Below are 40,434 nucleotides of genomic sequence, written 5' to 3' on the forward strand. Positions count from 1 at the left end.
CGTGTAAGAAATCTGCTTTAACCTTTTCTAAAATATCATCAGCAGAGAGTGTTTGATTTTTTTTATACCAATATGAAAGGGCAGCACCTGTGATAGCACCAACAGTTAATCCAATACCAATTCCAGTTGTTAAGCCATTTTGATAAAACTCTTTATTATTATTTTTTTTATTTTTAAGCATTATAATACCTCCCATAGTGAGTTTGTTGCTTATATTGTAGCACATATGAAACAAAAGGAAAAAATAAAAAGAAAAAAGTAAGAAGATTTTTCTCGTGTTATCCAAATATGTTATAATTAAGTGTAGATAGAAAGAGAGGTGGCTCTACTTTAACAGTAGATAACTTATGGATGATAAATTATTTAATCGAATCAAAGAACTAACAGAAATTCAAAGTACAAGTGGCTTTGAGGGGAATATGCGAGAAGTCATGACAAAAGAAATGACACCACTAGTAGATAAAATCGAATATGACGGTTTAGGTGGCGTATTTGGAATTAAAAAAAGTAAAGCTGAAAATGCACCTCGTATTATGTTAGCTTCACATATGGATGAAGTTGGGTTTATGTTAGCTCAAATTTTAGATAGTGGACTATTTCGTGTAGTACCATTAGGTGGATGGAATCCTTACGTGGTTTCAGCACAACGTTTTACCTTACAGACTAAAAAAGGTAACTATCCTGTGATTTCATCATCGGTTCCCCCACATTTATTACGTGGTACGGACGGTCAAAAATCAGTGGATGTTGCAGATATATTATTTGATGCTGGTTTTACTTCAAAAGAAGAGGCAGAAGAATTTGGCGTGAGACCGGGAGATTCGATTGTACCAGATGCTGAGACAATTAAGACAGCTAACGGTAAGCGAGTGATTGCTAAAGCATGGGATAATCGTTATGGTTGTACCTTAGTTTTAGATGTTCTTGAAGAACTAAAAGACAAAGAATTACCTAATACGTTGATTGCTGGAGCTAACGTTCAAGAAGAAGTTGGTTTACGTGGAGCAAAAGTTTCAACTAACAAATTCAAACCAGATTTATTCTTTGCAGTGGATTGTTCACCAGCAAATGATTTAGATGGTAAAAAGGATGCTAACGGTCGTTTAGATGGCGGATTTTTACTACGTATTTTTGATCCAGGAATGATTATGCTACCTCGTTTAAGAGAATATATTGTGGAAACAGCAGATGCTAAAGAAATACCGTATCAAAACTTTGTCTCAAAAGGTGGGACAGATGCTGGTGCGGCTCACTTAGCGAATGACGGTGTACCAAGTGCGGTTATCGGTGTTCCTGGTCGTTATATTCATACACATCAAACGATGTTTAGTATTAAAGATTATGAAGCAGCTAAAGCGATGGTTATGGAATTATTAACTTCTTTAGATCGTGACACTGTGGATACTATTATTTACGGAAAGTAGGTCTAGTTAATGATAATACCAACATCTTTAGAAGAAATTGCAGATTATATCGAAACAAAAAAAACAGTTCTTTTTTTCACAGCTGATTGGTGTGGCGATTGTGTTTTTATCAAACCACATATGCCGGAGATTGAAGCAACTTTCCCAGAATTAAATTTTGTTCAAATCGATCGAGATGATTATATTGAGTTGTGTCAAAAATGGGATGTCTTTGGAATTCCTAGTTTCATCGCTGTTGAAAATGGTAAAGAATTAGGTCGTTTTGTTAGCAAAGACCGTAAAACAAAAGAAGAGATTATTAACTTTTTAAAAACATTATAGAAAGAGGATGAGCGTATGTTAGAATCACAAGAGTACGATTCTATATTAGTCGGAACAGATGGTAGTGATCAAGCGAAATTGGCTTTTGAAAAAGCAATAGCAGTAGCAAAAAGAAATAATTCAAAAGTTGTTGTAGCTCACATCATTGAAAACAAACTTTACGGTGGCACCATGTCATTTTCAACGTTCACACCTGATTTAGTTCAAGCTGAATCAGATGAATCAAGACGTTTACTTGATAGTTATGTTGAAGAAGCTAAAAAATTAGGTTATGACAATGTTGAAACAGTTTTAGAGTTCGGATCACCAAAAATTATGATGTCTCGAGAGCTTCCTGAAAAATTTAATACTGATTTAATCATGGTGGGGCAATCAGGGCTTAATGCAGTGGAACGACTAGTGATGGGTAGTGTGAGTGATCATATCATTCGAACAGCTCCCTGTGATGTTTTAATTGTTAGACCGGAATAAAAAGCTATGGAGAGTAAGTGCTTTAGACGTGCTTACTTTCTTTCGTTAAAATAGAAAGGAATTCATCGAATGATAGCAAGTTATAATTTAAAAGGTGTTGGCGATACGTTAATCCTTATTTTAAGTAATTCAGAAGGTCAAGAAGTAGAGGCAATTAGAAAAGGTGATGTGGCTTGCGTCACACTCAAAGAAACTGGTGAAGTCGTAGGCTGGAATATTTTTTCTGCTTCTCACAAACTAACTAACTTACAAGGTGACGGTCAAGTTCAGTTGTCACCTTCTCAAATTACTGAATTAAATTTAGCCGTTAAAGAAGCTGGATTTGATGTAACATTTGAATGTGACAATTCTCCAAAATTTGTGGTTGGTTTTGTAAAAGAATGTGAAAAACACCAAGATTCAGATCACTTAAATATTACTAAAATTGAAGTGGATAATGGTGAAGAATTACAAATCGTCTGTGGCGCTTCTAACATGGTGCAAGGGTTGAAAGTTGTTGTAGCAAAAGTTGGTGCTATGATGCCTGACGGAATGATCATTTGGCCAGGTGAATTACGTGGTGTTAAGAGTGACGGGATGGTTTGTTCAGCTCGTGAATTACAGTTGGAAAATGCCCCAGATAAAAAAGGGATTCTAGAATTACCAGAATCATCTGTTGTCGGGTCAGCATTTAATTTTAATATAGCGATTAACGAATAAATATTTAACAAAGTATAATCTAAAATGATTGTAGTTTACTGAGCTTTCTTGTAAACTAAGGTTAAATATAAATGAGTGGGAGGTAAAAAAGATGAGTTTTACAGATGAAACGATGAGCTTTGATTTTAGCGAAAATAATAAAAAAGAAGTTAGTGAAACATTATCAATTGTTTACAAAGCATTAGAAGAAAAAGGTTATAACCCAATTAACCAAATTGTGGGATATTTATTATCAGGAGACCCTGCATACATTCCACGTTATCAAGATGCACGTAACTTAATTAGACGCCATGAACGTGACGAAATTATGGAAGAGTTAGTGAAAGACTATCTTTCTCACTATGGAATTGACGCTAGATGAGAACAATGGGCTTAGATGTAGGATCTAAAACAGTCGGTGTAGCAGTAAGTGATCCTTTAGGATGGACAGCACAAGGAATTGAAATTATAAGGATTGATGAAGCGAACGAAGTATTCGGAATTGAGCGCGTCGCTGAGTTGGTCAAAGAGTATAAAGTCACTCAATTTGTTGTAGGACTTCCTAAAAACATGAATAATACCATAGGACCAAGGGCAGAAGCTTCAATGGCATATGGTGAATTATTAAAAGTTGAATTTGATTTACCGATTATCTATCAAGATGAACGTTTAACGACAGTTCAAGCAGAGAGAATGCTAATTGAGCAAGCAAACACATCAAGAGCAAAGAGAAAAAAAGTAATTGATAAAGTTGCTGCGGTCATGATCTTACAAAATTATTTAGATTCAAAGAGTTAAGAGATAAAAAAAGACTGACATTTGTCAGTCTTTTTTTATCTCTTAGTCTTCTAATTCTTCAGCTTCGAAAGTATTGAAAACTTCTTCAATCATTTCCCATTCAGCTTCAGTTTCGATTTCTGTTAAACGGCCTTCAGTTTCGCCATCTTTTTGTTCATAAGCATAAGCTAATAATTCAACTTCTTCATTTTCAGGAGTACTTGCGTCATATAATAAAACATAATCTTTACCATATTCTTCTTGTCCATCAATTGTTAAATGAATACGGAATAAAACTTCATTTCCCTCATCATCAATTAAAGTAATTAAGTCTTCTGCATCATGAATATGATCATGGTCGTGGTTGCAATTTTCGTCATGTACGTGTTTATCTGTCATTTTCCATTCCTCGTTTCTTCAGTTTGAATTCACTTCACATTATACCGAAAAAAGATGAAAAAGGCTATCAAATAGATAATTTATGAGAGTTCCATTGATTTAGTTATCTAAAAGCTATTTTTTTTGCCTTTTCAGTGTTAGCAAAGTGAAGTTTAGCGTAGTCATTAAGTAAGGTGATACCGCCTTTTTTTAGAATTTTAGCAGCAGTTTGATCAGATTTGATACCGGCACCAGAAGGAACAAGAAAACCAAGTTCTTTACTTGCTTTATCTAGTTCATCTAGAAAAGTTGCGCGACAAATAATAGAGGCAGCGGCAACTGATAAGTGATATTGTTCGCCTTTTGTTTTGAAATATAAGTTATTAGTGACTGGATTAGGCTCTCTTTTGAGATAGTTACGGTAACTTTTTTCAGTTGTAAATTGATCAATCAAGATGCCTTCAGGCTTTTCAGGTGAAATATCTTGTAAGAGAAGGTGAAGTGCTTGATTGTGTAGCGCAACTTTCATTCGATTGACATTATAGTCTGGCTGAATGGCGTTGTATTTGTTGGGTGTCACAATTAATTGACGGAAAGGCACAACATGAACCAGATCTTTAGCGATTTTTCTAATCATTGGATCAGTTAACATCTTAGAATCTTTAACCCCTAATTCTTTTAAAAGGGGTAGGGTTTCAGTTTTAGCGTAAGTCGCACAAACAACGACTGGTCCTAAATAACTACCATTTCCCACTTCATCACTGCCAACAACTGACCAATTAGCAAAATTTTCAGGTAAATCACTTGTAGTGCCACTAGATTTTTTTTTTTGAGTAGGTTCTCCTTGCCAATTACGGGATTCATGTTCAGCTGTAACCCCTTGGAATAAAACTTTTCCAGATTGATAGGCGGTGATTGTTACTTTAGGTAATTTAGCAGAAAAAATTGCATAGGGCGGTGTTTTTATTAAATTATCTTGATAAGTAGCTTTCATTTTTTGAATGACTGCTAGGCTACATTTTATAGTAATTGATTGAGTCATATTCTTACCATCCATTCTTATTACGTCCATCAACCAGTATAACAATTTTTAAGAAATAAAGGAATGAATAATAAACTTAAAAGAAAGGTCGGATAAAATTGTTATTTGTGCCAAAATTCTATATAATTAACCTATGATAAGATAGGTGGTTCCTATAGAGATGAGGAGGATAAGTTGTGGCGCAAGATGAAAAGAAAAGATATAAGGCTAAAATTGCAGGAGATACTTACACTATCATTGGTAATGAAAGCCATTACCACATGGATATTGTTAATGACTTAGCGAATGAACAACTAGAGCTTATCATGGGACACTCCCCAAGCTTAAGTAGAGAACAAGCGGCTATTCTTTTAGCAATCAATACATTATCTATCCAAGTGAAACAACAAGAAGTTATTTTGGATCAGAGAAATGAAATTAATCTTTTAGAACAAGAAGTATATAAGGTAGTTGAACTAGAAGAACGACTTGATAAGATTGCTGAGCGTGAAAAAGAAGCCAGACAAGCAGTGATTAATGAAAATAGACAACTAACTGAGGATGAGATGCTGAATCACATAGAAGTTCAAAAAGTTCTTAATCAACAAGTAAAAGAAAAAATACAACGGAATAATCATCAAAAGAAAAGTGAAGAAACAAAATAATCAATGAGTAAGGTTTGAAATTATGTTAACCATTTTAATTATATTTTTCTTAGTAACAAGTTTTTATGCAGGATACCGTCGTGGATTCCTTTTACAAATTGTTTATGGGGCAGGATATACAGTTTCATTTATTGTTGCCAAAAATATCTATAAATCATTAGGTAAAAAATTAGAGTTATTAATTCCATATCCAGCACCAACATCAAAAACAACGTTAGTATTATTTGATAAGAGCTTAATTTTTGATTTAGACAAAGCGTTCTATGCCGGTTTTGCTTTTGTATTGGTTCTTTTTATTGGTTGGTTATTAACGCGTTTTGTCGGGATGGTTGCCTATAGATTAACTTTTATTCCTGTTATTAAACAAGGTAATGACTTAGCAGGTGGTTTATTGAATGCTTTATTAACATTAATTGGTTTAACGATCTTTCTAACATTGCTTGCAATGATCCCAATAGATTTTATCCAAAATTTATTTAAAAAAAGTTCGTTTGCTCGTATTCTCGTAGAATCTACACCTGTTATTTCTAGTTGGCTAAAAGATTGGTGGATTACTAAGATTATTTTATAGAGATTATTTGTATGACAAAAAAAAAGATTTAAACTGTCATTTTAGAAAAATCGAGCAATCTAAACTTGGATTGTTCTTTTTTACTTATAGTAGAGATGACAAAAAGTAAGGAGTTCAAAATGAATAAAAAAATAATGCAAACATTAGAGTTTGACAAAGTAAAGCAAATGCTAACTCAGCATATTGTAACCAAGCTTGGAGAGGAACACATTTTACAATTAACCCCTCTAAATGACTTTGAAAAAATAGAAGAACATTTAATTGAAACAAGGGACGCTTTTCACGTTTTAAGACTACGTGGAGGCATTCCGATTCCAGTTTTGGAAAATATAAAACCACACATGAAACGGATTGAGATTGGTGCGACTTTAAATGGTGTTGAACTAGCACAAGTGGGTCGTGTTCTTAGAACGGTGACAGAATTACAGCGATTCTTTGAGGAATTAAGAGAAATTGATATTGAGTTAGAGCGTCTGTATGATTGGAATGACAAGATGATTGCTTTGCCAGAATTGTCAAAAGAAATTAGAATTGCTATTGATGAAGATGGGCGTGTAACTGATGAAGCTTCTCCCGCGTTAAAAGGTGTTCGTCAAAGTATTAAACGTAGCGAACAAGGGATTAAAGAACAATTGGATAATATTTTACGTGGCGGTAGTAGTAAGTATTTAAGTGACACCATTGTAACGATGAGAAATGATCGTTATGTTATTCCCGTTAAGAGTGAATATCGTGGTCAATTTGGTGGCGTGGTTCATGATCAAAGTGCATCAGGACAGACCGTTTTTGTTGAACCGAGACAAGTTGTTGAATTGAATAATAAATTAAGACAGCATCAAATAGCAGAACGTCAAGAAATTGAACGTATCTTAGCGGTTCTTTCTAATGAATTAGATCCTTTCCGTCAAGAAATTTTACAAAATGCTTTTGTTCTTGGTAAATTAGATTTTATTAATGCTAAAGCATTATTCGGTAAAACGATTAAAGGAATTGTTCCAGCATTAAGTCAGGATAAGGAAGTTTGTTTAAAACAAGCAAGACATCCACTGATTGCCCCTGAAAAAGTTGTGGCTAATGATATTATTATTGGTAAGGATTATCAGGCGATTGTGATTACAGGGCCAAATACAGGTGGTAAAACCATTACATTGAAAACATTGGGGTTACTACAATTAATGGGGCAAGCAGGATTGCCTATCCCCGCGCATGAAGATAGTATGATTGGAGTCTTTTCAGAAGTTTACGCTGATATTGGAGACGAGCAATCGATTGAGCAAAATTTAAGTACTTTCTCTTCTCATATGACGAATATTGTGGATATTTTAAAACATCTTGATGAAAACAGCTTGGTTCTTTTTGATGAGTTAGGCGCAGGTACCGATCCGCAAGAAGGTGCTGCTTTAGCTATCTCTATCTTAGATCAAGTGGGACAAACAGGATCATACGTTATGGCAACAACCCACTATCCTGAATTAAAAGTCTATGGTTATAATCGAGCGGGCACGATTAATGCAAGTATGGAATTTGATGTGGATACATTAAGTCCTACTTACCGCCTACTGATAGGGATTCCAGGGCGAAGCAATGCTTTTGAGATATCTAAGAGATTAGGATTATCACAAGAAATTATTGAACAGTCTAAGCAAATTATTGATGGTGAAAGTCAGGATTTAAATGAGATGATTTCCGATTTAGAAAACCAACGCAAGATGACAGAAACAGAATATCTAGAAATGCGTCACCATGTAGACGAATCGGAAAGTTTACATCAAGACTTAAAAGAAGCCTATGAAGTCTTTTTTGAAGAACGTGAAAAAGAATTAAATAAAGCTAAAATAAAAGCAAATGAGATTATTGAAGAGGCAGAAAAAAAGGCTGAAGATTTAATTAAAGATATCAGACAAATGCAGTTAAGAAGCAATACTTCAAGCAATGTAAAAGAACATGAGTTAATTGATGTGAAATCACAATTATCTGGATTGAAACATGATGAACAACATCTCACTAAAAATAAAGTCTTGCAAAAAGCAAAAGATAAAAAGACTTTTAAAGTAGGGGACGATGTACTAGTTGAAACATTTGGTCAAAGAGGTACGCTAATTAGTAAGACAGGTAATAAAGAATGGCAAGTTCAGCTAGGGATCTTAAAGATGAAAGTATCTGAAGATAATATGACTCTTTTAGCACCTGAAAAAGAACCAACAATGCGTATGACGATTAAGAGTGATGGTGGCGGTAGTCGTCAGTCAGTTAAAACACAATTAGATTTACGTGGTAAGCGATACGAAGAAGCAGTAGCTGAAGTAGATCAATATATCGATGCAGCATTACTAGCTGGTTATCCTCAAGTCACGATTGTTCACGGTCGAGGAACAGGTGCTATTAAAAATGGTGTTCATGACTACTTAAAAAATAATTCACGAGTAAAAAAATATGAGTACGCACCAGCAAATCAGGGTGGAGACGGTGCTACGATCGTTAGCTTCTAATCACAAGCAAATAATTAGAAGTAAATTACCCCCTTTGGTATAATTTGGTTGTATTCAAGTAGAGAAGGAGAGTGTCGTAAATATGTTATTACCAATTACAGATCAAGAATTTACAGAAGAAACAGCTGAAGGTTTAGTCATGGCTCAATTTTGGGCACCTTGGTGTGGACCTTGTCGCATGCAAAGTCCAATCTTAGAACAAATATCAGAAGGTTATGTTGACCAAATTAAATTTGTAAAAATTAATGTGGATGAAAATCCAGAAACAAGCCAAAGATACGGTATTATGAGTATACCTAACATGATTCTTTTAAAAGACGGCGAAGTCGTTGAAAATATCGTTGGACTTCATCAAAAAGAACAATTAAAAATAATTTTAGATAAATATTTGTAGGAGAAACAGAGTGATGAAAAAGGCGCTTAGCTCCAAGTAATTGGAGGAAATTAAAAATAATTCACGGGTTTGGAATTAATTTTAATTTTTGAAATTGCCGCAGGAGCTGCCGTTTTCACCACTCTTATCTAGCATTCAGTAGTTCAAGTAACTACTGAATGCTTTTTTTTTATTGACTTGGTATACTAGTAATTGGTAAAACAAAGAGGAGTGACGAGATGAATGAACAAATAAAAAATAAATTAGCTCTTTTACCAGATCAACCTGGTTGTTACTTGATGAAAGACAAAAATAGAACGATTATTTATGTTGGAAAGGCTAAAATTTTAAAAAATCGAGTTCGTTCTTATTTTACAGGAAGTCACGATACCAAAACTGAACGACTGGTTAGCGAGATTGTCGATTTTGAATACATTGTAACAGAATCAAATACAGAAGCACTTTTATTAGAGATTAATCTGATTCAAAAAAATATGCCAAAATATAATATCATGCTAAAAGATGATAAATCTTATCCATTTATAAAAATTACTAATGAAAAGGCGCCGAGATTATTAATTACTCGGAAAGTTCTTAAGGATAATGCGATTTATTTTGGTCCTTATCCTGATGTACGAGCGGCGAATGAAACCAAAAGAATGCTAGATAGAATGTACCCATTAAGAAAGTGTAAAAACTTACCTAATGAAGTTTGTTTGTATTATCATATGGGACAATGTTTAGGTCCTTGTATTAATGAGATTGTTGAAGAAAAATACAAAGAGATGGTTGAGGAAATTAAGCATTTTTTAAATGGTGGTGGCTATGTTGCTGTTCAAAAAGAATTAGAAGTAAAAATGGAGCAAGCAGCAGTGAATATGGAATTTGAAAAAGCGGGAGAATATCGTGATCAGATTCAAGCCATTCAGGCGATCATGACAAAACAAAAAATGACGAATGCCGATTTTATTGATCGTGATATTTTTGGTTATGCTGTAGATAAGGGATGGATGGTTGTTCAGGTGTTTTTCGTAAGACAAGGAAAACTTATCGAAAGACGTGTCTTTGATTTCCCATTCTATAATGAAGCTGAAGAAGATTTCCTTACGTTTATCGGTCAATTTTATCAAGAAAATCAGCATTTTATTCCTAAAGAAATCTTCATCCCGCAAGATATCTCCAAGGAAGATGTAGAAGCAATAGTTGAAACAAAGGTTTTTCAACCGATGCGTGGGGAAAAGAAAAAACTAGTGGCATTGGCAAGTAAAAACGCTAAAATATATTTAACCGAACAATTCAGTTTAATTGAGAGAAAAGAAGAGCGAACTATAGGGGCTACGGAAAAATTAAGTGATGCTCTGGGAATACCATCAGCAGGCCGCATTGAAGCTTTTGATAATTCTAATATTATGGGAACTGATCCTGTATCTGCAATGGTCGTCTATGTAGATGGAAAACCGTCTAAAAAAGATTACCGCAAATTTAAAATCAAAACAGTAAATGGTCCCGATGACTACGCATCAATGAAAGAGGTTATTTATAGGCGTTATTCACGAGTGTTAAAAGAAGATTTACCTTTACCCGATTTAATTTTAATTGATGGTGGAAAAGGACAAGTCCATGCTGCCCAAGAAGTTCTAGATAATCAATTGGGCTTAGATATTCCAATTGCAGGCCTTGCGAAAAATGATAAACATAAAACCAGTGAATTATTATTTGGTTCCGATTTAGAAGTTGTTCCTTTAAAACGGAATTCACCCGAATTTTTCTTACTTCAACGAATTCAAGATGAAGTCCATAGGTTTGCTATTACATTCCATCGAACAACTAGAAGTAAAAATAGTTTTTCTTCAAAATTGGATAGTATTGAAGGACTAGGTCCAAAACGTAAAAAAGAACTATTAAAAGAATTTAAGTCGGTTAAAAATATTCAAGAAGCTAGTTTAGATGATCTTATAGAAAAAGGCATGCCAAAAAATGTGGCACAAAATATCTATAACTACTTTCAAAAAACGTAATATTAGAAATTACGTTTAAAAAATGGTATAATTGAAAGGATTTTTTTATACTTAACCATTAAAGGAGAAATATCGTGTCATTAATAATTAATATTTCATCAATCATCATTATTTTCGCATCAATGTTCTTTTACTATCGAAAAGTGATCCTATCTAAAAACTCGGTTGTCGTTCAAAAAGCTTTATCTAATACAAGTCAATTAACAATGAGTGCTTATCTTTTAGGTCTTGCGATCATCTTAATCGAACTAAACGCTTTTGGTCTATCAAGAAGCAAATTTGTGACTCACTTATTAATGTATGGCGCATTTGTAAGTTTAGTAAACAGTTTGAGTTTATGGTATTTTTCACGAACTTTAAAAGCGGATTAACCTGTACTAAGTCAAAAAAACAACTGTCATAGTCTCAATCAATTGACTTTTATGTGAAAAAATCCTATAGTGGGTTAGAAGTAAACCTTGGAGGGATTTGTAGAAATGAGTAAACCTAAAATAGTTGTACTAGGAGCCGGTTATGCTGGCCTTAAAACGGTGAAACAATTACAAAAGAAAAACATCAACGCTGAGATTATCTTAGTGAATAAAAATGACTATCATTATGAATCAACACAATTACATGAAGTAGCAGCTGGAACAGAACCAGCAAGTAAAATTTCATTTGCTATTACAAGTGTATTAGATAGTAGAAAAGTGACTTTTATTCAAGATACAGTCACTTTAATCAAAAAAGACGACAAGAAAGTTATTCTTGAAAAACAAGGTGAATTAAATTACGACTATCTTGTTATCGCGTTAGGCTTTGAATCTGAAACGTTTGGAATTCCAGGTGTGAATGAATTTTCAAAACCGTTAGTTAATATCGTAACAGCAGAAGCATGCCGTAACTACTTGGATCAAAATTTAGCTAACTACGCTAAGTCTAAAGATGAAGCTGACTTGTCAATCGTAGTGTGTGGAGCCGGTTTTACTAGTATTGAATATTTAGGTGAACTTACAAACCGCTTACCAAAATTAGCAGATAAGTTAAACTTTCCAAAAGACAAAGTAAAAATTACATGTATTGAAGCGATGCCAACATTACTACCAATGTTCTCTGAAAAATTAGGAACATACGGAGTGGATGTTCTAAAAAAACGTGGCGTTGAATTTAAAGTAGGCACACCAATCAAAGAATTAAAAGAAAACACTGTTTGCTACGAAGAAGACGGTGAATTAAAAGAAATTAAAGCTAATACAATCATCTGGACAACTGGCGTTAAAGGCAGTTCAATCGTTGGTCAATCAGGATTTGCAGAACGTCGTGGACGTGTTATGGTAGAACCAGATTTAACAGTAGCAGATTACCCAGAAATTTTTATGATTGGGGACGTTAGTGCAGTTATGGACACAGAATCAAATCGTCCATTCCCAACAACTGCTCAAATTGCTTTAAAACAAGGTGAATCGGTAGCTGATAACTTAGCAGCTAAAATTAATAACCAAGCAACAACAACATTTACATATAAACCATTAGGAACAGTTGCTTCTATTGGTAACAATGTTGGAATTGGTAATGTCATGGGTAAAGAAGTTAAAGGTTATATTGGCTCAATCATGAAGAAAAATATTATTAATAAATCATTACTTGAAGTAGGTAGTACTAAAACGTTACTTAAAAAAGGACGCTTTGATTATTATCGTTAAGATTTAAACTTAATTATAGACAGCTTAATATATTATAAAAATACAACAAACTCTTTTGGATATTTTGTCGAAAAGAGTTTGTTGTATTTTTTGTGAAATAAACTAAAATATATTATCAGCGACTGTTCATTAAAAATATGTTTAACGTAATAAATTAAATGATAAAATAATGTACAAAAACAGCAGGAAAACACCGTTTTTGTGAATCAGAGAAAATCAATAGGTGCAGAAGTTGTGTAATTAACGTTTTTTAATCACAAACAAACTAACTTTATCTTAATTATAACATTTTTTGTTGTTAAAATAGTTTGCTTATAAAACTTTAGTAAAAGGTTGTGTTGAATTAAACTTAATAATTGTATATGATATTAATGTAACAAAGATTATTTTATTATGAGAATGATGTTAAACATACATAGTTATTTTATATAAAAAGCCTTTTTAAGGTGTTTTTATAAATAATATATATTTGAGGAAAGGAGGGAAATAATGAAAAGACGTAATATATTAACTATATTAGGAGCATTTTTTTTACTATATAGTACTTTGTTTGTCGGAATGAAAGATGTTGAAGCTAAATTAATACCATATCCTAACAATGTCCGCTCGATTATAGACTATCCAAATGTTAGATTGGTAAATCCTTCTACAAAAATAGCAGACGGAGGATATGAAATAACTGAAGAGTATGCAACGCTTATACGTCCAAGTTCTAAGTTAACCTTCACTTCAAAAGGAGCACGAAAAGATGTCACTAATATTAAATTAGGAACTTCGGGATCAGTAAATTTTTACGGAACAGATATTGCATCTTCACCTAATTCTCCACATTATATCCAGTTAAATAAAGCTGGAATATATCAGGGAGACTATATGGATGTAAGAATACATTTTAAAAGAATAGAAAGCCCCAAAAATGAAAAAAATAGACGTATTGAATTTAGTACAACAAATGCTGATCCTTCCAAAATTAGTGGTGGATTTTTACAAATGGATTTTGGAGGAAGTCCAAATAATGGACAAGCGTATATCGTTGTTGAATTTTTACAATCAGGAACGAATATTCCCCTTGATTATAAAGGGACTTGGAATTATAAAAGGTTAAATGATTATAAATCTGTATCGATAAATACGGGTAATCAAAAAACTCAAGATGTTTTCGCGTATAAATATGAAAGACCAGACTTATATTCTGATAAACGTGATTACTTAAATACTTCTAAACATTATATGTATTATGAGCCAAGAAATCAGTTTGCCGGTAATTTGTTGAACCCACTTCCAATATTAAACGAATTTATCTCAGACGGGGAGAAGTTTTATCAATTTTATGGTAGAGGTTATAAAAGTAATGACTTAAGAGAAAATCTATCAGTATCTTTTAATGCAGATGATGGAACATTTCCATTTGTTTTTTCATTAATTAATGAAAAAGGAACTGGATGGTTGAAGTACGAATCTGAACCCATTACAAAAATGCAATTACCAACACCTCAAGTTGTTGGTTTGGAATCAGAAAAAAGAATTTATAATTTCGAAATTAGTCAAGATATGCCTAAACAAATATCTGATAATTTTTATCCTTTTGATTATAAATTAGAATTAGAATTTGATACTCAAATTGAACTTGATTCATCCCGTGATTATTCAATAACAAATATGGATGGGGTAGATGTAAAGGATAAATTTTTTGAGAAACCATATGTTTCAGAAAATGGTAGGGAAATTATCTTTAAATTAAAAAATCCAGGAGCTACATTGAAATCTAATGACTTTGTGGATAATGCTTATAATATAAATATGAGTGTTAAAATGAAGAGTGACAAGGATATTAACGGAAAATCATATAAAGAATACTTTGAACTCTATGATTTTTCTAATGAAGAGACTGGTCAAAAAGAAACTAAAGGTTATTATCGATTACCGATGAGAGTTCAGTATGAAACATCTGAATATACAGGGAATCGAAAAAGTAAAATATCAGAAACAAAAAGTAAAATGATTGCTAAACCTACTGTTGAATCAAGTAAAAAAATTCAAGTAGAAGAAGGGTCATCAACAGCTGATTGGAAGGAAAAGTTTAAACCAGAAGATTTGTACAATGGTATAGATCCGATTTTTGATAATGAAAAAATGGTGTTTAGTAGTATAGAGAATAAAACTTTTACAACTAAAGGTGAAACAAAGGTTAAGGTAGTCCTCAAAGGCGAAAGATCACAACTTGAACATGTAGATAATACTCAAATGGTTGATGTTGAAGTCTTAGCTGCAAGAAAAGCTAACATTCATCACGTGGATACAAATGGGAAAGAATTGGCACCAAAGACATCTAAAATAGGTTTTGAAGGGCAAAATTATGATTTTTCTAATGAATCGAAAGATATACCAAACTATAGATTTGTTAAAATTGATGAATCAAAAGGTGATCAGGCAATAGGCAAGTATCCAAGGGAAGACAAAGATATTAATATTTACTATATTTATGAATTAAATGAACAGACAGTCACAACAAACTATGTTGATGAAGAAGGTAAACCGATCGAGAAACCGGTAAAAAAAGATTATGTACCTAATAGTGAGCAAACTCTTTCTTCAGTAACAGTTCCTGGTTACGAAGCATCATCAGTCAAGGTAGATAATGTTGAAAAAACGTTAACTCCTGATGGAAAAGTTAAAGTTTCTGTGACGAATAAGCCGATGTCAGTAACTTTTGTTTACAAATCAATTCACTATTCTTTAAAGATGAATGTAAGTAAACAAAGTGTGTCCCAGATGGATGAACTTACTTACACATTAAATGTTAAAAGTGGAATGGTTTATCCAGAAAATAAAGTTCCAGAAGATTATACAAATTTAAGTATCACTATTCCAATTGATCCTAACTTGACTATTTCATCAGATGACATCAAAGTTCTTAATAGTAAAGATCAAATAATTGGTGTTGGACAGTATGATCAAGATAGTAAAGAGTTGAAATTAACGTTAAGTGAATCAGTTAAAAATACTGAGGACATTAAAGTAATTTACAAAGCTTTAGTTAAAGAAACAGCAGCGACTGATACTATCATTGAAACTCAAGCATCGATGAAAGCAAGTTATCAAGTAAACGGCCAAACGGTAGAAATTAACAAAAAATCTAATGTTGCTCGTTCAACTATTGCTGGAGGATTAAGACTAGTTTCAGCTCCAGATACGATTGATTTTGGTAAAATGACATATATGGCTAAAGCAACAAGTATTGATAATCCTTCGATTGATGATCGCCTAGTTGTTTCTGATACCAGATCAAACTCTGAAGATGGTTGGCAATTAAATGTTGCGCTAGTTGTTCCACTAACTAAAGCAACAGGAGAAGTGTTAGATGGAGAAGTGATTTATAAAAATGGGAAAGATGAGCATGAATTAACTTCTGCGGAATACCCAATTTATACTAAAAAAGCGACGGACCAAGCTAACGTTGATGTGACGGACTCTTGGGGTACAACAGCTAAAAGTGATGGTATCAAACTTAAATTTAAAGCAACAGATGCACCAAAAACTGGTTCTTATACAGGTAAGATAAGATGGACACTTATGGCTGGTCAGCCGTAAAGATACTAGGAGGGTTAATCAGTGAAAAATAAAAAAAAATATTTCCTACTGAGTGTACTAGTTCTTTCTTGTCTTGTCCTATTCTTAGGAGGACAAACTTTTGCAACAGATGCAGAAGGAGGTCAAGTATCGGTTCCAGGAAAAATAACTTTTGAATCTGAAGAAGAAGACAAAGTCGAAGAAAAAACAAAAGAAGAAATAAAAAAAGATAATAAACTAACAGCAGATACTACAGGCAAAAAGTTTTATAGTGCATTACCAAAAACAGGTGAAGCTTCATCAATGAGTGCACTAATTGGACTAAGTATGATTGTTCTTACAGTAGGAATTTACTACAAAAAGAGAGTTGGTGATCAGAAATGAAAAAGTTAAGTATTTATTTTCTGATGACTAGCGCAACCTTACTTCTTGCTACCACAACTTTTCAGGAGAGTTTTGCGGAAGGAAATGCAAAAGAACTTCAGCAAAAAGGTTCGGTCACAGTTAAGGATTCAGGCAAGACTGAGATTGTTGATCCAGAAGATCCAGAGGTGATTGTTGATCCTGGTACTGGACCATCAACTAGTGGTTCTTTAAGAATTGATTATGTCTCTCCTCTTGATTTTGGTAAGGTAAAATTAACCAAATCTAATCGTAACTATCATGCTTTAGCGAGTAAAATTGGTAAAACTGATAATTATAGAGGAAGTTTTATTCAAATCAGTGATTTTAGGGAAAAAAGTTCTGGTTGGTCTTTACAGGTTAAACAAGATCAGCAATTTAAAACAAATGATTATGATGAATTGAAAGGTGCAGTCTTATCCTTAGATAAGGGATGGGCTAATTCATCAAGTACCAAAGACGCCCCGACAGTTACTAGAGATACTTTAGAAATAAACAACATTGGTGAAGTTTATGATGTAGCTAGAGCAACAAAAGGTGGTGGTGGCGGTGTTTGGTCAATTAACTTTGGCGCGTCAAAGGACAATGACGATAATCAACCTTCAACAATTACTGAAAGTAAAAAATCTGACAGTAAAGAAAAAGTAGAATCTGTTATAAAAAATAGTGCAGTTTCATTAAGCATACCAGATTCAACAAAAGTATTACCTAAAGAGTATCAAACTAAAATCACTTGGATTTTAGCTGAAACTCCGTAAAATAGTTTTCAAATTTCCAATCCCTTAGGAAATTTAAAAAATAAAATCAGATAAAAAATAGGAGGAAACAATAATGAAATTTACAACAAAAGGTGCATCAGTTTTATTAGCAATTTTAGTATCATCAACAATCGGTGGAGCAGTAGTATCAGCAGCTGATCCAGTAACACCAGAAGAAATGGCGAAAGCTAGAGAATTAACTTCAAAAGGTACAGTAACAATTAAAGATGCTGAAGATACTGGTGGACCAGATACAGACGGTAAAGTACCTGACCCTGAAAAACCAGGAAAAGTTGATCCAGTAGATCCAAGTATCGTTGATCCTAATGATAACAAAGGTCCAATCAAAGTTGAAAGCATCTCACAATTACAATTTGGTGAAATCCAAGGGGCAGCTAAAGAAATCAAACGTATGGCAGCACCTTTAAGCGTAAAAGATGCAGCTGGCGCTGAAACTACACGTGGTAACATCGTAATATTTGCAGATGTTCGTTCAGATGTTTATGGTTATGACTTACAAGCAAAAATGTCAGAACAATTCACATCAGGTGACAACGTATTAGCAGGTTCTACAATTGGTTTCAAAAACATCATCATGACTCCTGAAAGTGGTAATGAAAATACAGCTGGTTCAATTGTTAAACCAACATTTGATTTAGGTGAAGGAACAGACGCACAAACAATCGTTCGTGCTGATAAAGATACTAAACAAGGTAAAGGTCGTTATGTTTTAGAATTCGGTCAAAAAACAGATGCTGCTGAAGCAAAAGGCGTTGTAGGAACTCCAGTTGCTGATACAGATGATAAATCAGTTGAATTAACTATTCCTAACAAAACAGCTTCAAACATGGCTAAAGGTAATTACGAAGCAAAAATTACTTGGTCATTAGTAGACGGACCTAAATAAACGGTTCACTTAGAAATAAATAAAAAACCAGGAAGGTAAATCTTTCCTGGTTTTTTAACTACCTACAGATTTTTATATTTTTAAAGCATAGTATTTGAACGGTTTTTTGTGAAATAAGTTAATAAATATCTTTATTTATGATATAATATAAGAAAATGTGTAAAGAGGTTAAGCTATGACAAAGAATAAAAAATATTTAAAATTTATTATTATTTCGGGTCTTTTTTTATTACTAAATATTATGGGAAGTTTAACAGTTACAGCTGATGAAAAGGCTGGCCCTGGCTCATTTAGTTATAAAGTGATTTTCCCTGAAAATCAGATGGAAAAAGATGTTGGTTATTATCATTTAAAGATGGAACCAGGAAAAGAACAAACGGTTCAAATTCAATTTTCAAATCCATCAAATAAAAAAACAGCTATTGGCGTTTCAGTTAATAGTGCTGTAACTAATTCTAATGGTGTAATAGAATATGGAGATAGCAAAATAAAGAAGGATAAATCGTTAAAATTTAATTTAAAAGATATTGTAAGTGCACCTAAAAAAATTGAATTAAATCCAGGTGAAACTAAGAAGTTAGATGTAAAGATTAAAATGCCTGAAACAAGTTTTGATGGGGTTATTGCTGGTGGTATTCAGCTGATTCAAGAAGGACAAGATAACGTAGAAAATAAAGGCGGATCGATGGTTCTAAACGAGTATGCTTACGTTACAGCGATGCTGCTTCAAGAAACAGATAAAAAAATAACACCTAAACTATCTTTAAACTCTGTAAAAGCAGGGCAAGCTAACTTTAAGAATATGGTATATATTAACTATTCAAATACAGAGCCAACATTTGTTGATAATATGACAACTGAAGTTCAGATAAACAAAAAAGGCGATAATGCGGTTGCATATGAAAGAAAGCAATCAAAAATGAGAATGGCACCAAATACATTCATTTCTTTTCCAGTAGCAATGAACGGGGAACAAATGACGCCAGGTGATTATACTGCTAAAATATTAGTGACAGCCGATGGTGGCATCCGTGAAGAGTGGACTAAAGATTTCAAAATAACAAAAGAAGAAGCGGATAAATTTAACGAAAGAGATGTTGGTTTAACACAGGATAAGGGAATTAATTGGAAACTAATTGCCATGATTGTTGTTGGATTCTTTGTAGTTGTATTAATTATTGTGTTAATCATGATGCAAATCAGAAAAAATAAAAGCAAGAAAAAATCTGGAAAGAAAAAAAAGAGCGGAAATAGAAGCTAGTTTTGGAGGGTAATTATGAATAATTTACAAATGATTTTTTTAGGATCTTTCATAACTGGCTTGGTATTATTATTAACTGCTATCACACTTTTGGTATTATTTATTGTTAGAAGAACACAAATAAAAAAAATTAAAAAATTAAAAACAAAAAGTAAATCAAAACGTCGAGAGCAAAAAAAAGAAATAAAACGATTAACTAAAAGTAGCAAAAAATCATTAGTATCTTTTGTTGTCTTTTTATTTCTAAGTATCTGTTTCTGGGGAGTTTCTGGGTATGTTTCATACTACCAATCAATTAATTTAAGCGAAAAGGACCAAGCTTTGGTTGTAAAAGCTTATTATTTATTAACAGACTTAGATAAGCAATTGGAAAGTATTAGCAAAGGCGATGTGGATCAAAAAAAAGCTTCTCAAAATATTCAAAATCTGGGAGGATCAATGGCAAGCTATAGCGGAATAGTTGCTAGTGATTTGAATAAAGAAGATGGTCAAATTAAAATTAATCGCTATTATAATATTGTTAAAGAAATTGGCATCAATGCTAGTGGTCAATCTCAAGATTTTTTTGAAAATAAAGAGTTAGTAACTGAGTTTCGAAATGATATAAAAAAAGCTCAAGGTTATGAAAAAGAGGTATTTAAATTCTATAAAGTAGACAATAATGCCTTAAAGAAAAAAGAATAATTTTTTAGGATGATATTTTTGAAAAAAAAATCAAGTAAGAAAATAAAAAAACATTCTAATAGTAAACATAATAAAAAAAAGCATAGAAAAGGAAAAAAAAGCACAAAAAGAAAAGTTCAGTTAAAAAGAAAAAAATATCGAAAAATTAATCCTTTAGTTTTCGATATTTTGATAGGTATTTTTACGACTTTAATTTTATTTTTTATAGTAGGAAGCTTCTTTTTTTCAATAGATAAAGTACGTGATAATTCAATGTATCCATTAATGAGAAATGGCGATAAAGCCTTTATTTCCAAAAATACTAAATCAATTAATCGTTTTGATATCGTTGCTTTTGAATCTGGTAATCATATAGAGTATAGACGTGTTATCGGTTTGCCAGGAGAAATGGTAAAATATGCAGATGATTATTTAACGATTGATGATCAAAAAATTGATGAAAAATTTATAATGGATCAAATAAATGAGTACGGGAAAAAAGGAGAGATTTATACTCAATCTCATCAAGGAGAAAATGGTTTTCAAACGAAAAAGATTCCTAAAGATTTTTATCTAGTCTTAGGAGATAATCGTCCTTATGCTACGGATAGTCGTCAATACGGGCTAATAGCAGCTGATAGAATGAAAGGTAAGGTAAACTACCTATTGTTCCCTATACGTATATTAAAAGAATAACAGTAAGTGATTGCATCAAGTTGATATTAAGCTTGATGCTTTTTTGACTCTTAAAAAAGTCTATTGACATTATTTTAAAATTTGGTAATATATCATTAACGGATATATCACTTGCTGATATATCTGTCTGTGATATAAAATAAGTAAGGGGGGATATCATGGATGAGCCATTAACAGACTCAAACTATTTAATCTTACTTGCGTTATTAGAGCCTAAACATGGTTATGCCATTATGAAAGAAATATCTGAAATCACACAAGAAAGAGTGACTATTGGACCTGCTAGTATGTATACTATTTTAAAAAAACTAGTGAAGAGTGAGTACATTACATTAGAGCAAGATGATGATCGTAAGAAGATTTATTTAATTACTGAATTAGGGATAAGCAAGTTAGAAAGTGAAGTTGAAAGAAGGAAGTTGTTTTATCAAGCAGGAGAAAGATTACTTTTGGAAAATAAGAGGTGAAAGGTATGGTTATAGGGGATAAAAAATATATCTATTCTAAAGGATTAGCCTTTTATGCTGAGTTAGAAAGTCAACGCTTAGAAAAAGAATTAGCTAATGGTTGGTTGATTGAGAGTATTAATTTTCTAGGATGGTATAAATTAAAAAAGATTAAAAAAGAAGAAGCACATATGGTGATTGATTTTTTTCCAGATAAAAAAGCTGAATTGGTCGATTATTTAGAATTCTATCAAGCGTCAGGTTGGAATAAAGTAGCGAGTTATCGAAATCGATATTTTGTTTTTAAGGCTCCAATTAATACCGAGAGTGTCTATACAGATGAAGAGAGTTATACGACACGGATAAAAAAAGAAAGTATCTGGTTTATGTTAAATTCACTGATTGTTTCTGTTTTTGGTATTATCTGGTTATTTTTATTAAATAGTCAAAAATTTGGAATAGGGTTTAGTGAAGAAAATTTTTGGTATGGATTTTTACAAGGAATTGGAGTGGCACTGCTATCTTTTCCTCTTCTTATATTGATACTAATAATTTATTATAAAGTGGTTTATCTAAGAAGGAGTAGTTATTTTAAAAAGCCAGAAAATTATGCAAAAAAACAACGGTTTATCAGAGATATTTTTGTCACTATGTTAATAGGGGCGATAGTTGGTGGCCTTTTAGGCTTCTTGTTTGGAATAAATAGTATTTAGATTTTTAAGGAGGAATAGTATGTTAAAAGTTGAAGGCTTAACAAAAACATTTGGTACGATGACAGCGTTAGATAATGTGTCATTTGAAATACCAGATGGGAAAATATTAGGATTGATTGGTCAAAATGGAGCGGGTAAATCAACAACCTTTCGCTTGATTTTAAACTTTCTAGATCAAGATAAAGGTTTAATTACTTGGAATGGTCAGCCGATTAAAGAAAAAGATTATAATATTATTGGTTATTTACCTGAGGAAAGAGGACTATATCCTAAGGTGACTATCGAAGATCAACTTGTTTATTTTGGTCGTTTGCGTGGAAAGACAAAAAAAGAGATTGTGCCACTGATTGATCATTGGATGGAAAAATTTGAAGTAAAAGGAAAAAAATCTGACAAGGTAAAAACTTTATCAAAAGGGAACCAACAAAAAGTTCAGCTGATTGCTACACTTATTCATGAACCTAAATTAGTTATTTTAGATGAACCTTTTAGTGGATTGGATCCTGTTAATGCGGAGCTACTAAAACAAGGTATTATTGAGCTAAAAGCGAAAGGATCATGTGTGATTTTTTCAAGTCATAACATGGAAAATGTAGAACAAATCTGTGACCATTTAGTGATGCTTAGAAATGGTCAGATGGTTCTAGATGGTGTGGTTCAAGATATCAGAGATCAGTTTGGCAGAACTCATCTTGAGATAGAAACAGCTTTAACAAAAGAAGCATTACTTGATATACCAGGTGTTGTGGATGTGACTGAAAAAAGAAATAATATGTATTCAGTTCATTTATCTGATGCAGAAGTTGGAAAAGTAGTTTTTGATGAAGCGATGAAGCTAACGGATTATCTACCAATTTTCAATCAACAACCACCAACCTTGGAGGAGATATTTAAATTAAAAGTAGGTGAAAAAGATGAATAAATTTTGGGTTGTCGCATTAGAGACGTATAAAAAACATGTGAAGTCAGTTAGTTTTGTGATGATGATTATTGCGCCATTGTTGTTTATGGGGATATTTGCTGGTTCTACTTACATGGGGCAAAAATTTAATCATTCAAAAGAGGTAGCTATTGTCAGTGAAGTTGATGGATTAAGTCAAGCTTTCACAGAACAAACTAAGAAAGAATTTGATATTAATAAAAAAATCAAGACAGAAGATGGAGCAAAAAAAGCGTTAGAAAAAGAAGAAATTGATGGCTATATTGCCATTCGTGAAAATCAAGATAAGTTGGCTGGTCATTATATTGGCGTAAAAACACTTGGTACGGATAGTTTGCAAGTGATTCAGCAAAATTTAAATCAGTTACAACTAGGTCTTAATGCTGAAAAACTATCGTTGTCACAAGAAGAAGTTGCTAAGTTACTATCTCCTGCAACCGTTGATGAAAAACAAGTGAAAATAACAGATGGTAAAATTGAAGAGAATAAAGACAACAAAGCAGTTATGATGATTGTTGGAATGGTTGTCGTCTTTATGATGTATTTTATTGTTTTACTATATTCATCTATTACTGCTCAAGAAGTAGCGTCAGAAAAAGGAACACGTATTATGGAAGTCATTCTTTCAAGCACCACAGCATCGAAACATTTCTACGGAAAAATTACGGGTATCTCATTGGTTATTTTAACGCAAGTGGGTGTTTACTTAGTGACAGGCGTTGTCGGTTTTATTTTTGTTAAAGACATGGATATAGTTAAAATGTTCTTTGAAGAAATACCAGCAGCTGATTTATTGAGAGGATTATTAGGTTATAATTTATTGTATTTACTTTTTGGTGTACTAATCTATACAATTTTAGCAGCTTTCTTAGGATCTCTAGTAAGCAAAGCGGAAGATTCAGCTAAAGCTGTTGCTCCCTTGACTTACTTAACAATGATTGGTTTTATTGGAAGCTTCTCTGTCGGTATGTCCAATCCGCAAAGCATCATCATTAAAGTTATGTCGTTTATTCCCTTTCTTTCTTCATTTGGTATGCCAGTCAGGATTGCAAATAACGAAGTGAGTAATATGGAAGTTCTGATTTCGTTAAGTATATTAGTGATTAGCATTTTGGTTTTATTAAAAATTTCAGCAAAAGCTTATAAATCAACTGTATTAATTTATAGCGATAAGAGTATGATGAATGTCTTTAAAGATGCAATGAATTTAGCGAAATAAGAAATAATCAGGGTGGTGAAAAAAGCGATTAACTACATCAGAGTGGAGGAAAAGCGAACAACTGCTCTTAACAAAAGTTGTCGTGGAGCAGACATTTTACCCTCTGACTGTGAAAAAAATTATTCGTACGACTAAAAACGAGACTGACTACAATTTTATTTGAGTCAGTCTCGTTTTTGATTTTGTAGAAACGTGGACGGTAGGAGTCGAACCTACACCTTTGATATAGGAAAAACCTTTCAGCTATACAAGTATAACACCAAGTTCATCCACTGGTTTATTATATAACTACTATAATATAAAGAGTTTAAGAAAAGATAAAGTAAGTTTGAAGAAATCGGTAACAATTTGCGATAAAATATAATTGAGAAGGAAGATAGAAAGCAGGTGAATGAAGATTTTAACAAATGTACTAGTTTTTATCGCAACCAATATAGATGATTTATTAATCTTAACGTTATTCTTTGGCTTTAATGTAACAAGCAAAAAAAGACGGGATATTATTATTGGGCAGTTTTTAGGAATGGGATTTTTAATAGGATTGAGTTTAGTCGTATTATTTGGTGTTCAAAAAATTGATCTAATTAGTCTAAGGTGGTTAGGAATTGTTCCAATTTTTATGGGGGGAAAGTATTTTATTGGAAAAAAGGGCGTTGAAAAAGAGAGTGAACGTCGTGAAAGCAAAGAACATCACTTAATTATACAATTATTTTTATTAACAGTAATGAATGGCATGGATAATGTAGGTGCTTATGTCCCGCTATTTGGAAGTTTAACAAAAAGGGGGTTAGTAAGTTGTGTTGTAATTTTTCTTCTTATGACGGGTATCTGGTGTATACTTGCTATTAATATTACTAAACTTAAGTATGTTAAAGAAAAATTATTTATTGCTCAGACATGGTTATTACCGATTGTTTTAATCTATATGGGGATAGTGATCATTTTACAGTTATAAACAATAAAAAGCCAAAACTTGAAATAAGTTTTGGCTTTTTTGATAATCTTAAAGTAATTTGTTGTAGAATTCTACTACGAATGCTTCGTCGATATCTTGTGATAACTCTTCACGTTCTGGTAAACGAGTTAAGCTACCTGATAAAGTTTCAGCGTCAAAGCTTACGAACGCTGGGCGTCCTAATGTAGACTCAACAGCTTCTTTGATAAATGTAACATCTTTAGATTTTTCGCGAACTGAGATTACTTGTCCAGGTTGTACGCGGTATGATGGAATATCAACGCGTTTACCGTCAACAGTAATGTGACCGTGGTTTACAAACTGACGTGCTTGACGACGAGTAGTTGCTAAACCTAAACGGAAAACAACATTATCTAAACGTTGTTCTAGTAAGATCATGAAGTTAACACCATGTTTACCTTCAGTAATGTTACCAGCCGCTACGAATAAGTTACGGAATTGGCGTTCAGTTAAACCATAGGTGTGGCGTAATTTTTGCTTTTCAGCTAATTGTAAGCCGTACTCAGATTTGTTTCTTCTTTGGTTAGGTCCGTGTTGACCTGGTGCGTAAGGACGACGAGCTAATTCTTTACCAGTTCCTGATAATGAAATGCCTAAGCGTCTAGAGATTTTCCAACTTGGTCCAGTATAACGTGACATGAATAATTCCTCCAATAAATTTCTTTAGTTTTGGAGTAAAATAATTTCTTAAAAATATTAACATTCGCTTAGTTCATTTTTCAATCTTCGCCCTTGCAGCCGTGGCTACGCAATTGAACCTAATGATAGGCAAACAAACTAATAACGAGCTGCTTATTTTTTAGCTGCATTATTTTACACAAAATATATTATACAATAGATCGTAGCACTCAGTCAATGAGAAAGTAACTTTCTTTCCAATTATTGATTTTTGACGTATTTTTTTCAATTATTTAATATAATATTAGGTATATTTGTGATAAATTATTCAATGTACTTATTTTTAAAATTATAAGAAAAAGTGAGAGAGGGTTTTTAGAAAATGGCACACAGTTCAGAATTAATGGCAAAAATTGATGGTTCAATAGAAAAAAAGAATGAACTCATCGATAAAAAATTTAGTAAATATGCAGTAAGATCAGTTTTAGCAACATTATACTTAAGTTTAGGTTCAGCGATTGCATTAGGGTTAGGAATTAAATTTGATGGTTCAATCGGAAAAATGTTATATGCTTTTACCTTTGGGTTAGGATTAGCATTAATTATATTTTTAAATGCAGAATTAGGAACATCTAACATGATGTATATGACAGTTGCTGCGTATCGAAAAAAATTAAAACCATCTAAGGCGTTCAAAATTTTAATGGTTTGTGTGCTGTTCAATCTGATTGGAGCAATAATAGTTGCTTATCTATTATCCGTTACAGGATTTTTCAAAGGACTACCCGCTGATAATTTCTTAACGCATATAGTAGAAGGAAAGTTCCAAAAAGGAATTGGTCAGACAGTCATTGAAGGAATGTTTGCGAATATCATCGTTAACTTAGCAATCTTGATGTCAATGAAGGCAAAAGATGATGCAGCAAGATTTATGTCTATTTTATGTGTTATCTTTATTTTTACATTTTTAGGCTTTGAGCATGTTATCGCTAATTTTATTTATTTTCCGTTAGCATTCTTCTCATCAGGAGGAGCAGTTGCTGGTATGACTATCGCAGCCTTAACAACTAATATAGTATTTACTTTTATTGGAAACTTTATTGGCGGTGGCTTAGTAATTGGTTTGACCTATGCTTGGTTAAATAATGATGAGACATTGAAGTACTTGGATTAAATGTAAGAAGTAAGGGGAAGTAGTAATGAAAGCTGAGGCTGACTTAAATTGTCAGTCTCACTTTTTTTTTGTTATACTATCATTAGCAAAACTAGGAGGAAGAACATGAAAAAGAAATTAATCGCTTTTGATATTGATGGGACACTAATCAATGATGACCACAATGTGTTACCAGAAACGCTGATTGCTATTGAAAAGCTTCAAAATGAAGGTCATATGGTAATGTGTGCTACTGGTCGTAGTTTACCTTTAGCAGAAGAGGTACTTGCCCAGACAGGCATAAAGCATGCTGTATTAAGTAATGGTGCTGTTGCTTTTTCAGAGGGGAAACAAATATATAATAATTCATTAGATAATGAGGCTATGCTTAAATTAGTTCAAGTGAGTAATGAGCGAAATATTGATTTAGTTTTTAATGGCTTAAAAGAGACGAAACTAAATAATAAAAATTATAAACCAGAAACCAAAATAGCGATGGAAAGTTTTGGACAAGCGTTACCAGAAATAGATGAAACTTTCCATGAGAGAGAAGAAGTTTACCAAATTGTAGCGTTACTCGATGAAAGTAAAATGGATGCATACGTTGGGAAGTTCCCAGAATTTCGTTTTATCCGCTGGCATGAGCATGGCATTGATATCCTACCTCATAATGGTTCAAAAGCAGAAACATTGAAATTCATTGCGGATAAATTTGGCTTTGACAGAGAGGATGTCATGGCTTTTGGAGATGGTAATAATGATATGGAAATGTTAGATTATGCTGGAGTAGGTGTTGCTATGGGGAATGGCAAGGATGAGTTAAAAAAAGTGAGTAATTTTGTAACGTTGTCTAATAATGATGGTGGTATTTGTCATGCGTTAAAAGAATATGCTTTAATTTAAAGCAACAAAAAAAACGATTCGAGAAGAATCGTTTTTTTATTGGATAAGCAGAACATCATCTGCTGCATAGTTTGGATTTTGCTTGTTAATGTGATCATAGAACATAATACCGTTTAAGTGATCTAGCTCATGTTGGATGACAATCGCTGGATAGTGTTTTAATCGTAATTTATGCTTCTCACCTTCTTGATCAAAATAAGAAATAGTAATCTTAGCATTCCTTACGACAAGGCCTGGAACATGTCGATCAACAGAAAGACAGCCTTCTCCTTCTTCAATAGCTGCTTGTTGAACAGAATGACTTAGAATTTTTGGGTTGTACATCACAGTACTTAAAAAAGGTTCTCCGTCTTCTTCTTCCATATTAGGGATTTCAATAGCAATCATTCGTTTAGAGACATCAAGTTGTGGTGCAGCCAAACCAACACCACCACGAAGCTGATATTTTTCAGCTAATTCAGGGTCTTGACTGTTTTTTAAAAATTCAGTCATTTTCTCGCCTAATTCTCTATCTGCATCAGATAAAGGAAAAGAGACTTCCTCGGCTACTTTGCGAAGTGTCGGATGTCCTTCGCGAATAATATCATTCATTGTAATCATTTACGTGACACTTCCTTTCTATATATTTTATTCTATCATAGCTTACTCAAATCATTGTAATATTTGTTTACTTAAAAAGAAAGACTATTATTGATAAAAAATACAAAAAAGCGCAATAAATTCTTGCTTTTAATGTAAAAATCGGGTAAAGTACCATTGTGTGATGTTAAACATCACGACCTATTACTAGGTTTTTCGAGTCACCAACGAATTACTAAGTTGTAGGGAAAAAATATAAGAGGTGAAAGAAATGGCAATTACAAAAGAACGCAAGAACGAAATCATCAAAGAATACGCTCGTCATGAAGGAGATACTGGTTCTTCAGAAGTACAAATCGCAGTATTAACAGCTGAGATTAATGCATTAAATGAGCATGCTCAAATTCACAAAAAAGATCACCATTCATACCGTGGATTAATGAAAAAAATTGGACACCGTCGTAATCTTTTAGCATATTTACGTAAAACTGATGTTCAAAGTTACCGCGAATTAATCCAAAAATTAGGATTACGTCGTTAATTTTTAATGAGTTTAAAAAAAGTGAGGTCTGGTTTGGATCTCGCTTTTCTTTTAAAAAAGAAAAGCACGATGAAGGTGAAACTACTATGCAAATGTGAGGATTTTTAATTAATAATTTTGACATTTGTTTAGTAGAACTTATCATCTGTGCGATATAAGGAGATTATAAAATGTTGAATTCTGAAAAAAGAGTATTCGAAACAACTTGGGGAGGACGTCCTTTATCTGTCGAAATTGGTCAGTTAGCAAAACAAGCTAATGGATCTGTTTTAGTGAGATATGGAGACACAGTTGTTTTAACAGCTGCAGTTGCCTCTAAAAAAGCAAAAGATGTGGATTTCTTTCCATTAACAGTTAACTATGAAGAAAAAATGTATTCTGTTGGTAAAGTACCTGGTGGATTCATTAAACGTGAAGGCCGTCCAAGTGAAACAGCAACTTTAACCGCTCGTCTGATTGACCGTCCGATTCGTCCGATGTTTGCGGAAGGATTTAGAAACGAAGTACAAATCACAAACGTTGTTATGAGTGTTGATCAAGATTGCTTACCACAAATGGCAGCAATGCTAGGTTCTTCTTTAGCTTTATCAGTCTCAGATATTCCTTTTGATGGCCCAATTGCTGGGGTTGAAGTGGGTCGTATTAACGGTGAGTACGTTATTAATCCAACAATCGAACAAATGGAGTTATCAGATATTGAGTTAACGGTAGCTGGTACAAAAGATGCTATCAACATGGTAGAAAGTGGCGCTAAAGAAGTGTCAGAAGAAGATATGTTAGGGGCACTTTTATTTGGTCATGCTGAAATTAAACGCTTAGTTGAATTCCAAGAAAAAATTGCTAAAGAAATTGGCAAAGCTAAAATGGAAATCACTCTTCTACAAATTGATGCTGATTTAGAAAAAGAAATCAATGCGACATATCAAACACGTATGGTTGAAGCAATTCAAACTGAAGAAAAATTAGCTCGTGAAGATAATATTGACGCGTTAAAAGAAGAAATCATTGCTGTCTATGAAGAAAAATTTGCAGAAGATGCAGATTCTGCTAAGTCGATGAAAGAAGTTCGTCAAATCTTAGAAGACATGGAAAAAAATGAAGTACGTCGTCTAATCACGATTGAAAAAATTCGTCCTGATGGTCGTAAAATTGATGAAATCAGACCACTTGATTCTGAGATTGGAATTTTACCACGTGTCCATGGTTCTGGCCTCTTCACTCGTGGACAAACACAAGCTTTAACAACTTGTACATTAGCGCCACTTGGTGAACATCAAATCATTGATGGTTTAGGTGTGGAAGATAGTAAAAGATTCATTCACCACTATAACTTCCCACAATTCTCAGTTGGTTCAACAGGACCAACACGTGGACCAGGTCGTCGTGAAATCGGACATGGTGCTTTAGGAGAGAGAGCTTTAGCACAAGTTATTCCAAGTGAAGAAGAATTCCCATACATGATTCGTTTAGTTTCAGAAGTTTTAGAATCTAACGGTTCATCATCACAAGCAAGTATCTGTGGTGGAACATTAGCTCTTATGCATGCTGGTGTACCAATCAAATCACCAGTAGCAGGAATTGCGATGGGGCTTGTAATGGATAATGATAACTACACCGTTTTAACAGATATACAAGGTTTAGAAGATCACTTAGGAGACATGGACTTTAAAGTAGCTGGTACTAAAGATGGTATTACCGCTCTACAAATGGACATTAAAATCCAAGGAATCACTGAACAAATTTTAAAAGAAGCTTTAGCACAAGCTAAAAAAGCCCGTATGGAAATCTTAGCTAATTTAACAGCAACCATTGCTGAACCAAATAAAGAGTTAAGTAAATATGCTCCTAAGATTGAAATGATCCAAATCAAAGCAGACAAAATTAAAACAGTTATCGGTAAAGGTGGAGAAACCATCAACAAAATTATCGATGAAACTGAAGTTAAGATTGATATTGATCAAGAAGGTAATGTAAGTATTGCTCATTCAGATCAAGACAAGATTAACCGTGCCATTGAAATTATCAAAGAATTAGTCAGAGAAGTTGAGCTTGATGAAGTTTACTTGGCTAAAGTTGTTCGTATCGAAAAATTCGGTGCCTTTGTTAATTTATTTGGAAATAAAGATGCCTTGGTTCATATCTCACAATTTGCTCACGAAAGAGTGAACAAAGTGGAAGATGTGGTCAAGATGGGTGATGAGATCTTAGTTAAGATCACTGAAATTGACAAACAAGGTCGTGTCAATGCCTCAAGAAAAGCAATGATCGAAAAACCAAAAGAAGAAAAAACAGAAGAGAAATAGAGTGGTGAAAACGGCTTTATGTCAAATCGTGTTGATAAGCATAATTACTAATAATAAAAAGTCGAAAAAATGAATAGTTTCATAAAAGCGAGAGAAGAAATTTTTTCGTTTTTTTGGCTCTTTGTCAAATGATGTGGATGAGTCAAAATGAGTTAAATAAAAGAGAGTATTAAGCAGCGGAAATCAATTGATTTCCGTTGCTTGTTTTTTTGTCTTTAAAGCTAATGAGAATTCGATATTTATAATTATAAAAATTTTGGTAGCCATAAGCGATTCGCTTAATGAGTTTGATTTTATTAATAGAACCTTCCAATGGACCGTTAGAAAAAGGATATTTAAAGGTATTTTCTATCCGAGGAAGATGTTTTTTTAGTGTCGTCACAGAAGTTATCATAGGCTGAGAAATTGATCCTTTATTCGTTAATAAAACATCTGAAAAAGTCTCGAAATCATTGGTTCTACAACAGTACAATAATTCTTGATACAATCTATAGGTATCCGTTAACTCATTGTTTAAGCCAAGTAAGTAATCCATTATTTCTGTTTCTGGTAGGACGGCTTTGAATAAACGTTGATAATGGTAATCTGTATAATTCAACTCTCTCGAGTCCTTTAAAAATAATTTCCAATACCGTTTCATTTTTCTATAGATTTTTAAATCTTCTGAATGACTGGTTCGATAGAGGTTCATCGTTTTTATTCGTGTTATATTTAAAGAACGACTAATGAGTTGAACTAAATGAAAACAATCAATAATAACTGAAGCATTAGGAAACAAACGTTTAGCGAGCTTGAAATAACCAGCATTCATATCAACAACGATGGTTTTAACCTGGTTTCTAGCTTTTAAGGAGTAGTTAAGAAAATGTTTCTCGATTGTGTTAGATAGGTTATCAGGAAGAATATCTAAAATTTGATGAGAGACAGAATCCGAATAAATAAAGTGATACTTCCCTTTTCCTTCTTTTACACCGGTAAATTCATCAAAAGATAGATGGGGAGGAAGGGAGTCATAATGATTGGTTAATTCTTTACCAAAAGAACGAAGAGTACGAATGACCGTCGTAGACGACACAGAGTGTCTTTTAGCTAAATCTTTGAAAGAAATAGCATCTGACAATTCAAGGGTAATCGATTGTTTCACTCTTCTAGCAATAAAACAGTGTTTTTCAATTTCTAGAGATTCCGCTAAAAAAGAGGAGCCACAATGTCGACACAAAAAGCGTTGTTTTTTTAAATAAAGATAGGTCGGCCAATTAGTCATATTAAGCCACTTGATTTTAGTCATCAAAAAACCGTTTTTTACAATAGAGTATTTTTCATTTTTAACACCACAACATGGACAAGCTTTAGGTTGATACGTAAGTGTTCCGTAATAAACTTTGGATAAAATACCTTTTACAACTTCCTCCTCACAAAAAGAATGATTAAAAGTGATATTTTTATCTTTTAAATCGAGTGAAATTCGAATAGAATGATTATGAGGCATATGAATCTTCCTTTCTAAAATAGGGTTTGGTCACTTTTATTTTAACTGGAATGTTCATATGTTTCTATTTTTTTGTAAAAAAATAGATGCGGATGAATTTCTTCATCCACATCATAAATTATAGAGCCGGAAATGTTGCTTATTTTTTTGTCTTTAAAGCTAATGAGAATCCGATATTTATAATTATAAAAATTTTGGTAACCGTAAGTGATTCGTTTAATAAGTTTTATTTTATTGATAGAACCTTCCAAGGGAGCGTTAGAAAAATGAAACTTAAAGATATTTTCTATCCGTAGTCTCATAAATTATACTGATAAGCTTATCTAATAGATTTACTATTCCGAAAACCTTGACTATTTACTTTGTTTTAATATAATTAAATTATCAAATGATTTTTATGAGTAAAAAAAACTTGTTTTTATTATCGTTTAAGTGTATAGTAATATTTAAGGTGATTAAAAAAAGTTTTTTAATACTTATTTATCATACAATGTTATATAGTTAATAATATTTTTATACAAAACATTATTTATTATTAGAATACTTGTTATAGGTCTTGTAGATTGAAAATGTTTTGTGTGAAAAAAGATTAACCATTATTTAAAATAAATTTCTAAAGGTAAATAATAGAATCTTACTACTTTTTTAGCGTAGTGTACGTACAAATGATTTGATTTTTCTATTGATACTTTTGAGATGAAATAGTGAATTAGTTATTGCAATCGTAAAAATCACGTACGACTAAGTTCTTAAGGAGATTACTATGCCACAAGTAGAAAAACGGAACAAAAATATAATTAACGAGAATCAAACTCAGAGAAAAAAAAACACCAACCAAAAGAAAAGTAAGAGAAGAAAAACTGCTAACCAAAAGCAGGATAAGAGAAAAAAAAGAAAACATACAGTTAGTCATAACAAGATGAAAAGTAAAAAAAGAAAAATTTTACAGATATGTTGGAATATATTTTTTTATTTAATTATGTTTTTTATTCTTATTAGTGCCATTTTAATGGCTGCTTTGCAACGACAAGAAAAGTCTTTAAATGGTTACAGAATGTTTGGTGTGTTAACTGATTCTATGGTTTCTCCTGATAACTCAATACAAGAGGGAGGCTTTCGATCAGGTGATATTTTAATTACTAAAGAAGTCCCTCCGGAATCGATAAAGATTGGAGATGTTATCACCTACAAAACTTCAGCGAACCCAATTAATAAGGAAACAAATTTATTAACTCATAGAGTGGTAAAAATTCAAGATCATTTGGAAGAGGAAAAAGGGATATTTATTACAACACGTGGTGATGCCAATAAATCAGATGATATGCCTATTAATGCTTCGACTGTGGTCGGTAAAGGGGTCTTTGTGATCCCTAAATTAGGAGGGTTAATTAAATTTATTAAGGAAAATTGGCTTGTTTCTTTAGTCTTTATATTATCTTTTGTGGGATTTGTTTGGGTAGTACGTGCTTACGTATTTTTGCCACAAGCTAAATCTAAAAGACATCGAAAAAAGATTCAGTAATTATCACTAAGATAAAGCTTTAAATTATGATATTTTCTCTATAAATTGGAGATAAATATAAATACTAAATATTTTAGGAGGAATGGAAAATGAAACAGAAAAAGAACAAAAAGAAATGGGTAGCAGTTGCGACTTCATTAGCTGCAATTGCAGCTTTAGCGGCTACATTTGCTTGGTTTACAGCAGAAGATAGCGCAAAAAACCATTTTGAGGGTAGTATTGCTGGTGGAGATGTAGAAGTTGTTGAAACGTTTACGCCACCAACAGATTGGAAACCTGGACAGAAAGTAAATAAAGATGTTTCTGTTATTAATACTGGTAACTATAAGTCCTTAGTTAGAGCAACTTTTGACGAACAATTACAAATTTTACAAAATGCTGAATCAAAATTAAGTAGTGATGCAGCAGTATTGAATGGTAAAACTAAAGAAGATATTTACCTTACACCATTTAATGAGGCTGTTTCAGCTGGATGGAATGATTCAGATTTTGAAGGTGAAGCACCTAAATTAATAGTGACTGATGGAGCTTATACGGGCACGTATACGTTAAAAGCAAAAGAAACTCAAGTCACAACCGATGCAGGAACAACTTATAGATATGCTTCATATTGGGAAAATGGTACTGATAAATTTTATGCAAAAGTAGGAACATACTCACGTAATGGTGGTGGGAAAATTAAAGCAGTAAGTACTCCAGAATTCAAATATGTTGATTTAGCTAAAAAACCATTAGTTGACAAAAAATGGACTAATCCAGTATATAAACCAACTATTACTGTTGATGGAGATGGAAAAGCAACTGTCATAGCTTATTCTGACGCAAAACCTGAGGGAAATGAATTTTTAACTTTAGAATTTGTTAACTTATCTGCTACACCAACAGAAAACAAATGGTTTTACAATAATGAAGACGGATTTTTCTATTATGTTGGGGTTTTAGATGCTCAAACACAAACACCGCAACTACTTGATTCAGTTACATTATCTCAAAAAGCAGGTAATGAATATAGTAAATTTGAATTTGATTTGACTGTAAAAGCAAGTTCAATTCAAGCCGCAAAAGAAGCCGTTGATAGTGATCAATGGTTAAACGGCTCAAATACAACACTATCAGGACTATTATCAGGGTTAATTACTGAATAAGACTGAAAGTGTAAGAACTTAATAAAATTAAAATTGGTTAGTGTCGGTGAAAATCATCAATCACTGACCAATTTTTTTAAAGAAAGGGGATGTGAGGGTGGAAAAAAGGGGTTACAAACTAAAAATTCTTATTTTATGTTTACTGTGTTCAGTTATATTTATACCAATTCAAGTTAGTTCTGAGAATTTACCGACTGGTGTAGTCATTGGAGATAGTCAGGGAATTAATGCGAATAAAAACGGTGAGTATCATGTGAATGTTGCCAACGTGATACCTGGTAAAAATTGGAAAACAACTATATCAATATTAAATGTAGAAAAAGACATACCCTATCAACTCACAATGTTAATTTCTCCTGCAGTAGTTTCTGGAAGTATTGATTTGTCTAAAGAAATACAAATGACTTTAACTTATGATGGAAAAGTCGTTTATGAAGGTCCATCTTCTGGAGTGACTGAAACAACTAATTTGCAAACAACACCTTTAGATCTAGGTGTTTTTAATTCTGGAGACAGTCGTGCTTTAGAAGTTGAATATTCATTATCTGGTAAATATACTAATCAAGACTTTGAAAAAAAACCTGTTATGGATAATGTCTGGATATATAAAGCAGTAAAGACAAAGAAAGATATCACTATTTCAACTGACAAAGGAAAGCTTAAAGGGTTGCTTCCAACTACAGGTGAAATCAAACAAACCATGATTATTTTTTGCTTAGGATTATTCTTTGTGATGACTATATTATTAATTTGGAAAAAAAAGTGAATCGAAATAATTGGAGGAAGCGAAAGGGAGTGAAATAATGAGTTCAAAAAAGTTAAAAAGAAGGAAAATAAGTAGTAAAAAGAAAAAAAAACTCGTTACCTTTCGTTTTAAAATCATGGTTGGGGTAGTAACCTCAATCATCATTATTAGTTTGTTTTTATTAGGAAGTACAATGGCTTGGTTTAAGTCTTCTGACACAGTGATCAATAATTTTAAGGGAACTCATCTTGTTGCTGAAATTGATGAGACGTTTACTTCCAATAACAAGTGGAAGCCAAATGAAAAAACGATAAAGGAAATACGAGTAGAGAACACAGGAGAGGTACCTTCATTTATTCGTCTTTCACTTTATGAGTTTTTAATCAACTTTGAGGTAGATGTAAGAGATCAAATAGGTAATGGAAATCTAAAACAAGTTGATCAAGAAAATCAGCCAGTAGTGGATGATTCAGACACGGATACTTGGAGTAAGGCAGCAGAAAAAAAAGGAACTTTCCAAAAAAATTCTAAATATTATATCGCTAACCAAGCTTGGATATCTGATCCAATTAAAAAAACAGGAATGGTTGAATATCCAAATTCAGCACGCAAGGAAGCTCCTTATAAATATTTAATAATTAATTTTTCAGATAAAATACAAACTATTTTTGATGAGACAAATAAAAAAGACTATTGGTTATATGATAATGGCTATTTTTATTACTCTAGGCCTTTGAATCCTGGCGAGACAACAATTAATATTTTAGATAGTATCACGTTATCTAAAGATGCTTCAAATATGTTTAAAGGATCTTTGTATAAAATGAAAGTGTATATGGATGCGCATGATCAAACGGAATCAATTTTTGGATCATGGAGATTAGAAGAAGTTGACCCTGCATATAAATTAATTAAATCTCATCTAGAATAGGAGGTTATACTGATGAAAAAAATGTTTGGTGTATTTTCAAAAAAGAGAAATATTTTTCTAGGAATTGTCATTTTGGTATGCCTTCTTAGTTTGATAAGTTTAAATTATATATATGCTTCATTAATTGATAGCGATCAAAAAACAAATGATTTTCAGATTGCCAATCTGAAAGGAGAAATTGTTGAAAAGTTCACTCCTCCAACAACTAATAAACCAATTGGTCCGGGTGATACATACAAGAAGGAGGTTAAAGTTAGTAATACTAGCGAACTAGATTTTTTTGTAAGATTGTTAGTAACACCTGAGATTCAATCGTCAGATGGAGAGCTTCTGCCATCAGAATTTGGAAAACAACTACTAGCTGTTATAAATCCAGACTGGATACTAGGAGAAGATGGGTACTATTATTATATAAAAAAAGTTCTACCAGGAGAAAATACGCCGCCGCTCTTTAGCTCCATTACTATTCCGAACACATTGAGTAGTTATTCATCAAAATATAAAAACTCTTCATTGAAAATAACTATAAAAAGTGAAACAATAAGCTCTTCATCAGATATTTACCGAAGCGCTTGGTGGAATGGTCAACAACCTACTGATGAAAAATTAAAACTTATAGATACTAAATTACAATCAATTTTATAAATATTATTTTGAAGGAGGTAGAGATCAGTGCGGTGGGTAAAAAAAGTATGTTCAGTAAGGAGAGTTTTAATCTCAATAATAGTAGCAGTGTCGATTATATATATATCGGCGAATAACGTTTTAGCTGGAGAGAACCTTGAAATCCTTCCTAGTTCGAATCAAGAAAAGAGTGTATCAAAAAAAAATAATTTACAAAAGTTTAATAAAGGAATGCTTGAAAATAAAGGGGAAGTGGTTAAACCGACTATTTCCTCTAAGGATATAAATTTTAAGAATTGGCAGAATGACTCTATTGTTAAGCTTCACGACTTATCACTTAGCCGTGATGATTCTTTTGAGTTTACTGAAGCTGAGCAGTTAGATAATGGGGGTTATCAAAGACAAAACTCTTTGATAGAAAAGGTGACAATGATTACTAAAAAAGATACAATACCTCAGTTTAAAAGTAAATACATGACAGTGTCGATGGTACCAGTAGACCAAAAAAAGGCAGATAATAGTATAATCTACAATTATAATGACTTTGAAACGATTAAGGATGATGTAGTATTTAGTTTTCAGGGTAATTTTACCAAGCTACCACCAAAGATTGATGGTAAATATGAAGGCATCATTTTGCCATTGGAAAATCAATTAGACAAGGAAAGTGTAACTTCCGGATATGTCATAAGTTATTCTGATGATAGCTCTGATAATAATACTATTCAATCTGATTTGGATATTGAAAATGGCACATCAATAATTTCTAAAGCCACTTATTTGTCTAATAAAAAAAAAGGTATACCACGGGATTATCAAATTAAATATCAATCTGATAGCCAAATTATACAACCTCAATTAGTAAAGTCCGTTTATAAAGATTTAGATGATCCGAATGGTCTAGAATTGAGCATATCAGAAAAAAAAGGATATGATAGTAAAATTGATGACATGGTTGAAATACCTGCAAAAGATATTGAGGGTTATAATTTTGATCACTACGAATATGTAGAAGAAGATACTAATGAGTCATTTAGCAGTACAGAAAAGAAATGGCATGGAAAGATGACAGATAAAAAAAGAGCGGTTATTTTTTATTACAAGAAAAAATCAAACATAAGTCCGTCTTTAAAGAATATCCAAACTCTGAATAATCTCGTATTACAACAAGCAGTATTAGATAGCAGAGAGTCTAATATATCGCTTTTTTCTGCTAATACTCCCATTAAGTTAAATATCAAGCAAGAAGTCTTAGGAGAAAACAATTCTTTTGTAATACCTAGCACAGGTTCAATAGAATTAAAAAATACTAACTCTTCTGGAAGTCATGTGGATAGTAAATCTAATTTGGTAGTCCCATCTTATAAAGCTGATAGTGGTGGTGATTTTAAACAAGTTATGCTACTTCCGACAACTGGCTTCCCTAATTACTTACCTAATGTGTTTATCCCTGAGTTTTATAACTATGATGGTTATCAATTAACATCTACAAATATGAAACATAAAGCTGAAAATAGGAAAGTTGAAAATGTTGAAAATATTGATTCAACTAAATCAGAATATTGGTTAACAGTATATATTAATCAAAAGGCTAATATTAGAGACGCTCCATTATATAATTGGGATTATAAAGTTAATGATTTCGGGAAAATAAAAGTTACAAGTAATTTACATAATGTTGAAGGTGTTATTGAATTTAGTAATGGTAGAGAAATTAAATACAAGTATGAAATTGAATCTTCAGGCAAAGTAAAAGCTGAGTTTGAAGATAGTCGTACAGGCAAAAAATCTCCTGAAGAATCTCAACGAATAATTGAAGAAATGTTTGAAGGCTTGGATGTTAAAAATAGTACGCAAAAACAAATTATTGATCATCTACTTAATAGTTTAGGTTTACCTAAAAAATATGATAAATTTGAAATAAAAGCAGAGTTCAAGGATGGTACAGAGATTAAATTTTCAAAAGGCTAATATTTAATTCATAATAAAGAATAAAAAAGGGAGAGTCAAATTAATACTTGTTCTTTAAATCTTACTTAAAAAAGATTAATAAATAGAGATTGGAATCTGTATTATTACAATTAGTCAAATATATAAGAAGGTGAACTCGATATTTTTCTGACTTTATGTCAAGTCGTGTTGATAAACACAATTACTGATATTAAAAAGTCGAAAAACGAATAGTTTTATAAAAGGGCTCTATTTCAAATCGTGCTGATAAGCACAATTACTAATAATAAGAAGTCGAAAAAATGAATAGTTTTATAAAAGCGAGAGAAGAAATTCTTTCGTTTTTTTAGATAATTTGAAATACTTGGTTTTGAATTAAAAAGATCCGTCGTTTAAAAAGTAAGCGAGAAGTAACCAAGTATATAGTCACACCTAACCTCCTCGGTTATTCTTAAGTTACAAATAACGAGGAGGTTTTTCAATGATAGACAAACAAGAAATTGTTCCCGTTT

The 40,434-nt window shown here is 32.5% G+C and carries 42 protein-coding genes and 1 pseudogene (1 of these 43 cut by a window edge); 36 read left to right on the forward strand and 7 right to left on the reverse strand.

Going from position 1 to position 40,434, the window contains the following annotated elements; translation table 11 throughout:
• Nucleotides 1-181, reverse strand: the 5' portion of a protein-coding gene (locus FM121_RS03815) for a PepSY domain-containing protein (protein ID WP_086950825.1). 176 nt of this gene lie to the left of the window's left edge; 181 of the gene's 357 nt are visible here — the first part of the coding sequence; the start codon lies at nucleotides 179-181; its stop codon lies beyond the left edge, outside the window.
• Between the two features lie 166 nt (nucleotides 182-347).
• Here FM121_RS03815 and pepA point away from each other — a divergent pair, with 166 nt between their 5' ends.
• The 6 genes from pepA (at nucleotide 348) to ruvX (ending at nucleotide 3,692) form a co-directional block, all read left to right on the forward strand.
• Nucleotides 348-1,424: a glutamyl aminopeptidase gene (gene pepA, locus FM121_RS03820; RefSeq protein WP_086950826.1), complete on the forward strand. Its 1,077-nt coding sequence runs from the start codon at nucleotides 348-350 to the stop codon at nucleotides 1,422-1,424.
• Between the two features lie 9 nt (nucleotides 1,425-1,433).
• Nucleotides 1,434-1,745, forward strand: coding sequence for a thioredoxin family protein (locus tag FM121_RS03825; RefSeq protein ID WP_086950827.1), 312 nt, complete (start codon nucleotides 1,434-1,436; stop codon nucleotides 1,743-1,745).
• A 15-nt stretch (nucleotides 1,746-1,760) separates the two neighbouring features.
• On the forward strand, nucleotides 1,761-2,216 hold the full coding sequence (locus FM121_RS03830) for a universal stress protein (RefSeq protein WP_086950828.1): 456 nt from the start codon (nucleotides 1,761-1,763) through the stop codon (nucleotides 2,214-2,216).
• Nucleotides 2,217-2,285: 69 nt separating this feature from the next.
• On the forward strand, nucleotides 2,286-2,915 hold the full coding sequence (gene ytpR, locus FM121_RS03835; protein WP_086950829.1) for a YtpR family tRNA-binding protein: 630 nt from the start codon (nucleotides 2,286-2,288) through the stop codon (nucleotides 2,913-2,915).
• A 91-nt stretch (nucleotides 2,916-3,006) separates the two neighbouring features.
• On the forward strand, nucleotides 3,007-3,276 hold the full coding sequence (locus tag FM121_RS03840; RefSeq protein ID WP_086950830.1) for an IreB family regulatory phosphoprotein: 270 nt from the start codon (nucleotides 3,007-3,009) through the stop codon (nucleotides 3,274-3,276).
• Nucleotides 3,273-3,692: a Holliday junction resolvase RuvX gene (gene ruvX, locus FM121_RS03845; protein ID WP_086950831.1), complete on the forward strand. Its 420-nt coding sequence runs from the start codon at nucleotides 3,273-3,275 to the stop codon at nucleotides 3,690-3,692. The genes FM121_RS03840 and ruvX overlap by 4 nt, the downstream gene beginning before the upstream one ends.
• A gap of 42 nt (nucleotides 3,693-3,734) precedes the next feature.
• On the opposite strand, the gene FM121_RS03850 is transcribed toward ruvX, so the two are convergent.
• Together FM121_RS03850 and rnhC are read right to left on the reverse strand one after the other, a co-directional pair.
• Entirely contained in the window at nucleotides 3,735-4,070 is a 336-nt protein-coding gene (locus FM121_RS03850) for a DUF1292 domain-containing protein (protein WP_086950832.1), read from the reverse strand.
• Between the two features lie 103 nt (nucleotides 4,071-4,173).
• Nucleotides 4,174-5,091 carry a ribonuclease HIII gene (gene rnhC / locus FM121_RS03855; RefSeq protein WP_086950876.1) on the reverse strand — a complete coding sequence of 306 codons (918 nt, stop codon included), beginning with the start codon at nucleotides 5,089-5,091 and terminating at the stop codon, nucleotides 4,174-4,176.
• A gap of 176 nt (nucleotides 5,092-5,267) precedes the next feature.
• Between rnhC and FM121_RS03860 the strand changes: the two genes are divergently transcribed.
• From FM121_RS03860 to FM121_RS03950, 20 genes and pseudogenes are all read left to right on the forward strand, one after another.
• Nucleotides 5,268-5,735, forward strand: coding sequence for a cell division protein ZapA (locus FM121_RS03860; RefSeq protein WP_086950833.1), 468 nt, complete (start codon nucleotides 5,268-5,270; stop codon nucleotides 5,733-5,735).
• Nucleotides 5,736-5,757: 22 nt separating this feature from the next.
• Nucleotides 5,758-6,306 (forward strand): CvpA family protein, encoded by a 549-nt coding sequence (locus FM121_RS03865; RefSeq protein WP_086950834.1) that lies wholly within the window; start codon nucleotides 5,758-5,760, stop codon nucleotides 6,304-6,306.
• 119 nt (nucleotides 6,307-6,425) lie between these two features.
• Entirely contained in the window at nucleotides 6,426-8,795 is a 2,370-nt protein-coding gene (locus tag FM121_RS03870) for an endonuclease MutS2 (RefSeq protein ID WP_086950835.1), read from the forward strand.
• An 82-nt stretch (nucleotides 8,796-8,877) separates the two neighbouring features.
• Nucleotides 8,878-9,189, forward strand: coding sequence for a thioredoxin (gene trxA / locus FM121_RS03875; protein WP_086950836.1), 312 nt, complete (start codon nucleotides 8,878-8,880; stop codon nucleotides 9,187-9,189).
• Nucleotides 9,190-9,407: 218 nt separating this feature from the next.
• On the forward strand, nucleotides 9,408-11,186 hold the full coding sequence (gene uvrC / locus FM121_RS03880; RefSeq protein WP_086950837.1) for an excinuclease ABC subunit UvrC: 1,779 nt from the start codon (nucleotides 9,408-9,410) through the stop codon (nucleotides 11,184-11,186).
• 74 nt (nucleotides 11,187-11,260) lie between these two features.
• The gene (locus FM121_RS03885) at nucleotides 11,261-11,557 is read left to right on the forward strand and encodes a hypothetical protein (RefSeq protein ID WP_086950838.1); all 297 of its coding nucleotides are present in this window, start codon (nucleotides 11,261-11,263) and stop codon (nucleotides 11,555-11,557) included.
• A 105-nt stretch (nucleotides 11,558-11,662) separates the two neighbouring features.
• Nucleotides 11,663-12,868 carry an NAD(P)/FAD-dependent oxidoreductase gene (locus FM121_RS03890; RefSeq protein WP_086950839.1) on the forward strand — a complete coding sequence of 402 codons (1,206 nt, stop codon included), beginning with the start codon at nucleotides 11,663-11,665 and terminating at the stop codon, nucleotides 12,866-12,868.
• A 489-nt stretch (nucleotides 12,869-13,357) separates the two neighbouring features.
• Nucleotides 13,358-16,459, forward strand: a complete 3,102-nt coding sequence (locus FM121_RS03895; RefSeq protein ID WP_086950840.1) for a MucBP domain-containing protein — start codon at nucleotides 13,358-13,360, stop codon at nucleotides 16,457-16,459.
• Nucleotides 16,460-16,480: 21 nt separating this feature from the next.
• Nucleotides 16,481-16,822 carry an LPXTG cell wall anchor domain-containing protein gene (locus tag FM121_RS03900; protein ID WP_086950841.1) on the forward strand — a complete coding sequence of 114 codons (342 nt, stop codon included), beginning with the start codon at nucleotides 16,481-16,483 and terminating at the stop codon, nucleotides 16,820-16,822.
• On the forward strand, nucleotides 16,819-17,598 hold the full coding sequence (locus FM121_RS03905) for a WxL domain-containing protein (protein ID WP_086950842.1): 780 nt from the start codon (nucleotides 16,819-16,821) through the stop codon (nucleotides 17,596-17,598). Before FM121_RS03900 ends, FM121_RS03905 begins: the two co-directional genes overlap by 4 nt.
• Before the next feature lie 73 nt (nucleotides 17,599-17,671).
• Nucleotides 17,672-18,505, forward strand: coding sequence for a WxL domain-containing protein (locus FM121_RS03910; protein ID WP_086950843.1), 834 nt, complete (start codon nucleotides 17,672-17,674; stop codon nucleotides 18,503-18,505).
• Between the two features lie 175 nt (nucleotides 18,506-18,680).
• Nucleotides 18,681-19,766: a DUF916 and DUF3324 domain-containing protein gene (locus FM121_RS03915; protein WP_086950844.1), complete on the forward strand. Its 1,086-nt coding sequence runs from the start codon at nucleotides 18,681-18,683 to the stop codon at nucleotides 19,764-19,766.
• 15 nt (nucleotides 19,767-19,781) lie between these two features.
• Nucleotides 19,782-20,450 carry a hypothetical protein gene (locus FM121_RS03920; RefSeq protein ID WP_086950845.1) on the forward strand — a complete coding sequence of 223 codons (669 nt, stop codon included), beginning with the start codon at nucleotides 19,782-19,784 and terminating at the stop codon, nucleotides 20,448-20,450.
• Between the two features lie 18 nt (nucleotides 20,451-20,468).
• Entirely contained in the window at nucleotides 20,469-21,125 is a 657-nt protein-coding gene (gene lepB, locus FM121_RS03925; protein WP_179203786.1) for a signal peptidase I, read from the forward strand.
• A 158-nt stretch (nucleotides 21,126-21,283) separates the two neighbouring features.
• Nucleotides 21,284-21,592 (forward strand): PadR family transcriptional regulator, encoded by a 309-nt coding sequence (locus FM121_RS03930; protein ID WP_086950847.1) that lies wholly within the window; start codon nucleotides 21,284-21,286, stop codon nucleotides 21,590-21,592.
• Between the two features lie 5 nt (nucleotides 21,593-21,597).
• Nucleotides 21,598-22,284 carry a DUF2812 domain-containing protein gene (locus FM121_RS03935; protein WP_086950848.1) on the forward strand — a complete coding sequence of 229 codons (687 nt, stop codon included), beginning with the start codon at nucleotides 21,598-21,600 and terminating at the stop codon, nucleotides 22,282-22,284.
• 19 nt (nucleotides 22,285-22,303) lie between these two features.
• Nucleotides 22,304-22,982: pseudogene (locus tag FM121_RS03940) on the forward strand (ABC transporter ATP-binding protein); the annotation flags it as partial.
• Complete coding sequence (locus FM121_RS14755) at nucleotides 22,982-23,206, forward strand: ATP-binding protein DrrA1-3 family domain-containing protein (protein ID WP_373385069.1); 225 nt, start codon at nucleotides 22,982-22,984, stop codon at nucleotides 23,204-23,206. The pseudogene FM121_RS03940 and the gene FM121_RS14755, both read left to right, overlap by 1 nt.
• Nucleotides 23,199-24,443, forward strand: a complete 1,245-nt coding sequence (locus FM121_RS03945) for an ABC transporter permease (protein WP_086950850.1) — start codon at nucleotides 23,199-23,201, stop codon at nucleotides 24,441-24,443. The genes FM121_RS14755 and FM121_RS03945 overlap by 8 nt, the downstream gene beginning before the upstream one ends.
• Before the next feature lie 391 nt (nucleotides 24,444-24,834).
• Nucleotides 24,835-25,398: a cadmium resistance transporter gene (locus tag FM121_RS03950; protein ID WP_086950851.1), complete on the forward strand. Its 564-nt coding sequence runs from the start codon at nucleotides 24,835-24,837 to the stop codon at nucleotides 25,396-25,398.
• Between the two features lie 48 nt (nucleotides 25,399-25,446).
• Here FM121_RS03950 and rpsD read toward each other — a convergent pair whose 3' ends face one another.
• Nucleotides 25,447-26,058 carry a 30S ribosomal protein S4 gene (gene rpsD / locus FM121_RS03955; protein WP_086950852.1) on the reverse strand — a complete coding sequence of 204 codons (612 nt, stop codon included), beginning with the start codon at nucleotides 26,056-26,058 and terminating at the stop codon, nucleotides 25,447-25,449.
• Between the two features lie 361 nt (nucleotides 26,059-26,419).
• Between rpsD and FM121_RS03960 the strand changes: the two genes are divergently transcribed.
• Both FM121_RS03960 and FM121_RS03965 read left to right on the forward strand, forming a co-directional pair.
• Nucleotides 26,420-27,211, forward strand: coding sequence for a formate/nitrite transporter family protein (locus tag FM121_RS03960; RefSeq protein ID WP_086950853.1), 792 nt, complete (start codon nucleotides 26,420-26,422; stop codon nucleotides 27,209-27,211).
• Between the two features lie 105 nt (nucleotides 27,212-27,316).
• Nucleotides 27,317-28,093, forward strand: coding sequence for a Cof-type HAD-IIB family hydrolase (locus tag FM121_RS03965; RefSeq protein WP_086950854.1), 777 nt, complete (start codon nucleotides 27,317-27,319; stop codon nucleotides 28,091-28,093).
• Nucleotides 28,094-28,129: 36 nt separating this feature from the next.
• Here the strand turns inward: FM121_RS03965 and def are convergent, their stop codons facing one another.
• On the reverse strand, nucleotides 28,130-28,693 hold the full coding sequence (gene def, locus FM121_RS03970; protein WP_086950855.1) for a peptide deformylase: 564 nt from the start codon (nucleotides 28,691-28,693) through the stop codon (nucleotides 28,130-28,132).
• Nucleotides 28,694-28,943: 250 nt separating this feature from the next.
• Here def and rpsO point away from each other — a divergent pair, with 250 nt between their 5' ends.
• Nucleotides 28,944-29,213 carry a 30S ribosomal protein S15 gene (gene rpsO, locus FM121_RS03975; protein ID WP_086950856.1) on the forward strand — a complete coding sequence of 90 codons (270 nt, stop codon included), beginning with the start codon at nucleotides 28,944-28,946 and terminating at the stop codon, nucleotides 29,211-29,213.
• Between the two features lie 170 nt (nucleotides 29,214-29,383).
• Nucleotides 29,384-31,516, forward strand: coding sequence for a polyribonucleotide nucleotidyltransferase (gene pnp / locus FM121_RS03980; RefSeq protein ID WP_086950857.1), 2,133 nt, complete (start codon nucleotides 29,384-29,386; stop codon nucleotides 31,514-31,516).
• Nucleotides 31,517-31,685: 169 nt separating this feature from the next.
• Here the strand turns inward: pnp and FM121_RS03985 are convergent, their stop codons facing one another.
• Complete coding sequence (locus tag FM121_RS03985) at nucleotides 31,686-33,005, reverse strand: ISL3 family transposase (RefSeq protein WP_086950858.1); 1,320 nt, start codon at nucleotides 33,003-33,005, stop codon at nucleotides 31,686-31,688.
• A 41-nt stretch (nucleotides 33,006-33,046) separates the two neighbouring features.
• Nucleotides 33,047-33,307 carry a transposase gene (locus FM121_RS03990; RefSeq protein ID WP_086950859.1) on the reverse strand — a complete coding sequence of 87 codons (261 nt, stop codon included), beginning with the start codon at nucleotides 33,305-33,307 and terminating at the stop codon, nucleotides 33,047-33,049.
• Nucleotides 33,308-33,768: 461 nt separating this feature from the next.
• Between FM121_RS03990 and FM121_RS03995 the strand changes: the two genes are divergently transcribed.
• The 6 genes from FM121_RS03995 (at nucleotide 33,769) to FM121_RS04020 (ending at nucleotide 39,943) form a co-directional block, all read left to right on the forward strand.
• Entirely contained in the window at nucleotides 33,769-34,527 is a 759-nt protein-coding gene (locus FM121_RS03995; RefSeq protein WP_086950860.1) for a signal peptidase I, read from the forward strand.
• A gap of 89 nt (nucleotides 34,528-34,616) precedes the next feature.
• On the forward strand, nucleotides 34,617-35,672 hold the full coding sequence (locus FM121_RS04000; protein ID WP_086950861.1) for a BsaA family SipW-dependent biofilm matrix protein: 1,056 nt from the start codon (nucleotides 34,617-34,619) through the stop codon (nucleotides 35,670-35,672).
• Nucleotides 35,673-35,769: 97 nt separating this feature from the next.
• Nucleotides 35,770-36,438 carry a hypothetical protein gene (locus FM121_RS04005; protein ID WP_086950862.1) on the forward strand — a complete coding sequence of 223 codons (669 nt, stop codon included), beginning with the start codon at nucleotides 35,770-35,772 and terminating at the stop codon, nucleotides 36,436-36,438.
• A gap of 37 nt (nucleotides 36,439-36,475) precedes the next feature.
• Nucleotides 36,476-37,348 (forward strand): BsaA family SipW-dependent biofilm matrix protein, encoded by an 873-nt coding sequence (locus FM121_RS04010; RefSeq protein WP_086950863.1) that lies wholly within the window; start codon nucleotides 36,476-36,478, stop codon nucleotides 37,346-37,348.
• Nucleotides 37,349-37,360: 12 nt separating this feature from the next.
• A complete protein-coding gene (locus FM121_RS04015) occupies nucleotides 37,361-37,993 on the forward strand; it encodes a hypothetical protein (protein ID WP_086950864.1) in 633 nt (210 codons plus the stop codon).
• Between the two features lie 27 nt (nucleotides 37,994-38,020).
• The gene (locus tag FM121_RS04020) at nucleotides 38,021-39,943 is read left to right on the forward strand and encodes a YusW family protein (RefSeq protein ID WP_086950865.1); all 1,923 of its coding nucleotides are present in this window, start codon (nucleotides 38,021-38,023) and stop codon (nucleotides 39,941-39,943) included.
• Nucleotides 39,944-40,434: the final 491 nt, after the last annotated feature.

This window comes from Vagococcus fluvialis bH819, assembly GCF_900163795.1.
GTDB classification, from domain to species: domain Bacteria; phylum Bacillota; class Bacilli; order Lactobacillales; family Vagococcaceae; genus Vagococcus; species Vagococcus fluvialis_A.

Bases quoted from the DNA above. Each gene is read 5' to 3' on its own strand.
- pepA (WP_086950826.1), top strand. From the start codon at position 348: ATGGATGATAAATTATTTAATCGAATCAAAGAACTAACAGAAATTCAA.
- FM121_RS03830 (WP_086950828.1), top strand. From the start codon at position 1,761: ATGTTAGAATCACAAGAGTACGATTCTATATTAGTCGGAACAGATGGT.
- def (WP_086950855.1), bottom strand. From the start codon at position 28,693: ATGATTACAATGAATGATATTATTCGCGAAGGACATCCGACACTTCGC.
- FM121_RS03990 (WP_086950859.1), bottom strand. From the start codon at position 33,307: ATGAGACTACGGATAGAAAATATCTTTAAGTTTCATTTTTCTAACGCT.
- ytpR (WP_086950829.1), top strand. From the start codon at position 2,286: ATGATAGCAAGTTATAATTTAAAAGGTGTTGGCGATACGTTAATCCTT.
- FM121_RS03935 (WP_086950848.1), top strand. From the start codon at position 21,598: ATGGTTATAGGGGATAAAAAATATATCTATTCTAAAGGATTAGCCTTT.
- FM121_RS03915 (WP_086950844.1), top strand. From the start codon at position 18,681: ATGACAAAGAATAAAAAATATTTAAAATTTATTATTATTTCGGGTCTT.
- FM121_RS03865 (WP_086950834.1), top strand. From the start codon at position 5,758: ATGTTAACCATTTTAATTATATTTTTCTTAGTAACAAGTTTTTATGCA.
- FM121_RS03825 (WP_086950827.1), top strand. From the start codon at position 1,434: ATGATAATACCAACATCTTTAGAAGAAATTGCAGATTATATCGAAACA.
- FM121_RS03890 (WP_086950839.1), top strand. From the start codon at position 11,663: ATGAGTAAACCTAAAATAGTTGTACTAGGAGCCGGTTATGCTGGCCTT.
- FM121_RS03870 (WP_086950835.1), top strand. From the start codon at position 6,426: ATGAATAAAAAAATAATGCAAACATTAGAGTTTGACAAAGTAAAGCAA.
- FM121_RS03995 (WP_086950860.1), top strand. From the start codon at position 33,769: ATGCCACAAGTAGAAAAACGGAACAAAAATATAATTAACGAGAATCAA.
- FM121_RS03895 (WP_086950840.1), top strand. From the start codon at position 13,358: ATGAAAAGACGTAATATATTAACTATATTAGGAGCATTTTTTTTACTA.
- pnp (WP_086950857.1), top strand. From the start codon at position 29,384: ATGTTGAATTCTGAAAAAAGAGTATTCGAAACAACTTGGGGAGGACGT.
- FM121_RS04010 (WP_086950863.1), top strand. From the start codon at position 36,476: ATGAGTTCAAAAAAGTTAAAAAGAAGGAAAATAAGTAGTAAAAAGAAA.
- uvrC (WP_086950837.1), top strand. From the start codon at position 9,408: ATGAATGAACAAATAAAAAATAAATTAGCTCTTTTACCAGATCAACCT.
- FM121_RS04015 (WP_086950864.1), top strand. From the start codon at position 37,361: ATGAAAAAAATGTTTGGTGTATTTTCAAAAAAGAGAAATATTTTTCTA.
- FM121_RS04000 (WP_086950861.1), top strand. From the start codon at position 34,617: ATGAAACAGAAAAAGAACAAAAAGAAATGGGTAGCAGTTGCGACTTCA.
- rpsO (WP_086950856.1), top strand. From the start codon at position 28,944: ATGGCAATTACAAAAGAACGCAAGAACGAAATCATCAAAGAATACGCT.
- FM121_RS03930 (WP_086950847.1), top strand. From the start codon at position 21,284: ATGGATGAGCCATTAACAGACTCAAACTATTTAATCTTACTTGCGTTA.
- FM121_RS03840 (WP_086950830.1), top strand. From the start codon at position 3,007: ATGAGTTTTACAGATGAAACGATGAGCTTTGATTTTAGCGAAAATAAT.
- FM121_RS03985 (WP_086950858.1), bottom strand. From the start codon at position 33,005: ATGCCTCATAATCATTCTATTCGAATTTCACTCGATTTAAAAGATAAA.
- ruvX (WP_086950831.1), top strand. From the start codon at position 3,273: ATGAGAACAATGGGCTTAGATGTAGGATCTAAAACAGTCGGTGTAGCA.
- FM121_RS03920 (WP_086950845.1), top strand. From the start codon at position 19,782: ATGAATAATTTACAAATGATTTTTTTAGGATCTTTCATAACTGGCTTG.
- FM121_RS03905 (WP_086950842.1), top strand. From the start codon at position 16,819: ATGAAAAAGTTAAGTATTTATTTTCTGATGACTAGCGCAACCTTACTT.
- trxA (WP_086950836.1), top strand. From the start codon at position 8,878: ATGTTATTACCAATTACAGATCAAGAATTTACAGAAGAAACAGCTGAA.
- FM121_RS03965 (WP_086950854.1), top strand. From the start codon at position 27,317: ATGAAAAAGAAATTAATCGCTTTTGATATTGATGGGACACTAATCAAT.
- rpsD (WP_086950852.1), bottom strand. From the start codon at position 26,058: ATGTCACGTTATACTGGACCAAGTTGGAAAATCTCTAGACGCTTAGGC.
- FM121_RS03945 (WP_086950850.1), top strand. From the start codon at position 23,199: ATGAATAAATTTTGGGTTGTCGCATTAGAGACGTATAAAAAACATGTG.
- FM121_RS03910 (WP_086950843.1), top strand. From the start codon at position 17,672: ATGAAATTTACAACAAAAGGTGCATCAGTTTTATTAGCAATTTTAGTA.
- FM121_RS03850 (WP_086950832.1), bottom strand. From the start codon at position 4,070: ATGACAGATAAACACGTACATGACGAAAATTGCAACCACGACCATGAT.
- FM121_RS03950 (WP_086950851.1), top strand. From the start codon at position 24,835: ATGAAGATTTTAACAAATGTACTAGTTTTTATCGCAACCAATATAGAT.
- rnhC (WP_086950876.1), bottom strand. From the start codon at position 5,091: ATGACTCAATCAATTACTATAAAATGTAGCCTAGCAGTCATTCAAAAA.
- FM121_RS03960 (WP_086950853.1), top strand. From the start codon at position 26,420: ATGGCACACAGTTCAGAATTAATGGCAAAAATTGATGGTTCAATAGAA.